The organism is Kiloniella sp., from assembly GCF_965205715.1.
In the GTDB taxonomy this organism is placed as follows: domain Bacteria; phylum Pseudomonadota; class Alphaproteobacteria; order Kiloniellales; family Kiloniellaceae; genus Kiloniella.
On record NZ_CBDBHW010000008.1, the window covers coordinates 1 to 57671 of the forward strand.

56 protein-coding genes (1 of these 56 running past the window's edge) are annotated in these 57671 nt (G+C 45.9%); 37 read left to right on the top strand and 19 right to left on the bottom strand.

The annotated features are described in order from the left end of the window. The 5 genes from ACOGW3_RS08425 to ACOGW3_RS08445 form a co-directional block, all read left to right on the top strand. Window positions 1-1629, top strand: a 1629-nt coding sequence (locus tag ACOGW3_RS08425) for a hypothetical protein (RefSeq protein ID WP_419902561.1), incomplete at its 5' end; no start/stop codon positions are given. A gap of 8 nt (window positions 1630-1637) precedes the next feature. Next, window positions 1638-2510, top strand: coding sequence for a hypothetical protein (locus tag ACOGW3_RS08430; protein ID WP_419902562.1), 873 nt, complete (start codon window positions 1638-1640; stop codon window positions 2508-2510). A 71-nt stretch (window positions 2511-2581) separates the two neighbouring features. Beyond that, complete coding sequence (mtaB, locus tag ACOGW3_RS08435) at window positions 2582-3889, top strand: tRNA (N(6)-L-threonylcarbamoyladenosine(37)-C(2))-methylthiotransferase MtaB (RefSeq protein WP_419902563.1); 1308 nt, start codon at window positions 2582-2584, stop codon at window positions 3887-3889. 39 nt (window positions 3890-3928) lie between these two features. Continuing rightward, window positions 3929-4876, top strand: a complete 948-nt coding sequence (gene ftsY / locus ACOGW3_RS08440; protein ID WP_419902564.1) for a signal recognition particle-docking protein FtsY — start codon at window positions 3929-3931, stop codon at window positions 4874-4876. Window positions 4877-4908: 32 nt separating this feature from the next. Next, a complete protein-coding gene (locus ACOGW3_RS08445; protein ID WP_419902565.1) occupies window positions 4909-5613 on the top strand; it encodes a hypothetical protein in 705 nt (234 codons plus the stop codon). Between the two features lie 55 nt (window positions 5614-5668). On the opposite strand, the gene speB is transcribed toward ACOGW3_RS08445, so the two are convergent. After that, a complete protein-coding gene (speB, locus tag ACOGW3_RS08450; RefSeq protein WP_419902566.1) occupies window positions 5669-6628 on the bottom strand; it encodes an agmatinase in 960 nt (319 codons plus the stop codon). A 113-nt stretch (window positions 6629-6741) separates the two neighbouring features. Between speB and ACOGW3_RS08455 the strand changes: the two genes are divergently transcribed. Next, a complete protein-coding gene (locus ACOGW3_RS08455) occupies window positions 6742-7632 on the top strand; it encodes a LysR family transcriptional regulator (RefSeq protein ID WP_419902567.1) in 891 nt (296 codons plus the stop codon). A gap of 73 nt (window positions 7633-7705) precedes the next feature. Here ACOGW3_RS08455 and tnpA read toward each other — a convergent pair whose 3' ends face one another. The 3 genes from tnpA to ACOGW3_RS08470 form a co-directional block, all read right to left on the bottom strand. Beyond that, window positions 7706-8140 carry an IS200/IS605 family transposase gene (tnpA, locus tag ACOGW3_RS08460; protein ID WP_419901075.1) on the bottom strand — a complete coding sequence of 145 codons (435 nt, stop codon included), beginning with the start codon at window positions 8138-8140 and terminating at the stop codon, window positions 7706-7708. Between the two features lie 178 nt (window positions 8141-8318). Beyond that, window positions 8319-10427 carry a methyl-accepting chemotaxis protein gene (locus ACOGW3_RS08465; RefSeq protein ID WP_419902568.1) on the bottom strand — a complete coding sequence of 703 codons (2109 nt, stop codon included), beginning with the start codon at window positions 10425-10427 and terminating at the stop codon, window positions 8319-8321. A 274-nt stretch (window positions 10428-10701) separates the two neighbouring features. Further along, window positions 10702-10881 (bottom strand): hypothetical protein, encoded by a 180-nt coding sequence (locus tag ACOGW3_RS08470; protein WP_419902569.1) that lies wholly within the window; start codon window positions 10879-10881, stop codon window positions 10702-10704. Here ACOGW3_RS08470 and ACOGW3_RS08475 point away from each other — a divergent pair. The 4 genes from ACOGW3_RS08475 to ACOGW3_RS08490 all read left to right on the top strand — a co-directional run bounded on the left by ACOGW3_RS08475 (window position 10868) and on the right by ACOGW3_RS08490 (window position 13950). Next, a complete protein-coding gene (locus ACOGW3_RS08475; protein WP_419901077.1) occupies window positions 10868-12100 on the top strand; it encodes an ISL3 family transposase in 1233 nt (410 codons plus the stop codon). The two genes, ACOGW3_RS08470 and ACOGW3_RS08475, sit on opposite strands and share 14 nt — an antisense overlap. 182 nt (window positions 12101-12282) lie before the next feature. Then, window positions 12283-12711, top strand: coding sequence for a sensor histidine kinase (locus ACOGW3_RS08480; protein ID WP_419902570.1), 429 nt, complete (start codon window positions 12283-12285; stop codon window positions 12709-12711). Window positions 12712-12853: 142 nt separating this feature from the next. Further along, the gene (locus ACOGW3_RS08485; RefSeq protein ID WP_419902571.1) at window positions 12854-13591 is read left to right on the top strand and encodes an AzlC family ABC transporter permease; all 738 of its coding nucleotides are present in this window, start codon (window positions 12854-12856) and stop codon (window positions 13589-13591) included. Continuing rightward, the gene (locus ACOGW3_RS08490) at window positions 13591-13950 is read left to right on the top strand and encodes an AzlD domain-containing protein (protein ID WP_419902572.1); all 360 of its coding nucleotides are present in this window, start codon (window positions 13591-13593) and stop codon (window positions 13948-13950) included. The genes ACOGW3_RS08485 and ACOGW3_RS08490 overlap by 1 nt, the downstream gene beginning before the upstream one ends. Window positions 13951-13987: 37 nt before the next feature. Here ACOGW3_RS08490 and ACOGW3_RS08495 read toward each other — a convergent pair whose 3' ends face one another. Continuing rightward, complete coding sequence (locus ACOGW3_RS08495) at window positions 13988-15190, bottom strand: phosphoglycerate kinase (protein ID WP_419902573.1); 1203 nt, start codon at window positions 15188-15190, stop codon at window positions 13988-13990. A 165-nt stretch (window positions 15191-15355) separates the two neighbouring features. On the opposite strand from ACOGW3_RS08495, the gene ACOGW3_RS08500 reads away from it, so the two are divergent. Further along, window positions 15356-15706, top strand: coding sequence for a hypothetical protein (locus ACOGW3_RS08500; RefSeq protein ID WP_419902574.1), 351 nt, complete (start codon window positions 15356-15358; stop codon window positions 15704-15706). Window positions 15707-15774: 68 nt separating this feature from the next. Here ACOGW3_RS08500 and ACOGW3_RS08505 read toward each other — a convergent pair whose 3' ends face one another. The 3 genes from ACOGW3_RS08505 to mntR all read right to left on the bottom strand — a co-directional run bounded on the left by ACOGW3_RS08505 (window position 15775) and on the right by mntR (window position 18967). Then, window positions 15775-17457: a hypothetical protein gene (locus ACOGW3_RS08505; protein WP_419902575.1), complete on the bottom strand. Its 1683-nt coding sequence runs from the start codon at window positions 17455-17457 to the stop codon at window positions 15775-15777. 244 nt (window positions 17458-17701) lie between these two features. Further along, window positions 17702-18307, bottom strand: coding sequence for a superoxide dismutase (locus ACOGW3_RS08510; RefSeq protein ID WP_419902576.1), 606 nt, complete (start codon window positions 18305-18307; stop codon window positions 17702-17704). A 192-nt stretch (window positions 18308-18499) separates the two neighbouring features. Further along, window positions 18500-18967, bottom strand: coding sequence for a manganese-binding transcriptional regulator MntR (gene mntR / locus ACOGW3_RS08515; RefSeq protein WP_419902577.1), 468 nt, complete (start codon window positions 18965-18967; stop codon window positions 18500-18502). A 358-nt stretch (window positions 18968-19325) separates the two neighbouring features. Between mntR and ACOGW3_RS08520 the strand changes: the two genes are divergently transcribed. Genes ACOGW3_RS08520 through ACOGW3_RS08535 form a run of 4 tightly spaced genes read left to right on the top strand, consistent with a single transcriptional unit; the run spans window position 19326 to window position 23403 of the window. Continuing rightward, on the top strand, window positions 19326-20306 hold the full coding sequence (locus ACOGW3_RS08520; protein WP_419902578.1) for a metal ABC transporter solute-binding protein, Zn/Mn family: 981 nt from the start codon (window positions 19326-19328) through the stop codon (window positions 20304-20306). 19 nt (window positions 20307-20325) lie between these two features. After that, complete coding sequence (locus ACOGW3_RS08525) at window positions 20326-21138, top strand: metal ABC transporter ATP-binding protein (RefSeq protein WP_419902579.1); 813 nt, start codon at window positions 20326-20328, stop codon at window positions 21136-21138. 49 nt (window positions 21139-21187) lie between these two features. Then, window positions 21188-22438 carry a metal ABC transporter permease gene (locus ACOGW3_RS08530; RefSeq protein ID WP_419902580.1) on the top strand — a complete coding sequence of 417 codons (1251 nt, stop codon included), beginning with the start codon at window positions 21188-21190 and terminating at the stop codon, window positions 22436-22438. After that, window positions 22438-23403 carry a metal ABC transporter permease gene (locus ACOGW3_RS08535; protein ID WP_419902581.1) on the top strand — a complete coding sequence of 322 codons (966 nt, stop codon included), beginning with the start codon at window positions 22438-22440 and terminating at the stop codon, window positions 23401-23403. Before ACOGW3_RS08530 ends, ACOGW3_RS08535 begins: the two co-directional genes overlap by 1 nt. Before the next feature lie 21 nt (window positions 23404-23424). Here the strand turns inward: ACOGW3_RS08535 and ACOGW3_RS08540 are convergent, their stop codons facing one another. The 4 genes from ACOGW3_RS08540 to ACOGW3_RS08555 all read right to left on the bottom strand — a co-directional run bounded on the left by ACOGW3_RS08540 (window position 23425) and on the right by ACOGW3_RS08555 (window position 28295). Beyond that, complete coding sequence (locus tag ACOGW3_RS08540; protein ID WP_419902582.1) at window positions 23425-23889, bottom strand: hypothetical protein; 465 nt, start codon at window positions 23887-23889, stop codon at window positions 23425-23427. A 90-nt stretch (window positions 23890-23979) separates the two neighbouring features. After that, window positions 23980-24963 (bottom strand): GlxA family transcriptional regulator, encoded by a 984-nt coding sequence (locus ACOGW3_RS08545; RefSeq protein WP_419902583.1) that lies wholly within the window; start codon window positions 24961-24963, stop codon window positions 23980-23982. A gap of 168 nt (window positions 24964-25131) precedes the next feature. Then, window positions 25132-26259 (bottom strand): aminotransferase class V-fold PLP-dependent enzyme, encoded by a 1128-nt coding sequence (locus tag ACOGW3_RS08550; protein WP_419902584.1) that lies wholly within the window; start codon window positions 26257-26259, stop codon window positions 25132-25134. Window positions 26260-26474: 215 nt separating this feature from the next. Next, a complete protein-coding gene (locus ACOGW3_RS08555) occupies window positions 26475-28295 on the bottom strand; it encodes an ATP-binding protein (RefSeq protein ID WP_419902585.1) in 1821 nt (606 codons plus the stop codon). A 285-nt stretch (window positions 28296-28580) separates the two neighbouring features. On the opposite strand from ACOGW3_RS08555, the gene ACOGW3_RS08560 reads away from it, so the two are divergent. Next, complete coding sequence (locus ACOGW3_RS08560) at window positions 28581-29201, top strand: LysE family translocator (protein WP_419902586.1); 621 nt, start codon at window positions 28581-28583, stop codon at window positions 29199-29201. Between the two features lie 61 nt (window positions 29202-29262). Here the strand turns inward: ACOGW3_RS08560 and ACOGW3_RS08565 are convergent, their stop codons facing one another. From ACOGW3_RS08565 to ACOGW3_RS08575, 3 genes are all read right to left on the bottom strand, one after another. Next, on the bottom strand, window positions 29263-30564 hold the full coding sequence (locus tag ACOGW3_RS08565; RefSeq protein ID WP_419902587.1) for an NAD(P)/FAD-dependent oxidoreductase: 1302 nt from the start codon (window positions 30562-30564) through the stop codon (window positions 29263-29265). A gap of 138 nt (window positions 30565-30702) precedes the next feature. Beyond that, a complete protein-coding gene (locus ACOGW3_RS08570) occupies window positions 30703-30990 on the bottom strand; it encodes an Lrp/AsnC family transcriptional regulator (protein ID WP_419902776.1) in 288 nt (95 codons plus the stop codon). A gap of 101 nt (window positions 30991-31091) precedes the next feature. Beyond that, complete coding sequence (locus ACOGW3_RS08575; RefSeq protein WP_419902782.1) at window positions 31092-31217, bottom strand: hypothetical protein; 126 nt, start codon at window positions 31215-31217, stop codon at window positions 31092-31094. Here ACOGW3_RS08575 and ACOGW3_RS08580 point away from each other — a divergent pair. From ACOGW3_RS08580 to ACOGW3_RS08590, 3 genes are all read left to right on the top strand, one after another. Next, window positions 31204-32436, top strand: a complete 1233-nt coding sequence (locus ACOGW3_RS08580; RefSeq protein WP_419901077.1) for an ISL3 family transposase — start codon at window positions 31204-31206, stop codon at window positions 32434-32436. The two genes, ACOGW3_RS08575 and ACOGW3_RS08580, sit on opposite strands and share 14 nt — an antisense overlap. Window positions 32437-32662: 226 nt before the next feature. Further along, window positions 32663-32935, top strand: a complete 273-nt coding sequence (locus ACOGW3_RS08585) for a DUF6356 family protein (RefSeq protein ID WP_419902588.1) — start codon at window positions 32663-32665, stop codon at window positions 32933-32935. A 129-nt stretch (window positions 32936-33064) separates the two neighbouring features. After that, window positions 33065-34111, top strand: a complete 1047-nt coding sequence (locus ACOGW3_RS08590; protein ID WP_419902589.1) for a YeiH family protein — start codon at window positions 33065-33067, stop codon at window positions 34109-34111. A gap of 37 nt (window positions 34112-34148) precedes the next feature. Here ACOGW3_RS08590 and ACOGW3_RS08595 read toward each other — a convergent pair whose 3' ends face one another. The 3 genes from ACOGW3_RS08595 to ACOGW3_RS08605 form a co-directional block, all read right to left on the bottom strand. Beyond that, entirely contained in the window at window positions 34149-34922 is a 774-nt protein-coding gene (locus tag ACOGW3_RS08595; protein ID WP_419902590.1) for an FkbM family methyltransferase, read from the bottom strand. A gap of 152 nt (window positions 34923-35074) precedes the next feature. Next, window positions 35075-36463, bottom strand: coding sequence for a dipeptidase (locus ACOGW3_RS08600; protein ID WP_419902591.1), 1389 nt, complete (start codon window positions 36461-36463; stop codon window positions 35075-35077). Then, window positions 36429-36596 (bottom strand): hypothetical protein, encoded by a 168-nt coding sequence (locus ACOGW3_RS08605; RefSeq protein ID WP_419902592.1) that lies wholly within the window; start codon window positions 36594-36596, stop codon window positions 36429-36431. Before ACOGW3_RS08605 ends, ACOGW3_RS08600 begins: the two co-directional genes overlap by 35 nt. On the opposite strand from ACOGW3_RS08605, the gene ACOGW3_RS08610 reads away from it, so the two are divergent. From ACOGW3_RS08610 to asnB, 4 genes are all read left to right on the top strand, one after another. Further along, on the top strand, window positions 36583-37815 hold the full coding sequence (locus tag ACOGW3_RS08610; RefSeq protein ID WP_419901077.1) for an ISL3 family transposase: 1233 nt from the start codon (window positions 36583-36585) through the stop codon (window positions 37813-37815). The genes ACOGW3_RS08605 and ACOGW3_RS08610 overlap by 14 nt on opposite strands. 314 nt (window positions 37816-38129) lie before the next feature. Next, the gene (locus ACOGW3_RS08615) at window positions 38130-38921 is read left to right on the top strand and encodes an NAD(P)-binding domain-containing protein (RefSeq protein WP_419902593.1); all 792 of its coding nucleotides are present in this window, start codon (window positions 38130-38132) and stop codon (window positions 38919-38921) included. Between the two features lie 101 nt (window positions 38922-39022). Next, a complete protein-coding gene (locus ACOGW3_RS08620) occupies window positions 39023-39823 on the top strand; it encodes an alpha/beta hydrolase family esterase (protein ID WP_419902594.1) in 801 nt (266 codons plus the stop codon). Window positions 39824-39949: 126 nt separating this feature from the next. Then, the gene (asnB, locus tag ACOGW3_RS08625) at window positions 39950-41884 is read left to right on the top strand and encodes an asparagine synthase (glutamine-hydrolyzing) (protein WP_419902595.1); all 1935 of its coding nucleotides are present in this window, start codon (window positions 39950-39952) and stop codon (window positions 41882-41884) included. 18 nt (window positions 41885-41902) lie between these two features. On the opposite strand, the gene ACOGW3_RS08630 is transcribed toward asnB, so the two are convergent. Beyond that, window positions 41903-42928: an NAD-dependent epimerase gene (locus tag ACOGW3_RS08630; protein WP_419902596.1), complete on the bottom strand. Its 1026-nt coding sequence runs from the start codon at window positions 42926-42928 to the stop codon at window positions 41903-41905. A gap of 245 nt (window positions 42929-43173) precedes the next feature. On the opposite strand from ACOGW3_RS08630, the gene ACOGW3_RS08635 reads away from it, so the two are divergent. The 14 genes from ACOGW3_RS08635 to ACOGW3_RS08700 form a co-directional block, all read left to right on the top strand. Next, window positions 43174-43809: a hypothetical protein gene (locus ACOGW3_RS08635; RefSeq protein WP_419902597.1), complete on the top strand. Its 636-nt coding sequence runs from the start codon at window positions 43174-43176 to the stop codon at window positions 43807-43809. Beyond that, window positions 43806-44297: a transcription termination/antitermination protein NusG gene (gene nusG, locus ACOGW3_RS08640; RefSeq protein ID WP_419902598.1), complete on the top strand. Its 492-nt coding sequence runs from the start codon at window positions 43806-43808 to the stop codon at window positions 44295-44297. Before ACOGW3_RS08635 ends, nusG begins: the two co-directional genes overlap by 4 nt. Window positions 44298-44406: 109 nt before the next feature. Next, entirely contained in the window at window positions 44407-45417 is a 1011-nt protein-coding gene (gene galE, locus ACOGW3_RS08645) for a UDP-glucose 4-epimerase GalE (RefSeq protein ID WP_419902599.1), read from the top strand. An 18-nt stretch (window positions 45418-45435) separates the two neighbouring features. Then, window positions 45436-46863, top strand: a complete 1428-nt coding sequence (locus tag ACOGW3_RS08650; RefSeq protein ID WP_419902600.1) for a mannose-1-phosphate guanylyltransferase/mannose-6-phosphate isomerase — start codon at window positions 45436-45438, stop codon at window positions 46861-46863. After that, window positions 46863-47828 (top strand): GDP-L-fucose synthase, encoded by a 966-nt coding sequence (fcl, locus tag ACOGW3_RS08655; RefSeq protein ID WP_419902601.1) that lies wholly within the window; start codon window positions 46863-46865, stop codon window positions 47826-47828. Before ACOGW3_RS08650 ends, fcl begins: the two co-directional genes overlap by 1 nt. 14 nt (window positions 47829-47842) lie before the next feature. After that, window positions 47843-48997, top strand: coding sequence for a GDP-mannose 4,6-dehydratase (gene gmd, locus ACOGW3_RS08660; protein ID WP_419902602.1), 1155 nt, complete (start codon window positions 47843-47845; stop codon window positions 48995-48997). A gap of 145 nt (window positions 48998-49142) precedes the next feature. Further along, window positions 49143-50924 carry an ABC transporter ATP-binding protein gene (locus ACOGW3_RS08665; protein WP_419902603.1) on the top strand — a complete coding sequence of 594 codons (1782 nt, stop codon included), beginning with the start codon at window positions 49143-49145 and terminating at the stop codon, window positions 50922-50924. 7 nt (window positions 50925-50931) lie between these two features. Continuing rightward, window positions 50932-51930: a UDP-N-acetylglucosamine 4,6-dehydratase (inverting) gene (gene pseB, locus ACOGW3_RS08670; protein WP_419902604.1), complete on the top strand. Its 999-nt coding sequence runs from the start codon at window positions 50932-50934 to the stop codon at window positions 51928-51930. Window positions 51931-51935: 5 nt separating this feature from the next. Then, entirely contained in the window at window positions 51936-53096 is a 1161-nt protein-coding gene (pseC, locus tag ACOGW3_RS08675) for a UDP-4-amino-4,6-dideoxy-N-acetyl-beta-L-altrosamine transaminase (protein ID WP_419902605.1), read from the top strand. A 2-nt stretch (window positions 53097-53098) separates the two neighbouring features. Then, on the top strand, window positions 53099-53992 hold the full coding sequence (locus ACOGW3_RS08680) for an aldo/keto reductase (protein WP_419902606.1): 894 nt from the start codon (window positions 53099-53101) through the stop codon (window positions 53990-53992). 26 nt (window positions 53993-54018) lie between these two features. Beyond that, window positions 54019-55323 (top strand): aminotransferase class III-fold pyridoxal phosphate-dependent enzyme, encoded by a 1305-nt coding sequence (locus tag ACOGW3_RS08685; RefSeq protein WP_419902607.1) that lies wholly within the window; start codon window positions 54019-54021, stop codon window positions 55321-55323. Window positions 55324-55350: 27 nt separating this feature from the next. Then, window positions 55351-56427, top strand: coding sequence for a hypothetical protein (locus ACOGW3_RS08690; protein ID WP_419902608.1), 1077 nt, complete (start codon window positions 55351-55353; stop codon window positions 56425-56427). Then, window positions 56409-57425: an N-acetylneuraminate synthase family protein gene (locus tag ACOGW3_RS08695; RefSeq protein WP_419902609.1), complete on the top strand. Its 1017-nt coding sequence runs from the start codon at window positions 56409-56411 to the stop codon at window positions 57423-57425. The genes ACOGW3_RS08690 and ACOGW3_RS08695 overlap by 19 nt, the downstream gene beginning before the upstream one ends. 75 nt (window positions 57426-57500) lie before the next feature. Then, window positions 57501-57671, top strand: the beginning of a protein-coding gene (locus ACOGW3_RS08700; protein WP_419902610.1) for an acetyltransferase. Its footprint extends 516 nt past the window's final position; the window shows 171 of its 687 coding nt (coding positions 1-171); its start codon is at window positions 57501-57503; its stop codon lies off the right edge, out of view.

Consider the following 57671-nt stretch of genomic DNA (forward strand, 5'->3'; position numbering starts at 1 on the left):
AGTGTTTCGTCAGAAAAGCCTCATGGCGCCTACTATGTTGGTGGCGATATTACCTATACAGGGTCACTCAGCCAGTTTGCATCTGATACGGAAAATGTCCTTACCAATAGAGAGTTACGCGATACAACACTCCTGATTTACAATCATGGCACCATCAGCTCAGGTATTCACCAGAAATGTCAAACCGACTGGATGCCTAGCTATGTGCGACTTTTGACATACAAAGATCCCAATATCATAGCTTACTATTTTTGCTCGCAGGAATCTGGCGGTAATTCAGGGGATAGTATCGTCAATCAGGTCCACTACAAAAGGGGGATCGAGATTGCTAAACTGGCTGATAAATTTCAAGATCTCGGCATTCCAAAGGATAACATCTTTTTGATGGGCCATTCTGGCGGCGCGTCATCTAGCCTGATGGCAGCCAGTAGAACGCCTGAAAAATTTAACCGTTTTATTGTAACGGCTCCCGGTTATGGATATGCGTACCTCCGCAATACTCGACAAGGCCTAAATTACGGCACCTTATACGAGAATTGGAAGACCGTGATCCAAAGAGGAAAAGAAGCCAAGGGCATCGTATATGCCTTTCCAGGTGACATATATTCACCTGCAAAGGATCTGGACTTCATGACATCCATGAAGAATATCGACTACCGCGTACTTTCTAATAAAACGGATCCCGGATGTGGGATTGAGCAAATCCATGCATACCCTTGGACGAAGTGTTTCATAAAAAGCCAAACCCAGGACATCCTTACCTACATTCAAAAGAACCGGCTAAAGCTCTCTGGAGCTAAAACTTATGCAAAAGCCAAAATAAAAAATATTGATCATCCTAAACATGGAATTTTCTATACGCCAAGAGATAACCCCTACCGAAAACATTTTGGAAATTACCCAACAGATCAAACTTTTAATAAGAAATTTTCAATCGCTTTTAATAACCGCGCCCCCAACAAAACAGTCGTTTTCGTTTACAATCATGACCTAACCAACAATGGACATTCAAACAGATGCGACCCAACAAACTTACCCTTCTATCTTCGCAATCTAATTGAACTGAACACTCGCTATCTGGCCTACAGCTTTTGCGCTCCAGAAACTGTAAAATCGCTTAACGATGATACGACGGACGCTATTCGCCAAAAAACCAGACTGTCAGAGTTAAAATCACTGCTCAACAAACTTAAAGATAAGAAAGTAAAGCCTGAGAATATCTTTCTCGTTGGGGATAATTATGGCGCTACGACAAATATCCTGGCAGCCTTAGAATTCGGAAATAAATTCAACAGCCATATTTCTCTATTTCCTGACCGAGATACTCTTCTAAAACGACCTCACGCATTCTTTGACAAGGTTGATGCACTTATCAAAGACCAAGCCGAAGCGAGAAGAATCGCTAGTAATGCGCCAGGCCTCGTTTATTCAAAACAGGAGTTGCTGAAGGGCAGTCCACTGAAGAACGTTGCGAGGAAAAATCGCTGGTCATTTGTTATTAGTGGCTCATGCGATAACAGCCAAAAAGTTGATTACAATGGTAATTGTTTCTACGACATGAACAAAAATAATATCATACAATTTGTTCGAGAAAGCCTGAAACAACCTCATCAACAACCTTCGTCGTAAACCTCATCATGAAAGCGATAAAACACCGCCTACTTCTTTTGCTTGGCCTCTTTCTTCTTACCGCTTGCCAAAGCACAAAACCTATTAAGATCGAGGACCCTCACGGAGCTTTTGCAGTTGGGGATGATTTTGAAGCCGTCAGGAAAGATGATTTTGAGAAAGCATTAAATCGCAACATTCGCAATCCAGAAAAGACCATTCTCTTTATCTACAATCACGGCACCACAAATAGTGGGATTGGTCAAAAATGTTTTCCCAGCTCCATCCCCTCATACGCCAGAGCAATTGTTCGGCAACATTCCCAAGCAGTTATTTATTACCTGTGCTCACAAGAAATCGGTGTGGGCAGTGGGGGCGCCCCCAATCAGGCACGCTACTTTCGCCGTAGCAGTGAGATTGGGCGCATTCTTAGTATTTTCAGAGAACACGGCATTTCCGCTAACCGAACGTTTCTACTTGGTCACTCAGGCGGGGCATCGACAACCTTAATCGCTGCCGCTGACATTCCCGAAACATTTAACGGGTATGTTGTTTCAGCCCCGGGCTATGGCTTCGCCTATACTGGCAAAAGCCGAACTTCAAAATTATACGCGCCTCATTATGACGCCTGGAAAGCCGGTATAGAAAAAGCTTCTCGAAAAGAAGGCCTTGTTTACGCTTTTGAAGGGGACACTTATGCACCACCAGAAGACCTTGAATTCATGAGAAAAATGAAAAATATCGATTTGTATATTCAAAAGCCTGAAGAGTGTGGCACCTCTGAAGCACATGAATACCCTTGGAGCCGTTGTTTTAGAAAAAAAGAAACCCCAAAGATCTGGAACTATATTCAACAACGCATAAAATCCGGCCCGCAATTGATATCACAAAATTCAGAGTAATTTTCAGCCATCATATCAGCCCTGCGTAAGCGTGGCTGGACAAGGGCTTTTTGATAGTCCATAACACCGAAATGACAAAGCTCCTGACAGACCCGAAGATCGTCACTTTTGGTTGCCGCCTCAACACCTATGAGTCTGAGGTGATGCGTCAGCATGCGCGCGAGGCAGGATTGTCAGACACCATCATCTTCAATACCTGCGCCGTCACGACAGAAGCGGAGCGGCAAGCACGTCAAAGCATTCGAAAGGCTCGCCGCAACAATCCTGATGCCAAAATCATTGTAACCGGTTGCGCCGCCCAGATCAGCCCAGAACTCTACGCTGGCATGGAAGAAGTTGATCACGTCATGGGCAACGAAGAAAAGTTAAAGCGCGAGAGCTTTAACCTCGGCGAAAATGCATCCGTTGCTGTCAACGACATCATGGAAGCGAAAGAAACCGCGGCACATCTGGTTCACGGCTTCGAAGAACACACCCGAGCCTTCGTACAGATCCAGCAAGGTTGTAATCATCGCTGCACTTTCTGCATTATTCCTTTTGGTCGGGGCAACAACAGATCCGTTCCCATTGGGGCCATCACCGAGCAGGTAAGATTACTGGTCAACAATGGCGTTAAAGAAGTTGTTCTAACAGGTGTTGATATTACCGACTACGGTTTAGACCTACCAGGCACTCCAACACTTGGTCAGATGACAAAACGTCTTTTGGCTCAAGTTCCAGAACTAAAACGCCTCAGGCTTTCGTCTCTAGATCCCGTTGAGATCGATGAGGATACCTATCGCCTGTTTGGAGAAGAGCCACGGATAATGCCGCACCTTCATATTTCCCTACAAGCAGGGGATGATATGGTGCTCAAACGGATGAAACGAAGACACCTCCGACGTCATGTCGTAGAAATGGTTGAGCGCGCCCGCGCCCTACGCCCGGATGTGGTTTTTGGTGCTGACATCATTGCCGGTTTCCCAACAGAAACTGATGAAATGTTCGAAAATACATACAATCTGGTCAACGAGCTAAACCTTACTTATCTCCATGTCTTTCCTTATTCAGAAAGACCCGGAACACCCGCTGCCAAGATGCCTCAAGTTCCCGGTAACATCCGTAAGCAAAGAGCTGGGCGCCTACGTAGTGCTGGGGAAATTTCAGAACAGAGGTTCATGGAGAGCCGAATTGGTACAACAGCTCAAGTCCTGATCGAGAAAAATGGCTTTGGGCGGAGTGAGCATTATGCTCAGGTGCAGATTGAAGCCCTTGAAGGTGATCTTACTGGTGAAGTCGTCCCTGTCTATATTGCCGATGTTCGCGATGGCAAACTCCTTGCCTATCCACTTGGTACAAAAGCTGCCGATGACGCCAGGGCAAAATACGCAGCTCAATAACAACAAACCTAACAGCTCCTGATAAAGAACGGTTCCAGAATGAGTGACGAAAACAAAAAAGGTGGTTGGTTTTCACGTCTAAAGGCGGGACTTAGCCGTTCGTCTTCGAAACTCGGCGATGGCATTGGGGGCATTTTTACCAAGAAGAAGCTCGACGATGAAAGTATCGAAGAATTAGAAGATCTTCTGATCACCTCAGATCTCGGTGTTGCGACAGCGGCCAAGCTTACAGCTAATCTCGCAAAAACACGTTTCAATAAAGATATCGAGCCCCGGGAGATATCAGAGGCTCTCGCAGCTGATATCCAAGAAATTCTTGAACCGATTGCAAAACCATTAGAAATTGATCGGGCGAAACCACCTCACGTCATATTGGTGGTTGGGGTTAACGGCAGCGGTAAAACCACGACTATTGGTAAACTTGCAACTCAATACAAAGCGCAAGGACTAAAGGTTATGTTGGCCGCCGGAGACACCTTCCGCGCTGCAGCTGTTGAACAGCTCAAAATCTGGGGTGAGCGTACCGGGTGCCCAGTCGTAGCCAAAGAAACCGGTGCAGATGCCGCCGGCCTTGCTTATGAAGCGATTGAACGTGCCCGGTCCGAAAATGCTGATGTTGTCTTGATCGACACAGCTGGACGCCTACACAATAAATCAGACCTTATGTCTGAGCTACAGAAAGTCATTCGCGTCATTAGAAAGCTAGATGAAACGGCGCCACATGACACGGTTTTGGTGCTAGATGCAACCACAGGCCAAAATGCTGTATCTCAAGTAGGCACGTTCAAGGAGCTAGTTGATATTTCAGGCCTAGTTGTCACCAAGCTAGATGGCTCTGCCCGCGGTGGAATTCTTGTTGCTCTCGCAGAAAAGTTCGGACTTCCCGTTCATGCTATCGGGGTTGGTGAAACCGCGGATGATTTACGCCCCTTTACCGCCAAAGACTTCTCTCGATCCTTAATGGGCCTTGAAAGTTCATCTAACTAGTCGAGTATTTTTTGATGGCAAGGGTTTCTGTAATGAAAATTGTTTCCGGAGTATCTTTTATCTGCGCTCTTGCCTTGACTGCATTTGCCCCCAGTTACGCAGAAGAATCAAAGAAGCTTAATTCCAACGAAGTGATACAGGAATATGGGAAGATTGCCACTGGCATCGCCTTGGAAGAACGCTGCCTCTTATTATCGCCCTTAGCGACTAGAGAATATTACTGGCAACAATATATGCTGGATGCAGCTCTCAACAAGGTATTCTCAGGCGCTCCTGTTCTAAACATGGTTCGGGGAAGCGCACTGCAAACATCCAGAGATGAGCGCTTCAAATGTGACGCTGAATCTCAAGAATTTATAGAACGCTCCTTACAAAGAGCACGCGATTTAAATCAGAAGTTAACCGGGCAAGTTTTTGAGCCAAATGTCAGTGATCAAGTATTTGATCAGGAACGCTTAATCATCGTGGCATCTGCTGCAGGTATAAATGCAGTTTGTAAGCACCTCCTGCCGGAATATGATGAACAGCTCAACGTAGGACTGGAGGCACTGACAAAAAGCTTCGAAGAAATTTATACTGATAAGGTTGGCACTGATGCCATTTCAAAAGCCTATCAAGAGACAAGTAACGAGCCGAATACCTCTTGTGGAGATGGCACACGTCAACAGGCACTTCAAGGGTGGCAACTAACCAGATTATTGATGAAACAATATCGCTTAGCTTTTGCTGGTGAATAGGAAGCAGATTCAAAACAAATCCGCCTCCTTTGCAAACGATAAAAATCAATGCCTATTATCTCTGGCGACATCTCGCTTGAGATAACACACAAATTAGCTCAAACATTAAATTTACTCCAACTATCGCAGTGCCACCTGACTGATCGAATGGAGGAGAAACCTCAACCAAATCTGCCCCAATTAAATTTAAATCTCCCAAGCTTCGGATCATGACTTGAGCATCAAAAGGAGTGTATCCCCCAATTTCCGGGGTTCCCGTACCTGGAGCATAGCTTGGGTCGAGACAGTCAATGTCGAAAGTTACATAAGTTCGTTGATCTCCAACAACGCGATGAATTTCCTCAATGACCTTTTTTATACCGAGATCATAATATTCTTCGATCGTAATTACGCGAATACCCACTTCTTTGGCATATTCCTCGTCAGAACGGTCATATCGCGACCCTCTGATACCGACCTGAACAACCCTTTTGGGGTCGAGAAGATTTTCTTCGATTGCTCGGCGAAAAGGTGTCCCATGTGTCAGCTTGCTACCACCGAAATAACTATCATTAACATCCATGTGCGCATCAAAATGGACCATCCCGACAGGACCGCTATCCCCGACCAACCCTCTTAAAATTGGTAGCGAGATCATATGGTCACCCCCTGCGACCATTGGCATAACACCCGCGTTACGAATTCCCGCCATAAATTCCGTAACCCGTTGCATGGTCATGTCCAGATCAACCGGGTTCACCTTCACATCGCCAAAATCAGCAATCTTACAGTCATCAAAAGGAGCAACCCACGTTGCGCCGTTATAGCGACGTATAAGACTGGACATATCACGCAATTGGCGAGGGCCATGCCGGGTCCCTGGGCGATTCGTTACCCCAGCGTCCCACGGTATACCAATTATGCCAATGTCATACCCTTCAAATTCAGTTACATGGGGCAACCGCATAAAGGTCGCAATGCCGCTAAAACGTGGCAGATCCATCCCGTCGGGCGGAAGCACAGTATCGTCGCTCATTTCAAATCTCCAAAAAATCACATTCTTTAGTTTTGATCATTTTTAAATTTCTATAAATTCAAATGTAATGAATGTTACTTTGATAAAATTCAAACTTTATAAGAGACCTCTCCATGCAGCTGGACACAATAGATCTCAGACAATTACGAGTGTTTTTAACCGTTGCAGATTGCAGAGGGTTTTCGCCTGCTCAAGCAGAACTCAATATCAGCGTCTCAACTATCAGCACCCAGATGTCAGATTTGGAAACCCGCCTTGGTCTTCGGCTATGCCAACGAGGCCGAAGCGGGTTCTCCTTAACTGAAGATGGAGAGCGCATCTATAAGGCCGCCCAAACCCTGTTCAGGCAGATCGATGGCTTCAACAGTGAGGTTTACGATTTAAGGCAAGAGCTCAGCGGTAAATTATCTCTCGGATTTGCAGATAACCTTGTCACTCACCCCTCTTCTCCGATCACCCAAGCGCTCGACAGGCTCTTTAGCCTGGAAGGTGAGATCGAGGTTTTGATCAACGTTCTGTCCCCAAACCTGCTTGAAAGAGAATTACTGGATCAGCGCCTAGATATCGTCATCGGCGCCTTCCCCAGGCATCTTCAAGGCATCAATTATCAGCCCTTATTTGAAGAAAGACAGAGCCTTTATTGCGGGTCCCGCCACCCCCTATACAACAAAACAGATAAAGAACTCGAGGCCGTTGACTTAAAAGAATTCAAGGTTGCCCAAAGGGGCTATACCGCTGGACGGCCTCATCCTTCAAACTTGAAAACCACGTCTTCTGGTGCAATTTCCTACCACATGGAGGGATTGGTTTATTTGGTTTTGTCAGGGCATTTCCTTGCCCATCTTCCTGACCACTATGCGGAAAAGTGGGTGAAATCTGGTGAGATTAAAGCACTTTGCCCCCATAGCCAGAGCTATATATCTACTTTTGAAATCGCTTCACGTGCTGGAACGCACCCTTCACCAGTGCAACGTGCCTTTCTCAAGGCTCTTAAATCAAGTTAAATGACCCCCGGCAAAGCCGGGGGCTTAAGCGGGTGAGCCCCTTAAAGGGGCAAATTGGGAACCGCTAAAGCGGTTATGGATTGAATATATCCATTTGGTCAAAGTACTTATCACGCTCTTCTTGCGTTCTGATATACTCCCTCACCATCTGTTCATCGAGCCCTACAGTTGAGACGAAATATCCACGGGCCCAAAAATTTTCACCCTTGAAATTCCGTGCTTTATTTTTGAATTTTCGAGCTATGGCAATCGCGCTTTTTCCTTTTAGGTATCCAACGACTTTTGAAACAGCATGTTTGGGCGGTATGCTGATACACATGTGAATGTGATCCGGCATCAAATGGCCCTCCTCAATCTTACTTTCGCGATGCCCGGCCAGTTCATGGAAAATTTCACCAAGATACTGACGTAGGTTGCCATAGATAACTTTTTTCCTGCGTTTAGGGATGAAAACCACGTGGTATTTACAATCCCATCTCGTATGTGCAAGGCTTTTGTAATCTCTCATCGGCTAATTCCTTTGTTATTTTGGTCAATAAACAAAGAAATGTAAGACCGTGGGAACGGTCAAACCATTGAGAGTCCCCCGGCATAGCCGGGGGTTTACCGGATTAAATTAAACAAAAGCCCCAAAATCTCCTGAGCAGAAATCTTGGGGCTTTCTATAAGTTCAACAGGTAAGGAGTTTAAGCTTCTCTGATCTGATGAATAAAATCATCTACCTGAGCATTGAGCATTTCGGATTGCTTGGAAAGTTCAGACGCAGCCCCGAGGACATCTTGAGCCGCTCGGCCAGTTTCCTCTACACCGCTGGTAACATCTGATATCGTCGACGAAACTTCTCCCGTCGCAACAGCCGCTTCTTGAACATTTCGGGATATCTCCAGAGTAGCCGCTCCTTGTTCTTCTACAGCGGCAGCCACAGAGGACGTAATCTCATTGATTTGCTCAATCGTGCCGGTAATCTTACCAATCGATTCAGCCGCCGTGTCTGTGGCCCCTTGAATACCTGTAATCTGCTGAGCAATATCTTCCGTCGCTTTTGCTGTTTGGGTTGCAAGGTTTTTCACTTCACTGGCAACAACCGCAAATCCCTTTCCGGCATCTCCAGCCCGTGCGGCTTCAATGGTTGCATTTAACGCCAAAAGATTGGTTTGCTCTGCAATATCAGAGATTAGTTTGATAACTTCCCCGATCTTAGTTGAAGCATCAAGAAGCCCGGAGACCTGTTGATTAGCATCGTCGGCTCTATCGACAGCATCGCTGGCGATAACCGTGGATTGGCTCACCTGACGACTGATCTCATTGATGGAACTGGAAAGTTCTTCAGCTGCCGCAGCAACGGTCTGCACGTTACCAGAGGCATTTTCCGACGCAGAGGTAACAGCAACAGCCTGTTGTGAAGTATTCCCGGCTGTTGATTGCATACCCTCAGAAGTACTCCGCATTTCCGTTGCCGCAGAAGAGACCGTTTGTACAATACCTTTGACTTCATTCTCAAAACGATCGGCCAAATCAATCATGGCCTGACGCTTTTCATCTTCGTTACGCTTGGCGACGGCAGCATGTTCGTCTTCCAGCTTTTTCACCTCTGCTGCATTATCCCGGAAGACAAGAACAGCACGGGCCATTTCAGCAATCTCATCATGCCCGTTCGCGCCTCGAATTTCAGCTTCTAGGTTGCCATCCACTAACTCTTGCATGGATGACGTGATGGATTTCACAGGCAAGATCACACGTACAGTAACAATCCAAAAAGAAAGCAATCCCGCAGCCACCCCAATGGAAAGAATAACCGCCGCAGCGATCATTCTATTCCAGCTATCAGCCGCAGCAGCGTTCGCCAGAGCAACAGAACTTGCAGTTGTCAGATCAACCAATGTCCAGATCGGAGCGATTGAAGCTTCCGACGTCTTCGACCAAGTTGCCTCATCCATCGGGTAGTCGTCACCACGAATACCTTTTTTATATACGCTTTCTCTTAAGCCCTGATAATCATCGGGATTAAAGAACGTGCCACCTAGACCTTTGATGACATCTGATATTTCGTTCGATGCATTTACGGTTTCGCCATAAGCCAAAAAGTCCTGCCATGCGATCTCTAGACGGCCACGATCAGTATAAAAATTCTTGAGACGGGTTCCACGCAACTTCACTTTTTTAGAAATTGCATAGGCTAAACCAGCCTTTTCACGACTGGCGTACTCACTCATGATCCAGGCGCTGTCTTTTAATTGCTGGACAGTATTGAAATCAGCGCCGGATTTTTCTGGGTTAAAAGCAGCTCGTTCGCGGAGTTCCTTCGACGCCATAATCATTCCAGTGATAGCGGGCTCCGCTGCAGTACCAACCTTACGATCACGCTGAAACTTTGGAACTGATACATACGTATCGATCCCAGGCCGGATTGTCAGAAGCGCTGTGTGTACATCCTGAACTTTCTGGATTACAGCTTCCTTATTTGCAATAGCAGCATTATTTTCTAGCCACGCTATTGCTTGCAAATAATTTTCATCAGCTTTGGCACGGGCTGAATTAATGGCTTGCTGCTCAGGGGGCGTAATCTCTTTACTCGAAGCAATTGCAACAGAAGATAGCGCCCGTTCTTCTGCCCAATATTTTGCTGCCGTAATTAATTGCCCTTCGACACGATTATATTCAAGTGTTGCCTGGGCATCCTGATAGTCTTTCCAATCCTGAAGAAAGGAACTGGCTGCTTGATAGATCACAAGACCAGTCAAAATCAACGCAACAGCATACAAACTATTGCGAATTGTAAGGGCTCTAGACAACATTTACTCACTCCATACCGCGGGACTTTAAGCTAACTAATTCTCCTGACGTTAAGGAAGGTAGGGCCCTATACTTTAACAAGTAACTAACAATTACTCTAAAAATGAAAATTATCTAAAATAAAGCAACTTATATGAAAGTCACTTTATAGATTTACTACAAAAAAGACGTAATATTGTTTGCACCAATAGTATTCATCAAAAAAATCTATATGAATTCAAGCATTGCCCAAATCAGGGGATCATCATATCACGCATGACCTCACCAGTACGTTAGTTAGGCAATAAACCCGTCTTCCCCTGTGGGATTTGTAAAGGGTGGAAACGCAGTTAGATCTTTAATTTTTTGGCTCTTCTCCGCTTTGTTGAGTAGAAAAAGATGCCGACCGCCAAGTAACCTGTTGATATGTATGGTTTCTGATAACTTTACATAGAGCAGGTATATGACAATCAACATCTCGCAGCATATTTTAGGCCTCAAAGGGCAACGTGTAAATGAAATTAAACTGGATGACGGCGGTGTTAAGATTGTCATTCACTGCAGCCGAGACGCGCGTAGGAGGGCTATAGACCCTGCTACAGGCCAGAAGGGAAGCATCAACCAGCATGTCCGCCGACAAGTAAACGACATCCCCCTTTTTGGGTATCCTTGTGTGGTCGAGATTGAGCTGGCGCAGGTTTATATTAACAAGGGCGAACGCCGCATTGAGGGGTGTGATTTTGTTGATAAAGGGTGCCGTTTCACTCACCGATTTTGCCGACTGATCAGTGGATTATGTCGGCATATGTCTATTCAAGCGGTTTCCAGACATTTGGATATACGATGGGAAACGGTCAAGAATATCGACAGGGCATACCTTATTGAAACTCTCCCTACGCTTGATCCTGCAGAGCTAACTGGCTTGGAATATATTGGTGTAGATGAAGTTGCCCGGGCGAAAGGTCATGACTACATGACGGTGGTCTACGATATGGTTGGCGGTCATCTGATCTGGGTTGAAGCAGGCCGAACTGCCGAGGTTTTTTCAAGGTTTTTGAAACAACTGCAACCAGATACAGCCTGCAAAATAAAGGCCGTAGCGATGGATATGGGGCCTGCCTACCAAAAGGCTGTCAGAGAGTCATTGCCGTTGGCCGACATAGTATTTGACCGTTTCCACGTCATGAAAAACTACAGCAAAGCTATCCATAATCAGCGTCGACTTGAGTTCAGAAAGGCCGATCCAAGTGGTAAAGAGTTGATGAAAGGGACACATTATCTGTTGCTCAAAAATGCGGATAAGTTGAGTGAAAAACAAAGTGACAAGCTGCAAAGGTTGCTGGAGAGCAATAGCAACCTGAATGCACTTTACGTCTTGAAAGAACAGCTTCAGCTGCTGTGGAGTGCCGCTTCATTTGAGGCGATGGCGGAGCAACTGGAACGTTGGTGCCTGATAGCAGATCAGTCACAGATGCTCTATCTAAAAAAGTTCGCGAAATCCCTACGGAAACATTGTGTGGGCATCTGCAACTACGCCAAACACAAGCTCACAAGCGCCAGGATAGAGGCTGGTAATGTCAGTATAGGAATGATCCGTAAGCGAGCCAGAGGCATCAAGGATACCGAATACTTCAAACTCAAAATTAGACAATCATCCATTCCAGATAATCAATCTATGCTCTATTTGAAATCCTAAATCTACTCAACAAAGCGGAGAAGTGCCATCACGAATACTCTCACGATATACATGCCTCTGCTCGCCACTTACTTAGCGTCATCAATGACATTCTTGATGTTGCAAAAATTGAGGCTGGAAAGCTAGAGCTGCTTGAAGACACAACAGACCCGCTCAAACTGGCCGTTTCCGTTCAACGTTTGATGATTGAGCGTGCAGAAAATGCAGGACTTAAACTAAAACTATCCCTGCCGTCAAAGCTGCCGATGATCCATGCCGATCAACGTAAAATGAAGCAGGTTTTAATCAACATCCTGGCCAATGCGGTCAAGTTTACGCCATCTGGCGGTATCGTCGAATTGGCTGGTGGCGTCAATGATGACGGTGATTTTGAATTTATTATCATGGATACTGGCATCGGCATGTCCGAAGAGGACATCCCAAAAGCCTTTGAACCCTTTGCCCAAATTGACAGCACTCTCAGTAGACAGTTCGATGGTACTGGCCTGGGTCTCCCTCTAGCATTAGGACTTGTCCGCCTTCACGGTGGAGATCTTTCTATGACGAGTGCGCCTGGCAAGGGAACAACGGTAAAGTGTGTCCTTCCTGGCTCCCGGATATTATCCTCATAAATATAGCCTGATTTTTACGACACTCCATGATCTTTGTTGCGCCGCAATATTTTTTGGCTGTCCAAAGGGAATAAGTCTGCCGTCGACAAAATGGCTGTGCTAGGTTTTAGTCTCCATTTCCTTCCGGAGTCCTTTTCCAAACATGCAAAGCCATTCCCAGGATAATTTCGGCTCCATAAAAGGTGCCTATATAAAAGGCTGTAAGGACGCACTTGCAATCCCAGCGCTGATCCTTGGCTGTACTTATATGGGTTTTGGGGCATTGGTTAGTGAAACAGGCTTGGAGATATGGCATGCCCTAATTTCCACGGGTATAAACTGGGCCGTTCCAGGACAAATAGCCACAATGGAACTCTATGCTATTGATGCATCTTTGTTTGTCATTGCCGCAGCAGTTGCGTTGATCAACTGCCGACTGATGCCCATGACAATAGTATTAATGCCCCATATTCGTAATAAAACATCTCCCCGGATAGCCTATTACTTTCTCAGTAACTTCATCGCGGTAACCGGCTGGGCAGCGGCGATGAAACAGTGCCCCAAATTACCTGTAGAACAACGGCTTCCGTATTTCGCGGGCTTCACGATCCCTCTTTGGAGCGTATGTATGCTCTCAACGTGGATAGGGTTTTACCTGCCAGATGTCTTACCAGCTGAGGTGACAATGGGGTTGGTTTTTCTTAATCCGGTATATTTCATGTTGGTTTTTTTAGCGGACTTCAGCCAACCCGGACGCCCAATCGCCCTTATTTTAGGAGCAATCCTTGGCCCCCTCACTTTCCTTGTAACACCTGATTGGAGCTTGCTGATAACCGGCCTGTTTGCCGGTACAATCGCCTTTATCGTCAGTGAGTACTTTCCAAAAGGAAAGCGGATCTGATGGCTGGCTTCCAAGATTTTTTCACACCCGAATTTATGGCCCCAATGTCCGCGCTCTCCATAGCAGCAGCCGTCACTTATTTCTGGCGTGGTCTTGGTGTAGCGGTATCAGGAAAGATAGATAAGGACTCAGCCCTTTTTAGATGGGTTACCTGTGTCGCCTATGCACTTTTGGCCGGGCTGATTGCACGAATGATACTCTTACCCATAGGCCCCTTGGCAGAGCTTGGATTGAGCCAACGCTCCGGGGCCACAATCATATCGCTCGCCGTCTTTTTTCTAACCCGGAAAAATTTACTCGCTGGCGTCGCCTCTGGTGCGGCGGCACTGATTTTGATGGCAAAACTGGGCCCTCTTTGAGAAGCCCAGTTTTATAAGTATCTATACAGGTCCAGTATTATGCTGCGTCTTGAAGGGCCTTCACACCTGGTAGTGTTTTTCCTTCAAGCCACTCTAGGAATGCACCGCCAGCTGTCGAAATATATGTGAAATCTTCAGCAACGCCGGCATGGATAAGTGCTGCAACGGTGTCCCCCCCTCCTGCGACTGTCAAAAGAGAACCATCTTTTGTCAGGTCAGCAGCGGAGCGGGCAACCGCATTGGTTGCGAAATCGAAAGGTTCAGTCTCAAAACAACCTAAAGGACCATTCCAGACCAAAGTCTTACAATCTTTCAACTCATCTGAAATCTCTTGAGCAGCATTTTGACCAGCATCCAAGATCATCTGATCAGCAGGTACGGCATCGGCAGAGACATTGGAAGAGGCCGCACCCGGCGCCAACTCACTAGCAACAACGACATCGCTTGGCAGCATTATCTTACAGCCTTTGGCATCGGCCTCTTTCAGTATGGAAAGGGCAGTATCTGCCAAATCAGCTTCACAAAGAGAACGCCCAACTTCGATACCATGGGCATTCAAGAAGGTGTTGGCCATGCCGCCACCAATGACGAGAACATCGACTTTTCCAACCAGGTTACCGAGAAGCTCTAGTTTGGTGGAAACCTTAGCCCCTCCGACAAGAGCAGCCACAGGACGTTCAGGTTGTCCCAAAGCCTGTTCAAGATGCTCAAGTTCAGTTTGCATCAATCGACCAGCGGCAGCGGGCAACAGACGAGCCAAAGCTTCCGTAGAAGCATGGGCGCGGTGCGCAGCAGAAAAAGCATCGTTGATATAGACATCACCAAGCTTGGCAAGCTCTTGCGCAAAAATCGGATCATTTGCTTCTTCGCCAGCGTGGTAGCGAAGGTTTTCCAGAAGTAAGATTTCTCCGTCTTCCAACTGGTCAATTAATGCGGCGACTTCAGAGCCTATGCAATCAGAAGCAAAAGTAACTTTCTCACCTCCCATCGCATCAGAAAGACCTTTAGCAACTGGTGCCAAGCTCATGGCTGGAACAACTGCTCCTTTGGGACGACCAAAATGTGCCATCAACACAATTTTAGCACCTTGGGATTTCAGGTCTTTAATGGTTGGCAACACGCGTACGATGCGACTGTTATCTGTGATCTTTCCATCTCGTATGGGAACATTAAAGTCCACACGGACGAGGGCGCGCTTACCGCTCAACTGAAGATCGTCAATTGTATTAAACTGGCTCATGATTCCGTCCTGTTGTTCTTGTATGACATCTGGCGCCCAGGTAATTTTTTAGTTAAGGGAAGTGGTACAGAGTCCCTTCTTTGAATTCAAGAAAGAATTCAGCTTCACCCCTCTCTGTACTATAAGGTTTCTGGGTACAAAGTTATTTCTGGAGTTATTCATAACGTGAACCAAGATCTACAACTTCGCATAAGAAATGCTCTCGAAAATGTCGCCAAGCAAAAGACGACAATTAGCTACCGTATGCTTGCTATTGAAGCCGAAATCCCAGGCCCGCAAGTCATTCACAAATTGACCCATTGCTTGGAAAACATACTCCGGGAAGATCATTTAAAAGGGGATATATCTTTAGTGCCTCTCGCCGTCAGCCGAGGTGAGCCTGCGGTCCCCCGCCCTGGATTTTTTATTCTATTGCGTGATCTGGGTCTCTATGACGGCTCAGATCAAGGTCCAGAAGCAATCACGAAACACAACTTATTGGTCGAAGAAATATACAGAACCATCTCTGGGAAATAAAAACCTATAAACAAAATAAAACAGGGCCAGACTCTCGTCTGACCCTGTCCTTAGAAAACAAACCTATTTTAGTTTCCGCAAGTCAGCTCTTTAAAACCGTCACAGCGATAGCTGGAGCAAACTTCCTTAGATCCCATATTGATCGTGGGAAACACGGACCCAATATTGTCATCACGCACCCAGGCCAACGCCTTACCAAACCCTTTTTTCGTGCACCACTCACGCGCAGCTGGCTCTCCACAGTTGGTGCCAGGTGTCAGGCAATAGTTTAAGCGATAGGCATCATAAACCGGGTACTCAAAAGTCGTCCCTCCAGCTGGGCGGCTTGCAATCTGCTCTGCAGTCTCCGTCGGCAAACTCCCCTGTGACGTCACACTTGTTGTTCCCAAGGACTGAGACGCAACATTTGTTTCAGGTTGCGCTTCGAACAGTTGGTAAGAAGGTGTGAAAAGCGGATTTTCAGATTCAGAAGTAATGACTTGCCGCTGTAACTCTCCTTCAGGTGTTGCTGAAGGTTGCGGGATCAAAGCATCATCTCCAGCAGGGGTAATTCCTGCCGCTGCCAAATCAGCATCTGCGCCACTGTATATCGGTGCTTGTTGGTTTGGCACTTGGACTTGACTTGCCGGTAACTGTTCAACAGTTGGTGCCTTTAATGCCTGGGGAACAGATGCTTCCGCCTGAATTTGTGGACTAACAGCTGCCTGTTGACTTTGCACTGATGGAACAGCCTTAACCAGCGGTTCGGACTTCACACCAGAAGCGATTGGAGTAGTAGGCTGTACCGCGACCACTGGGGTTGATGGCTGAGCAGCGACAACTGGTTTAACAACAGCAGTTGTTGGAATTGCCGAAGCAACAGCAAGGCTCGACATGGATGATGCTGGTCCAGAAACATATTCAACTTTTACGGAACGAGCGCGACCCTTGTAGCCGTAATCAGCTAGATTGAACTTGTGAATACTCTTTGCTTTGAATGGGAAAGTGACATGATTTCCCTGGCAATCTGGAAAATCATACAGAGTTGCCCGAACGTTATGTTTAACTGTTTGATAGGCTTTATCATAGGTTTCAGGGTGCATAAACACCAATTGGTCACTGTTATCAAAGCGGTAAGTACCACGCGCACCAGCATAGGTTTCAGGACCAACCAAATTCTGACAATACCCCGTCTTTCCCCCATCCCAGGCAGGAACAAAGGCACGCCGATAGTTCAATTGATCAAGAACATTTCCACAGCCGCGGCTATAGGTATTCAAACGCTGCAACATCAAAACCCCCGGAGGAGGCCCAACATCCCGGCGATAAACAATCATCGATGAATAGGTATCATCTTTTGGTGCCGGCATGGCCAATGCAGTATCGCCAGTACGCTTTAAGGGCAGCAGATCCGCAGTTGCGCCTTGCCACAAGAGATGCGGCTCTTCACGCGTCCCCAGTAGTGGTGCACAAGATTTATCTGTTGTTTGGAAAAGGGGTTCCTCAAAAAGAATCGCCCCAACCTGAGAACCTAACTTGAATGAGGAAATGCGTCCGGCAAGATCACCAAGTGAAGGTACAAACGAATAAAGTTGCCCCTCGGCCAAGCTGAAAACCTTTGCGGCGCCAGAATACTCTTTTCCATCGAAAGCAATAAGCTGATTTGGTGCTAGTTCAGTGCCAACCTCTTGCGCCTGAACACTTAACGATATTGAGCTAACGCCGGCCAACAAGGCCACCATCGATCCAGCAACCCGCCTTAATGCTCTCATCCTACATACTTCCCTGTTTCAAACTGGCCGGGTCCATACGGGAACACATGTTCCAGCCCGGCAAACGAGCTCCATAACGAACCCGGTAAAAATTCTAACGCAAAATAACAGGATCGCCCGGGAAAGAAAACCACCTTGATTTTCGGTCATCTTTCAGGTGGCACTATTCCAAAATTCATCCGCCAAACAAACACAAAAAAACGGTCCGAAATTCGGACCGTTTTTATTTTTCTTACCCGAGATATTAAGAGGCGTTTGAGAAACGCTCTGCTACATATTCCCAGTTAACTAGGCTATCAACAAACGCTTTGACGTAATCTGGACGCGCGTTGCGATAATCGATGTAATAAGAGTGCTCCCATACATCACAACCAAGTAATGCGTGACCACCCGTTACAAGTGGGTTTTCGCCGTTTGCTGTTTTAGTCACAGCAAGTTTGCCACTGTCATCGAGAACCAGCCAGCACCAACCAGAACCGAATTGAGTAACACCAGCGTTTACAAAATCGGCTTTGAACTGATCAACGCTACCGAAATCTTCGATGATTTTTTTCTCAAGTTCACCCGGAATGGAACCGCCACCATTTGGTTTCATCATGTTCCAGAACTCAATGTGGTTCCAGTGTTGAGCAGCATTGTTAAAAATACCGGCTTTAGAAGCATCGCCAAAAGAACCTTTAACGATTTCTTCCAAAGACTTGCCTTCGAGATCTGTACCGGCAAGAAGCTTGTTTCCGTTCACAACATATGCATTGTGATGTTTGTCGTGGTGAAACTCTAGAGTTTCAGAAGACATAAAAGGTCCCAAAGCATCGTAAGCATATGGAAGAGCTGGTAATTCAAGAGCCATGAGTCATTCCCCAATTCATAATATTAATCTTGGATTTTAATATCGGTTATTCTTATTTCTGCCGCACCTTAGCTCTTTTCACCCCGGCTTCAAAAGCGAAAATCCCAATAAAGGTAATATTCATTTCCGACCACCTAAAAAGAGCTAAAATGAAAGACGCAGTATGTTAGTCTTTCCGGACAAAATTAAGGGCTATTTTTCTATTTTTAGCGTTAACGAAGACAGACAATCTAATGTCTCTTCACTGACATGGTGTTCAATCCCCTCAGCGTCAATCTCTGCTGTTGCATCACTGACACCCGCAGCCTTTAAGAATCGCACAACAATTTCATGCCGCCGGCGGGCAGCCAAGGCCATTTGCCGCCCTTCCTCAGTCAAAAATATTGACCGGTATGGCTTTGAAATAACCAGGCCTTCGCGTTGTAGTCTGGCAATTATTTTATTTACAGTGGCATGACTAACACCCATGCGCTCGGCAAGTTCAACAACCCGAGCTTCTCCGTTCGCATTAATAAGGTCATCGATTAGTTCGACATAGTCTTCAGCGACCTCGGTTTTATGAGCTTCGCGGACCCGTTCAAACTTCGCTGCCTGTTGACCAGCATCTTCAAGTTCGGAATTACCAAGATCTGAATTCTCCGGGGCAGAATTTGATGTCATTGACTATTTAAAACCTTTCGCCACTCTCGAATATTATAATTTCTTTCACAGGGTCTTACGTATAGAGCCTTACTTACAGGAAAGATCTCTTGATGTAAAAGGAACGCCCCTACACCCAACTTTATTTCAAAGTTAATTTTACCCGTTTCTATCGCTCCAGTAACCGTTTTGCAAACAGTCCTTCAACAAGGATTTTGATTACCATAAAGCATTAAATACCGACCATTTAAGTGAACAATCACCCTCTCTCGCATAGCCGTTGACAAGAAACGTAGCCTAGGCTACAAATCAATCGTACTACAACATTACTATCATAAGACAACAACCCCCAGAGTAAATACTGGCGAAGGAATTTTAAATGCCCCGCATTAAGCTCACATTTTTAATGGCATTGTTATGTACTGTCCTTTCAGGCCTTACCATTAGCAACACTGCACGGGCTGAAAAACCTGTTGTTGTTACAACGATTGCGCAAATCGCCGACGTTCTTGGCCACATTGTCGGTGACAAGATGGTTGTTGATAGTCTCATGGGTGAAGGCGTTGATCCTCACACCTATCGCATGAATCGTTACGACGTAGCCGCATTAACAAAAGCTGACATCATCCTCTACAACGGGATCTACCTTGAGGCCCAGATGGAAGACGCGTTAGAACGCATGGCACAAAACAAGCCAGTCGTCGCTCTGGCCGAATCCATTGATAAATCCCTTCTCCTCAAAAGCCAGGATTACAAAAATAAAAACGACCCGCATGTGTGGATGGATGTTCGCAAATGGATGGCTGTGACGAGTAAAGCTCTCGAAGTGATCAAAACTTTTGATCCTGAGAATGCTGCCTTTTATGAAAAGAATGCATCTGAATATCTTGTACAATTGGAACAGCTCAACGGTTACGTAGAAACTGTACTCGCCACTGTACCTGAAAACGAACGCGTTGTTATTTCAGCCCACGATGCTTTTAACTATTTCGGTCAGGCGTATGGCTTTGAAGTAATTGGCATTCAAGGCCTTAGCACCGCCAGTGAAGCAGGACTTAAAAAGATAGAAAACCTTGTCGACCTCATCGTTTCACGCAATCTTAAAGCCGTCTTTGTTGAAAGTTCGGTCGCAGACCGTAACGTACGTGCCCTGATAGAAGGGGCACAGGCTCGGGGACATTCCATTGAAATTGGCGGGACCCTTTTTTCAGACGCCATGGGCCCAGCGGGGACTTATGAAGGCACTTACATCGGCATGCTTGACCACAATTCGACTGTGATAAGCCGTGCTTTGGGTGGTGTTGCCCCTGTCGCAGGGATGAGTAAACAACTAACCCTAGCTCAAAAAACAGCTGAATAGGGCCAAGAGGATATCTCTGATGATCGCAAAACTCCTAAAGCTTCAGCCAAACAAAAACCTATCTTCTGAAGAAGCAAAGCGGGCTCCCCTTGCCATCGAAGGACTGTCGGTGTCGTACCACCACAAACCCGTTGTTTGGGATCTCTCTTTTGTCGCCCCAGAAGAAGGTCTTGTTGCTGTTGTTGGCCCCAATGGAGCAGGGAAGTCGACCTTCATCAAAGCGGCCCTTGGGCTCATTCCCAAATTGTCAGGCGAGATTACCGTTTACGGTAAACCTGTCAGCCAACAACGCAAGCTTATCGGTTACGTCCCCCAACGCGGAAGTGTTGACTGGGACTTCCCGGCTTCCGCACTTGATGTTGTTACAATGGGCCTTTATGGCAAAGTTGGCTGGCTTCGACCGATTAGAAAATCCCACAAGGAAGAAGCTTTATCCTATCTTGATAAAGTGGGCATGGCAGATTTTGCTGATCGCCAAATTGGGCAATTGTCTGGGGGGCAGCAACAGAGAGTCTTTCTCGCTCGCGCCCTCGCCCAAGATGCTTCTCTTTATTTTATGGATGAGCCATTCGTAGGTGTTGATGCCGCAACGGAACGCGCGATTATTAACGTTCTGAAAAAACTAAAGGATCAGGGCAAAACTGTTATTTGCGTCCATCACGATTTGCAATCTGCTCCTGATTATTTCGACCACGCGTTGATCCTCAACGTTCGCCCTGTAGCAAGCGGCCCGATGGCAGAGGCTTTCACATCGGAAAACTTGCAACGTGCGTATGGTGGCCGACTTGCCCCTTCAGAACTCTCGGGTCTTGTCGCGATGGCCAGCGAATAACCCCATCTCATAGCGGCAATCTCATATAGCATATCTAGAAGGCGAGCCCGTGCTTCACGACCTCTTTGAAATTTTAAGCTTCCAAAGCGGCTACAATACCAATGTTGTTTTGTTGGGCTCTGGTTTGCTTGGCACCGCGGGTGGTGTTGTTGGTGTTTTTTCCCTTTTGAGAAAACGCGCCCTTATCAGTGACGCCATCAGTCACGCAACTTTGCCCGGTATTACACTGGGATTTTTGGTCGCTCTCGCCCTCACAGGAACGGGGAAAAGCCTGCCCTTTTTGATGATTGGCTCGACGCTCAGTGGTATTCTAGGCGTCCTCTTGGTCCAATGGATCAAAGATAACACAAGGCTTCCTGAGGATTCTGCCATTGGAACCGTTCTGAGTTCTTTTTTTGGACTCGGCGTCGTCCTGATGAGTTACATCCAAACGCTTAAAAGCGGCAGCCAAGCCGGTCTTGAAAGCTACCTCTTAGGCTCTACCGCCAGCATGTTACAAAGCGAAGCTGAAATGATCGCGTTTTCGGCTCTTGCCATTACCGTGTTGGCTGTCCTGTTCATGAAGGAATTTGGCCTCGTTTGTTTCGACCCAGACTATGCTGCGTCACGCGGTTGGGCCGTGAGTAAAATCGACCTTCTGATGATGGCGTTGCTTTTAGCTGTTGTTGTTATTGGGCTAAAAACCGTCGGCCTCATTCTGATCATCGCTTTAGTGATTATTCCTCCAGTCGCGGCAAGGTTCTGGACCGACCGTCTGGGCCTAATGGTTGCTATTTCTGCCTTCACCGGCGGCTTAAGCTGTTATCTCGGTGCGGCTCTATCAGCCTTAACCCCAGACCTTCCTTCCGGGGCAACAATTGTGCTGACAGCAACGTCGATCTTCACCCTATCTCTTCTCTTTGCCCCCAAACGCGGCATTGTCGCGGTTGCCTTACGCCAGTTTTCTTTCCGCTTAAAAATCACCCGGCGGCGCGCGTTACTTTCTTTGGATAAGGGGCAAGAAAACCTCTCTCTTCTTCCCCGCCTTCTTCTCAAAAGAGAAGGTGTTATCAAGAGCACTGGAGAGATAACGCCCTTAGGACAGAAAACGGTGTCTTACATGGCCCACGATCAAGCCCTATGGAACCAATACCTAAACGATTATCCCGAAGAAGCCTTTGCTCAGAATAAATGGTCGCTTGCCATGATTTCTGACGTGCTTTCTTTTGATTTAGTAAAAGAGCTCGAAAATTCGATCTCAGGTCAAAATACGGTTTCCAGTCAAAACGTAGTCTCTGGCTCCCTAAAGGATATCAGCTAATGGATTTGCCTCTCGCTGATTTCCTTCAGATCGACTTTCCTGCCCTCCTTGTCGCCTGTCTAGCCGGCTTGTGCTGTGGATTACCTGGGAATTTTCTCGTTCTTAGAAAACAAAGCCTGATCGGGGATGCCATGAGCCATGTGGTTCTTCCTGGGATCGTGGTCGGCTACCTTCTTTCGGGAACTCTGGACACAATCCCCATGCTTCTTGGGGCCTTGGGCGCCGCCCTTCTTTCGGCTTTATTGATTGAGCTCATTCGACGGCTTGGGAATGTCGAACCCGGTGCTGCTATGGGTGTTGTGTTCACCTCTATGTTCGCACTTGGTGTGCTTATTCTAGAGCAAACCGGGGCTTCTGGTGTTCACCTGGACGTAGAGCATGCTCTTTATGGAAATTTGGAATCCACGTTGTGGTTTGGCTTGAACGGCTGGTCTGACATTCTATCGGCAGATGGCTTTGAGCAAATGCCCGGCAGCATCCGTCGCTTAGGCATCGTTACGTTTGCCGTCTTCCTCATCATCGTTATCTTTTTCAAAGAGTTGAAGATTTCAACCTTTGATCCTGCAATGGCAACATCATTAGGCTTTAATGCGAAGTATATCAGCATTGGGCTGATAATTGTTACAGCGACTTCAGCTGTAGCAGCTTTTGATGCTGTCGGATCAATACTGGTAATTGCGATGTTTATCTGTCCAGCAGCTACGGCCAGGATGTGGACGGACCGCCTCAGCTCTCAGCTCATACTCTCAGCCGTATTTGCGGTCTTGTCCGGATCCCTTGGGTATCTCCTTGCTGCTTTTGGCCCATTTTTACTCGGGGCCAACTACGCCCTTAATGCTGCAGGAATGATCGCTGTGATCGCGTGTGTTCTCCAAGGTATTTCCATGGTATTCGCACCCAACCACGGAACCCTTGGGCGCTTTCTCAAGCAAAGAAAAGCAATGCAATCGCCAACAGCTAGTTGAGACTATTTATTCAATACGTTCTCACTTATTTAGTACATTCTCCAGGACATCCAGGGCTTTATTGGTCAATATATCAATGAGAACAACATCATCATCGACAATAACAAACTTACTGTTTTTACGCCGTGGTAGATTGCTTCTCAAGCTGTAGGGAAGATCCCGCTTCGCTAAACCAGGCGGCAATGAGCCATTTTCATCCAGTTGCTTTTGCAGCCCTGGAGGAAGACTTCCTTTTTTTGCGAGACCGGGAGGAAGACCTTTTTTCTTCCCCTTATTCTTTTTTGACTTCCCTGTAGAAAGATCACCTTTGCCAAAATAGCGATTGATTACGGTTTTTTCGATATCGCTGATGACACCCTCTAAAACGTCCGCTTGAGAATTTTGCGAAGCCTGAGCTTTCGTTACCAAGAGACCAGATGCAGCAATACCCAGGGTAAAGGCTAAAGCTACAGCCCCTAGATATCTATACATAAATGACGTCATCATCTCGCACCTTTTTATTGTTCAATTGGGACATTATAGGGAAAAAGAGGCAAAAATAGGATCCAGTATTTATACCTACATTCTTTGTTGGGCCTAAATTTGTTCTCCTGCGGCTGGCAATTTTCTCTCTGACAAAGGAGTACAACCAAAAAAGTTACGATAACATCTCGAAAAATGAGCCGAAGAGTTATATCCACAAGCCAAAGCGACTTCGATAATTCGCATCTTGGTTTGCATAATCAACTGGCGGCTTCGATAAAGCCTGAGTTCGCTATAATACCTTGCGGGTGATTTGTTAAACTGCTTACTGAACATGCGCTCTAACTGACGCCGTGATGACCCGGCAATCTTTGAGAGTTCTTCCAGCCCCAAAGGCTCTTCCAGATGATCTTCCATTATCTGTATGACCCTAAGCAAGCGTTGATCCTGGATAGAATATCGTGCCGAAAGGCCAAAATATTGGAACTCACGACGATCACGGATGCGTTCGTGGACAAATTGATCTGCAACCATTCTGGCCAGTTCAAAACCATGCAGGTCAGAGATAAAATTCAACATCATATCGAGCCCAGCAGTCCCACCGACACAGGTAAAGCCCTTAGAGCTTACTTCGAATAATTCGTTCGATGTTTCTATTTCTGGAAATGTTTCGTTGAAGGCAGAGAGGTATTCCCAATGAACAGCGCACTTTGAATTATCTATCAATCCCGCTTTTGCCAGATAATAAGAAGCCGTATAAAGAGCACCGATGACTTTGCCCTGACGACCAAGGGTCCGAAGCCAAGAAATCAGATTTTCTGGATCAAAAGCAGAAGTATTGTGACCACCACAGAGAATGATATTTTCAGGAACACCGGCCTGATTAAGATTTCCCAGAACCTCTAAACGTAATCCATTGGAGGCTTCGACATTTAACCCATCTAATGAATAGACGGGACAATCATATAATTCTTTTCTGGCAACTTTGTTGGCCACCCGTAAGGGTTCCATCGCAAAAGTAAAAGAATTCATCGAAAATCCAGGCAAAAGTAAAAACCCAACGCGCCGTGTTGATCCTTCTTTAGGTTCTGGAAACATCGTTTTCTCTATCGTTACATTATAGAACACTTACCATAACAAGCATGTCGCTTTTCAGCAAAAACGACAAACTTACTTCTAAATCGGCTTTGCATAACGATCAAGAGATCAAACAAAAAAAGGCTGCATCACAGCAGCCTTTTTTCTTAAACAGCTCTCTAATAGCTATTATTTTTTATTCTGGCTCCAGTACTCGACTGCAGCACCGACACCTTTACCCGGTTCGATATCCATGCCCATGTCGCGCATGACCATCTCGGCTCCACCAAGAGCGCTGAAGAGCATGCACTCATTCAAATCACCAAGATGTCCAATACGGAAGAGTTTCCCCGCAACCAGCGCCAGACCACCACCAAGAGACAGATTGTAATCGGTGTAAGCGCGTTTAACGATTTCCTGGCCATCGATATGATCAGGAACCATAACGCCTGTCACAGTGTCAGACTGCCATTCAGCTGTTTTAGCACAGGTTGTAAGACCCCATGCACTTACTGCGCGACGAACACCTTCAGCCAAACGCTTATGACGGCTCCAGACATTCTCCATACCTTCAGCAAGCAAGGTATCAACAGAAGCGCGAAGGCCACGAAGGAGTCCCATAGCAGGTGTATAAGGACCAAAACCCGTGCGGGTTTGATTAATCATCAATTTGAAATCGAAATAGAACCGGGGACAGGTTGCGGTTTCGCCAGCAGCAAGTGCTTTCTGGCTCACACCGACAATTCCAAGACCTGTCGGCAGCATAAAGCCCTTTTGAGAACCGGCAACAGCAAGATCTACACCCCAGGCATCCATTTCAAATTCAATGGCTCCGATAGAACTGATTCCATCAACATAGAGAAGCGCTGGGTGATTAGAGGCATCCATAGCCTGACGCACGCCCTTGATGTCAGATGTTACGCCTGTTGCGGTTTCGTTGTGACAAACCACAACCCCTTTGATCTCATGATTGCTATCAGCAGCCAGACGCTCAGCGATCGCTCCAACTGGTGCGCCTTCGCCCCAAGGAACATCAATATCTTCAACTTCAATACCCAATGCGCGGCATGAATCAATCCATAGGCTTGAGAACTGACCAAAACGAGCGGTCAGAATTTTATCCCCCGGGGACAAAGTATTGGTAATTGCGGCTTCCCATCCGCCTGTACCAGAAGAAGGGAAAACCACGACTTCCCCCTTTTCGGTACGGAAGACTTTTTTGAGATCTTCAAATAGGGGCACCATGAAATCAGGCGCAGAAGCTGCCCGGTGATCTTCAGTATTGATGTCCATTGCCAAACGAATGTGCTCGGGCATATTCGTTGGTCCAGGTATGAAAAGCGAATTGCGGCCAGCCATGGATAAAATCCCTCATTAATGACTAATAATATTTAGGGAGAGATTAGGCCTTAGCGCATTTATCAAAAAGCTCGAAATAGGATCAGGAATTGTGCCGTATACGCAAAAGTGGCCTAAATCGTCTTTGCTCACCCAAGACTTTAATAGGCATTTAACCGACATTTAATGGGCGTTTAACTGGCTACAACTTCGCTTGTTGCATAATAATCTCGACTTTTTTCCGTCGCTGCTCGGAGCACATTTCGTAAGTCAGCCGGGGATATTGGCTTTGAGAGATAATCATCCATCCCCGCAGCCAAATAATTTTCTCGATCACCTTCCATTGCATTGGCAGTAAGTGCCACGATGAAAACACTGGCTGAATCCAGCTCCATACCTCTGATTTTTTCTGTGGCTTCTATCCCGTCCATCTCCGGCATTTGAATATCCATGAAAATCAGATCATAACTTCGGTTTTGTACGGCCTTTACGGCTTCCAGACCATTGGTCACCAAATCAACATCATGCCCTGCTTTACTGAGCATTGTACTCAAGACAAAGCGATTGATTTCATTGTCCTCAACAACCAAAACACGCAATGAAGGCTGGCTCGGCTCTGGCTGCAATATGACATTTAAATTTTCTTCCTTTTGTTCCACAACAGCTTCGCGTTGCCCCCGAGCACACGGTAAAATAAGAGAAAAACGGCTCCCCTGCCCTTCATTGCTCTCGACAATAATGTCTCCCCCCATAAGTTTGGCGAGCTCTTTACAAATTGCCAAACCAAGTCCTGTACCACCGAAACGTCGCGCGTGTTGAGCATGACCCTGGGTGAACTTATCAAACAGCCGCGAAACTTCCTCTTGGGCGATACCGGGCCCAGAATCGTGCACTGACAGCATCAAGTCTATGCGACCATCGTCCCTTGGCTCATAAGACACCGCAATCTTGACGCCGCCCTCTTCTGTATAATTTATCGCGTTACTAACCAAATTATACAGAATCTGCCTCAACCGAAGAGGATCAGCGTGAAGCAGTCTTGGCATGTCATCTGCTATCACAAACTCTAAATTCAAAGACTTGCTTGCTGCCCGTGGCTTCCACAAAGTGTAAGCAGCCTTCACCAAGGCAAGGAAGTCAAAATCACGCTCTTCCACCTTAAGCAGCTTTGCCTCTATTTTGGAAATATCCAGAATATCATTCAGCAGCCCCATCAAAATACTGCCTGATTCGCGGATGATCTCTAACTGATCTCTCAGCCGAGAATCAGGCTCTTCCGCCAATAACACATGTGTCATTCCTAAGATCCCGTTCATCGGGGTCCGAATTTCATGGCTCATAGTCGCCAAAAATTCACTCATGGCGAGATTGGCGCGCTCAGCAACATCCTTTGACCCCTGAATGGTCTGCATTTGCCGGAACATGAGGAAGAACATGAGGGCAAGAACACCAAAAAGCAGTATGATGGATACCAACACCCACCCATATAACTGAGCGACTTTCGCACGGCCTTTATAGTTATTTTGGTTGAGGACTTTACGGCTATCAGAGATAAAATTTCTGATGACACTATCAAACGACCCCAATTCTCTAATCATTGTTGCGATATATCGGTCAGTGGGGATATCTGTATTTTTTGAAAATTGGCCTAATCGCAATGTAAGATTATCAAGCCGCCTTATTCCATTATTAAAGAACGCTTCATTTTCCAGAATTCTGCGGGTCGTGCCTTTTTTGATGGCTTCGACTTTAGTCACAAACACATCATAACGATTGCTAATCGTGTCTCGAATACCTTCGGTTTTCGGATCTGCCTCATGAAGGCTATTCAATAGTCGGTAATATTCCGATTGAACACTATACACATCCCATCCGGTATTTTGATAACCGGACCGTTCAAATTCTCTTAGTGAGAATACAGACGTAATCAATAACCCACCCGCAATAGATGCTAAAAGCAAAGACATTGCCAAAGCAAAAGCTACTCTCCGCTCGATAACACCATACCTGCGCATTCATTAAACCCCGTTCACAAAAACATCCATCATTGAGCACTCACGAGATGGTGACGTAATCAAAATAACACGGTTACAGGGAAATTTTCGTAGAAAAAGTAACTAAAGTTGAAATTTTATCAATAAAAGGAATATCATTACAGGTAAGAGATAATAAAAATTGAGAGGGCAACAAGGGTATAAATTAGTTAAGCAACCACTTGCAAAGACGCTTTACCCAGCTCAATATGAAGACCTTCCTCACATCCCATCTCTTCCGATAATTATTCACCTGGTAATACTCAAATGTCATTAGAAACTTGGTTACTTTTTGTTGCCATCAGTTTAGCGCCGGCAATAAGCCCTGGCCCTGGCGTATTCTTAGCTCTTTCCAACACCATACGCTATGGCGGCAAAGCGACAATTTGGTCTGCAACAGGTAATGCGGTTGGATTAATGATACTAGGCTTGGCGACAGCAATTGGGTTGGGCGCTTTGATGGTTACGTCTGCTATCGCCTTTACCATATTGAAATTCATTGGCGCAGGTTATCTGATATGGCTTGGAATCAAAACCTGGCGGGATAAAAGCAGTATGGGCTCAAATGACAGGGGTGTCGTTTCACCAAATAAATTTAAACTCTTTTCCACGGCTTTATTCGTATCAGTGACAAACCCAAAGGCTATCGTTGTCATAATCGCGCTTTTCCCTCCGTTTATGTCTTCAGAAGGAAGTCCCGTCCTACAAGCTATAATTCTTTCGGTAACTTACGCGGCTCTTTGTTTTCTCAATCATTTAATAATCGCTGTAATGGGCGGACGTTTAAGAGGCTTTATGAGCGACATTAAACGCATTCGTATTGTACGGCGGGTACTCGGCGCTACTTTTATGGGTTTTGGCGCTCTATTGGCTACGGCACAGCGTTAATACCAAGCCGCACATACGGTCCAGAAAAGGATCATGATTTATGCGCTTGGTATAAAGTTTTCTACCACCCCATTCTATCGGCGAAATCATGCCAGCGGATCATCATTGGCATAAACCAGGGTGTGCCGTTATAAAAAGGCTTGCTATCGAATGACAAGTCATCCAGTTCGGTGTGACCATCTGGATCCCCGAGAACTTTAAGCGCTGTTTTTCGCCCAAAATAGACCGCGCGCCCAACACCCGATCCACAATACCCCATCGCATAGTGGACACCTTCCACCTTACCAACATGTGGTGCATGATCAAACGTATAGGCGACAACGCCTGACCAGCCATACTCCACCTTCGTGGTTTCAAGCTGCGGATATATCCGGCGCATCGCAGAACCTAGATGATTCACGTATTCCTTTGGATTTTCTTTAAGGCTTCCGGCTCTCCCCCCAAAGACCATTCTTTTTCCATCAGGAGATGGGCGATAATAAAAGACCAGCCGATGCGTGTCGCCATGCCCGCGAAGATTTGGAGAGAGCTCCCGGACTTTATCTTCGGACAATTCTTCAGTTGAAATCACAGCAGAACGGATTGGTATCAGTCGCCGGCTAAACCACTTAAGGTGCTTTGGCGTATATCCGTTGGTCGCAACAATCACATTTTTGGCCTGAACAACCGAAGTTTCAGTTCGAACTTCCAGCTGCCCTTCAGCACCAGAAATATCGAGAACACTCTGACCTCCATAAATACTGGCACCAGCGTCTGTCGCTTTTTTCAATAAGGCCTGAACCAATAGAGCCGGTTGAAGAGTTCCGTCCTCTTCGTATATCGCACCACCATGGTAGAGGTCAGATCCAATTTCCCGATGCTGATCAGCTTTGGTCACCATGTGGGTTTTCAGGCCAAGTTCTTTTTGCATCGTTTCAACTTGGCGCGCGAGGCTATCGTAATGTTTGGGATGTGCCGCCCCTCGAAAACGACCGCGCATGTTGAGCTCACAATCGATCCCTTCTTCCTTGATAAAGGAAACCAATGAGCGCATGCAATCCAGGCTCTCACGCATTATCGCTTTGGCTTTATCTTTCCCATAGGCTTGTTCAAGCCCCTTAAGACCGAGCTTATGAAAGCTGGGGCCAAGCAGCCCCCCATTTCGAGAAGAGCACCCCCAACCCGGCCTTTCAGCCTCCAAAACAACAACATTACGTCCCGCCCGGGCGAGAGTAACCGCGGCGGACAGCCCGGTATAACCTGCGCCGACAACGATAACGTCTGCCTTATTCGGTGGCATCGTTTCTTGTGAAAAACGATCGGGTTCAAAGCGTGAATCCGCCCACCAGTAAGGACGGTGTGTGAATGCTTGCGGTCCAGTCATGGCCATACTCTATTTTCTGGGGAAGTTTGCGAAGAGACTCGTATATTTTATGCAATATTTAGTATGCTGCCATGACCGGCGAATAATAGGAAGCGAGAATTCTCTTCAAACGTAAGTTATTTTTGCAAACCGATTTAGTTACCTTTTATCAAGGGGAATTTCCGTTGTTTCTTTGATCTTCTCCATCGAGAAATAAGACGTAACGTCGTGCAGGGGAGCGGTTCGAATAATTTTCTTATAAACCCGATCATAGTCTTCAATACTGGCGACAAGAATTTTCAAAAGATAATCTACATTTCCATTGAGACGATGGAATTCCACAACCTCATCTATTTTACTCACCCCTTCAGAAAATTTTTCCAGCCAACCATCACCGTGTTGCGCAGTCCTAATTTCTACAAAGACCGTCAGCCCTTTATCGACCATCGCGGGGTCAACCAGAGCAACCTGCTTTTTAATGACACCGTTTTCCTGAAGTAATTTGATGCGGCGCCAGCAGGCATTTGTCGACAGGTTAACAATTTCAGCTATCTCTGAAGCTGCCGGCTCTTCTCCGCTTTGTTGAGTAGAAAAAGATGCCGACCGCCAAGTAACCTGTTGATATGTATGGTTTCTGATAACTTTACATAGAGCAGGTATATGACAATCAACATCTCGCAGCATATTTTAGGCCTCAAAGGGCAACGTGTAAATGAAATTAAACTGGATGACGGCGGTGTTAAGATTGTCATTCACTGCAGCCGAGACGCGCGTAGGAGGGCTATAGACCCTGCTACAGGCCAGAAGGGAAGCATCAACCAGCATGTCCGCCGACAAGTAAACGACATCCCCCTTTTTGGGTATCCTTGTGTGGTCGAGATTGAGCTGGCGCAGGTTTATATTAACAAGGGCGAACGCCGCATTGAGGGGTGTGATTTTGTTGATAAAGGGTGCCGTTTCACTCACCGATTTTGCCGACTGATCAGTGGATTATGTCGGCATATGTCTATTCAAGCGGTTTCCAGACATTTGGATATACGATGGGAAACGGTCAAGAATATCGACAGGGCATACCTTATTGAAACTCTCCCTACGCTTGATCCTGCAGAGCTAACTGGCTTGGAATATATTGGTGTAGATGAAGTTGCCCGGGCGAAAGGTCATGACTACATGACGGTGGTCTACGATATGGTTGGCGGTCATCTGATCTGGGTTGAAGCAGGCCGAACTGCCGAGGTTTTTTCAAGGTTTTTGAAACAACTGCAACCAGATACAGCCTGCAAAATAAAGGCCGTAGCGATGGATATGGGGCCTGCCTACCAAAAGGCTGTCAGAGAGTCCTTGCCGTTGGCCGACATAGTATTTGACCGTTTCCACGTCATGAAAAACTACAGCAAAGCTATCCATAATCAGCGTCGACTTGAGTTCAGAAAGGCCGATCCAAGTGGTAAAGAGTTGATGAAAGGGACACATTATCTGTTGCTCAAAAATGCGGATAAGTTGAGTGAAAAACAAAGTGACAAGCTGCAAAGGTTGCTGGAGAGCAATAGCAACCTGAATGCACTTTACGTCTTGAAAGAACAGCTTCAGCTGCTGTGGAGTGCCGCTTCATTTGAGGCGATGGCGGAGCAACTGGAACGTTGGTGCCTGATAGCAGATCAGTCACAGATGCTCTATCTAAAAAAGTTCGCGAAATCCCTACGGAAACATTGTGTGGGCATCTGCAACTACGCCAAACACAAGCTCACAAGCGCCAGGATAGAGGCTGGTAATGTCAGTATAGGAATGATCCGTAAGCGAGCCAGAGGCATCAAGGATACCGAATACTTCAAACTCAAAATTAGACAATCATCCATTCCAGATAATCAATCTATGCTCTATTTGAAATCCTAAATCTACTCAACAAAGCGGAGAAGTGCCAAGCTGCCCTACTCGAATCACGCTGCAGCTCCTTTAAAATCCGCAAATCAATCTCATCCAACTTCATTTTCAAACTTTCTTGTGAAAATTTCACAACATTTAAGGAAATTAGCCTGAAGAATGAGAAAAATTATCCATCTCGTCAATATACATTAAGAAAACAAACAACAAACAAACTAAAAAAGACTTGGTGAATTTTATGAAAAAACTATTGGATAGCCTCTTTACCGACCACCCACAGTCCGTGAATGAAACTTATTTTGAACACATGGGGCAGGCGCTCTATTTTTCATTTAATATGGGTATCGGGTTTTTCGTGTGTCTCTGTCATGCCTTTATTCCTGGCGCTTTTGAAAAAACCGGCAGTCAGATGGTGACAAAGCTTTATGACCGTATGGTTCAAAACCGTATGCGCAACCAAGCGAAACAAAACATTTCTCTGGATAATACAGAGGTCAAAAACGCATCTTAATATAGAGTGCGATAAACAAGACTATTACAAAGGGCCTCTTCTTTAGTTTATAGAAAGCCCTTTATTAGATTTTCTTATTATCAGACATTCCTGCAATTTGTTCGTAGATAATTACTATGATCAATGCTAATGCAATCCCTACCTTATGAATGTCGAACTGAACACGTCATGCCTATACTAATCTTCGGTGCAGAGAAATATTCCCAATTCAGAACGCTGATGCCCGGGATAATTCTCTCAGTGGTCCTCGCCTTTGCAGCGACTTTTATTTCTGATCATCACGGTGGCCCCACACTTCTCTACGCACTTTTATTTGGAATGAGCCTCAACTCTCTGATCGAGGGATCATCTGCCAAGCCTGGAATCGAGTTTACTGGCAGAACCGTTCTCAGGATCGGCGTTGCTTTGCTAGGTGCCAGGATTGGCCTCGACCAAATCTCTCAGCTCGGCCTAAACTCAACCCTCATCCTTGTACTCGCTGTCATTGTAACCATTATTTCTGGTGTCTTGTTAGCCCGCCTGTTTGGTTTTGATAAACGTTTTGGACTTTTAACGGGCGGATCTACAGCGATTTGTGGTGCATCAGCAGCTCTTGCGATATCTGCTGCCATGCCCCCATCTGAAAACAGGGAGCGGACAACCCTTTTTGCTGTCGTTGCGGTCACAACGCTTAGCACCATGGCCATGATTCTCTACCCGCCATTTGCACTGTGGCTAAACATGAGCCCTGAAGAGTCCGGCTTCTTTATCGGCGGAACGATCCACGATGTCGCTCAGGTCGTAGGGGCAGGCTATTCCATCTCTCCTGAAGCAGGAGATTCTGCAACTGTCGCCAAACTATTCCGGGTCGCTTTGCTGGTTCCAATAACGCTGTTTGTAACCACTATCTTCAAGCAGACCAGCCAGAACAAAGTGAAAGCTTACCTGCCCCCACTCTTTTTGATCGGCTTTATCGCGTTTACCGGCCTGAGTTCTACAGGCCTTCTATCAGAGCAGATTATTTACCAACTCTCCGAGCTTTCAAGGTGGTGTCTGGTAACCGCGATCGCAGCCGTCGGCCTCAAGACGTCCCTTCGCGATGTACTACAGGTTGGGCACCAAGCGCTTATTTTGGTGGTGGTAGAAACCCTCATAATCGCTGGGATTATCGTCGCGAGTATATTCTTAATGCGGTGATATGCGCTAATACTAAATACTTCTATTATGAATGCAGCTATTGAGAAGAGTTTTTGGGTTGATTTGAAAAGTACCAGTCATCATCAATCCTATGAACTCTCTCATAGCCCAGGGTAAATAACATCTCTGTCAATTCCTGAGAACCATTGATAATTTCTATCTGCAACAGACAGGTATTATCTCTCAAGGTACGCGTCATCCCCTTTAAGGCAATTTTTTCATACCCTTCAACATCAATTTTTATAAGCAGTTCTTTGCCAGTATAGCTCAGAACGTCATCTATCGGTTTTTGTTCAACTGTAATTGAACGGTATTCCTTTGAATTTTTCTCAGAATGTATAAGTGAATAATCCTCACTGCTTTCAGCGACAAAAGAATGGCCTGTACTATTTCCAGACGCCATCCTGAAAGTAATAGATCCTGCAACATCACCGACGGCGTGGGGATGAACAGTCACATCATCGAGAAGAGAGTTCATGCGAATATGCCCCTGCAGATGGCTTAAATTCCTGGGATCACATTCAAAACTATGAACGATCGGAATAACTTTATTTGCGCCAAGGATACAGGAATACAATCCAAAATTGGCCCCGATATCAAGGAATGCATCGAAATCATGTGTCCGCGCTTGATTCAACATATAAGTCAAATGCAGATTTTCATATCCACCTTCTATCCACATACGCCTGTCAATATAATTTGAAGGCTGCATTACAAATTCAGCACCAAAAAAACGAACAACCTTCCACTTCGTACGGCTGAAATGTTTATAGTAAAATCGATGGAGGCTCGTATTTAATCTTTGAAGCATCGTTATGTATTCGTCGAAAGTGGTTGGACATTAATACGTTTAATACCTATTGAAATATAACAAGTAAATCAACATTCAATGGCTCACCTCAACAGATGTAGGCCAACGGAAGGAAAAGCTCATTTTCCCTTCCGTTCTCATTGTCATCCATCCTACTCTGACAATGCAGCAATAATCCGCACCCAGGAACGAATTCCTCTGCGGTAACTTTTCAGGTCGTATTTTTCGTTCGGGCTATGAATACGATCATCTTCGAGGGCAAAGCCCACCAAAAGCGTTTCCATATCAAGTACCCGGCGGAACTCTGTTGTGATCGGAATGGAACCACCAGAGCCCATCAATGCAGCTTCTTTATTCCACTCATCAGATAAGGCTTTGATAACTTTTTGAGTTTCCGGCATGTCCGTATCAACGATCAACGGCCCGAATTCCCCACCAACACTTTCATATTCAACGCTACAGTCAGCAGGCAACCGCGCTTCAACAAAGGCACGGAAGGCTTCCCGGATTTTTCCAGGCTCTTGCGTTCCCACGAGACGGAAAGTGAGCTTAGCGTTGGCTTCCGCAGGAATTACCGTTTTTGATCCCAAGCCATTATAGCCGCCCCAAATACCGTTAACTTCACAGGTCGGACGCGACGTAATTTGTTCGAGCACAGAATAGCCTTCTTCACCAGCAGGAACGGAGAGACCTATTTCCTTGAGATATTCCTCCCCGTCAAACCCGAGACCATCCCACTGTTTTTTAATGTCAGCAGGAAGTTCTTCGACGCCATCATAAAATCCAGGAATTTGTACCCGCCCCCTGTCATCACGCAGATCGGCAATTATTTCCGAAAGAACATGCAATGGGTTACGCGCTGCAGAGCCATAGGCACCGGAGTGCAGGTCTCTGTCAGCAGCCTTGATCACAAGGTTTTCTTTCATCATGCCGCGAATACGGACGGTAATCGCCGGTGTTTCCCGATCCCACATGGTCGTATCACAAACCAGCGCCAGATCGGCCTTTAACTCATCCTTGTTCTCAGCCAAGAAGGCATCGAGGCTCGGGCTCCCGGTTTCTTCTTCACCCTCAAAAATAATAGAGGTATTCAAAGGGAGCTTACCCGTAACCGCCCGCCAAGCTCTGCAAGCTTCGAGAAATGTGAGAAGTTGCCCCTTATCGTCAGACGTACCGCGCCCCGTCAGCTGTTTTGATCCGTCGGGCATTTCTGCAATAAAGGGCTCAAACGGAGGATTTTCCCACAACTCAAGTGGATCAACAGGCTGGACATCATAATGGCCATAGAACAGGACGTGCGGGCCTTCGGGCTGATCAGGAGTATGAGCGACGACCATTGGATGACCGGGTGTAGAACGAACCGAGGCCGTAAATTTCAGCTCATTCAATTCACGCTCGAGCCATTCAGCAGCTTTTTGACATTCTGCCTTATATGCTGGGTCCGTCGAAATACTTTCAATGCGAACAAGGTCAAATAACCGTTCAATACTCTCTTCTAGATGATCGTCAACGTGGGACAGTACCTGTTCCAGAGCGCTCATTATATTGCTCCCCGTGTGTTTGTTGGCTCTTCTCCGCTTTGTTGAGTAGAAAAAGATGCCGACCGCCAAGTAACCTGTTGATATGTATGGTTTCTGATAACTTTACATAGAGCAGGTATATGACAATCAACATCTCGCAGCATATTTTAGGCCTCAAAGGGCAACGTGTAAATGAAATTAAACTGGATGACGGCGGTGTTAAGATTGTCATTCACTGCAGCCGAGACGCGCGTAGGAGGGCTATAGACCCTGCTACAGGCCAGAAGGGAAGCATCAACCAGCATGTCCGCCGACAAGTAAACGACATCCCCCTTTTTGGGTATCCTTGTGTGGTCGAGATTGAGCTGGCGCAGGTTTATATTAACAAGGGCGAACGCCGCATTGAGGGGTGTGATTTTGTTGATAAAGGGTGCCGTTTCACTCACCGATTTTGCCGACTGATCAGTGGATTATGTCGGCATATGTCTATTCAAGCGGTTTCCAGACATTTGGATATACGATGGGAAACGGTCAAGAATATCGACAGGGCATACCTTATTGAAACTCTCCCTACGCTTGATCCTGCAGAGCTAACTGGCTTGGAATATATTGGTGTAGATGAAGTTGCCCGGGCGAAAGGTCATGACTACATGACGGTGGTCTACGATATGGTTGGCGGTCATCTGATCTGGGTTGAAGCAGGCCGAACTGCCGAGGTTTTTTCAAGGTTTTTGAAACAACTGCAACCAGATACAGCCTGCAAAATAAAGGCCGTAGCGATGGATATGGGGCCTGCCTACCAAAAGGCTGTCAGAGAGTCCTTGCCGTTGGCCGACATAGTATTTGACCGTTTCCACGTCATGAAAAACTACAGCAAAGCTATCCATAATCAGCGTCGACTTGAGTTCAGAAAGGCCGATCCAAGTGGTAAAGAGTTGATGAAAGGGACGCATTATCTGTTGCTCAAAAATGCGGATAAGTTGAGTGAAAAACAAAGTGACAAGCTGCAAAGGTTGCTGGAGAGCAATAGCAACCTGAATGCACTTTACGTCTTGAAAGAACAGCTTCAGCTGCTGTGGAGTGCCGCTTCATTTGAGGCGATGGCGGAGCAACTGGAACGTTGGTGCCTGATAGCAGATCAGTCACAGATGCTCTATCTAAAAAAGTTCGCGAAATCCCTACGGAAACATTGTGTGGGCATCTGCAACTACGCCAAACACAAGCTCACAAGCGCCAGGATAGAGGCTGGTAATGTCAGTATAGGAATGATCCGTAAGCGAGCCAGAGGCATCAAGGATACCGAATACTTCAAACTCAAAATTAGACAATCATCCATTCCAGATAATCAATCTATGCTCTATTTGAAATCCTAAATCTACTCAACAAAGCGGAGAAGAGCCTGTTTGTTATTCTTTAATTATGCCTTTGCAATGCAAAGCGCTGATCTAACTCTCAAACAGGTTCTTGACTGTATTTACCATGAGAATAATGCAGACCAACAGGATGTAATTACCCAAGCACGCTATCAGAACCTAACTCGACTAGGCAAGTTTTGTTTACCTAATTTCCATAAAACTCGAAAAGATAAAAAAGACTCTTTGTTTATCGCTTTTTATCTGGGACTTTTTACTCCGTTAGTGCTTCACTGGAACAAAATCTACAATTGCCCTCACACACAGAGATTTCCATGACTGATAAACCACTTTCTTCCTTGGCCCTAGGTATTCTTGGAGTTGGATATTTTGCCTCTTACTTTGTTGCAGGCCTGCGTAAAGGCGGCTTTGAAGGCAAAATCCTGCTCTCCCCCAGAAATACTGAAACAGCAAACAAGCTGGCCCAAACTCACAATTGCGCCATAGCCGATAGCAATCAGGAAGTCATAGACCAATCAGACATCGCCTTGCTCTCAGTCAGACCCGAACATCTGCAAGCTCTTCTCTCTGGCCTCATATTCAGAGCCGATCAGATCGTAATTTCTGCGATTGCGGGCATCAGCCTGGAAAGTCATCACAAAGCAGGGAAACTACCCGAAAACCTTATCCGCATGATACCCGTATGTTGCATTGAAGCAGGAGAAGGCGTTGTCCCAATATATCCAGCCAATGAGATTGTCGAAAACCTGGCGAGATATGCAGGCGCTCCCGTCGTTTTTAACAGTGAAGATGAGTTCGATCTTTCGCTCGCAGCATCTTGCATGAACGGGTGGCTCTATGAGTTTTTTGGCAGCATGTCTCAATGGCTCGAAAACAAAGGCCTGCCACCCCAAACAGCACGCGACCTGGTACTTCATAATGTCCGCGGAGCCACTGGCTATGCGCTCTTAAAAGAAACCGAAGACCTCACCTCTATTACCAACGCCATCGCCACAGAGGGAACTTATACCCTGAAAGGCCTGGATGTCCTAAAAGCTCAGCAAGGGATAACCGCATGGGACAAAGCCCTCGATGAGGTCCATACGAACTTAGTAAAAAACAACTAGGTTCCTAATTTCAGGAGATCACAATTCTCTGAATTGGCCGTGATCAGGCTTGCCCTTAGGGTAATCACATCAAATGATTACCTTGTTGGATTAATTCTTACATGAAACATCTTGCTACTGCTTTATCTCTTCTAGGCATGGTCACTCTCCCTCTACTCCTACAAGGAACAGCAGGCGCCGCTTCTCAATGCCGAGAAAACGGTCGTTGTGAATTAGAAGGCCGGACCTATCAGGTTAAGACGCCCGTAAATTGGGATGGAGAATCCCTTCTCCCAGTACTCATCCATTTTCACGGCTGGGGACGAACCGGTCGTAATGTGTTGAATAATCCTCGTGTAACCAGCGCCACAGAAAACAACGGATTTTTACTGGTTGCTCCGGATGGACTTGGCAAAAGTTGGGATTTTTGGGGCAACTCTTCACGCGACACCCCATTCGTGCTATCTGTCATGAAAGACCTTCCCCAAAAATGGCCCATCGATAGCAGTCAAATTTACGTTTCGGGATTTTCATATGGTGGGGCCATGGCCTGGCGCTTAGCCTGTGAAAGTGGAGAACAACTCGCAGGTATATTACCCATTGCAGGCACTCTTTGGCAGCAAGATAGTATCAACTGCAAAGGGGGCCCCGTTAACGTCACTCAAGTTCATGGATTAAAGGACAACGTGATGCGCCTCCCCCGAGGAGACGGCAATAACCCCCTAAAAGGAATCGAACTCTGGCGGCGCACCAACAACTGTAAGGCAGAACCAGATCTTGTTGAAAAACTCAATATCTTCACCTGCCACCGCTGGACCAGTTGTAACAGTGGTAAAAATACATCTATCTGCCTACACAATTATGGCCATATGATCCCAAAAGGTTGGCTGGATCTAGTTTTGGCTGAAGCGGTTAAAAATTAAGTAAACTAATCCGCATCAAATTCACACATTCATTACTCTCCTCTAAATTATAAACAACCGTGCATTTTTCTACCCGACTGTTTATAGATGAAGTTCAGCAAGATATTTCATGGAACAGGACCCTTTATGTGTGGCATCGCAGGTTTTATTGACTGCAAGTCAACTGATATCGAAAAGCGACAAAACATAGCTCACTCTATGGGAGAGGCTATGTATCGGCGCGGCCCTGATGGGGGCGATATCTGGGTGTCCGCTGATCATGGCATTGCCTTTTCGCATCGAAGACTATCCATAATCGATCTGTCGAGTGCAGGGCAACAGCCCATGACGTCATCCTGTGGTCGTTTTGTACTGGTTTACAATGGCGAAATTTATAACGCAGCGGACCTTCGACCCAAGATTGTCGCTCATAAAGGCACAAATTTTAAGGGCCATTCGGACACAGAAGTTCTCCTCGAAGCAATCGCCACATGGGGGCTGGAAGAGACACTAGAACAACTCATTGGTATGTTCGTTTTTGCGCTATGGGACAAACGGGAAAAACGTTTAATTTTATGTCGTGACCGCTTGGGTATAAAGCCTCTTTATTGGAGTTATAACAAAGGATCTTTGATTTTTGGCTCAATCCTCAAAGCCCTGAAAATTCATCCCAACTGCCCAAGCCAAATTGACCACGATGCCGTCGCTTCTTATCTGCGTTTCAACTATATTCCAGCACCACAATCAATATACAAAGGTGTAAATAAGCTTCTTCCCGGCCAAATTCTTACCTTTGACCTAGAAGGCGACAGAACACCAAAACTTTCAACGTACTGGAATCTCGAAGAAGCCGTATCAAAGGGCCAACAAACTCCATTTTCTGGCAACGACCAAGACGCAATAGCCGCCCTTGAAAATTTACTCGAGGACGCTGTTGGCAAGCGCATGATATCCGACGTTCCCTTTGGAGCATTTCTTTCTGGCGGCATTGATTCCAGCACCGTAGCCGCCCTGATGCAAAAACAGTCATCCTCGCCCGTAAAGACATTTTCCATTGGTTTTGAGGATCAAGGTTATAACGAAGCACAACACGCAGCTGAAGTCGCCAAACACCTCGGAACCGATCACACCGAGCTCTACGTCACACCGAGTGAAGCAAGAGAAGTCATCCCTCACCTGCCGGACATTTATGATGAACCTTTTGCGGACTCCTCACAGATACCGACCTATCTCGTTTCAAAATTAACACGAGAACACGTTACCGTTGCTCTCTCAGGCGACGGAGGAGACGAGCTTTTTGGTGGTTACAGACGCCATATCACAGCCCATCAGTATGGGGATAAAATTAACAACATCCCCAGAATTTTTCGCAACCTGAGCTCCTGCGCGATTAGAAGCTTGTCACCTCAATCTTGGAATAAGGTTTTTCAACTCGTCCCAGCCTCACGCAGGCCCAGCCACCCTGGTGATACGCTCTATAAACTCGCGAGCGTATTGGGGGAAGATTCAGATGGCTACTACCGGACACTTGTAAGTAACTGGCAAGACCCCAACAACTTGATGCTCAGGGGCCGCGAACAGAAGGGGGAGATCTGGAACCAGAAGCTGACGAATTCAATCCCCAACCCAGTTGATCGGATGCAATACCTCGACACAGTTACCTATTTGCCAGATGACATTCTTACCAAAGTAGATCGCGCTTCAATGGCAGCTTCGCTGGAAGCCAGGGTTCCAATTCTAGACCACCGTATTGTCGAATTTTCCTGGTCTTTACCTCAGCACATGAAAATACGTGATGGTCAGGGTAAGTGGCTCCTAAGGAATGTTCTGCACAAACATGTCCCTAAACAGCTGATCGACAGACCCAAAATGGGTTTTGGTGTCCCAATCGACAACTGGTTACGCGGGCCCCTCAAAGAATGGACACATAGCCTTCTCTCTGAACACGCACTTAAAGAGCAAGGCCTTCTTGAGCATAATACTATTCAGCGAAAGCTTAACGAGCACATGTCAGGTACCCGAAATTGGCAGCACCAGATATGGAATGTATTGATGCTGCAATCCTGGTTGGAAAAGAACTAAGTTTTCTGTTTTTTGGCTTTAAGAATTAATCCTGTAATAACTCTTATACCAGTCGACAAAATGGCCAATACCTTCTTCGATCGTGACAGAAGGTGCATAACCCGTGATTTCGGTTAGTTCACTGACATCAGCCCAGGTCGCAGGCACGTCCCCGTCCTGCATAGGAAGCATATTGTATTCAGCCTTCATACCTAGTTTGTTTTCGAGAACTTCGATATAGCGCATAAGCTTTTCACAGCGCGAATTTCCAATATTCACAACACGGAACGGAGCCACGCCGCTGGTATTCGGATTTGGATTATCCGCATCCCAACTCGTATCAATACTTGGAGGCACATCAGCCAACCTGCTGATACCCTGAACAATGTCTTTCACGTAAGTGAAATCTCGCTTCATATCACCATTGTTAAAGACGTTGATCGGTTTGCCCGCCAGAATATCCTTTGTGAACATAAACAAGGCCATATCAGGCCGCCCCCAAGGGCCGTAAACTGTGAAAAACCGCATCCCAGTACTCGGAAAACCAAATAGGTGAGAATAGGTATGCGCCATTAACTCGTTGGATTTTTTTGTTGCCGCATAAAGCGTAAGCGGATGCTCGGCACTTTCAGAAACCTTGAAAGGCATCGATGTATTCGCCCCATAAGCTGAGCTGGTAGATGCATAGACCAGATGCTCAACAGGATAATGACGGCAGGCCTCAAGAATATTCAAAAACCCATCTACGTTAGAGCGAAGATAAGCCCGCGGATTTTCCAAACTGTATCGAACACCAGCCTGAGCCGCCAAATTCACACAGATATCAGGCCGATGTTCTTTAAAAACCGCCTCGACAGCATCCCAATCAGCAAGATCTACCCGCTTTTCAACAAAACCCTCGAACGTCTTCAGATTGGCTAAACGTGCTTCTTTAAGTGAAACCTCGTAATAATCACTGACGATATCGATACCGATAACCTGATGCCCTTGGGTTAAGAGAAGGTCAGCAAGGTGATACCCAATAAAACCAGCGGTGCCAGTGATTACATAAGTTTTTTTAGCCATAAAATTGAAGTGTCCTAGATGGGGGCAAAGTCAGATATTTTCTATAGTAATTCTTAACATTAAAGTTCTACCCCAAACAACCTGCCGGAGATTTAATATCAGCTTACTTACTTGATATGCGTAAAAAGTATAAAAGGGAGGTCAACCATCATTCATAGAGTGACGTTCACAGCATGAATGATGGTTGACCTCCCCACCAATACACAGTAGATTATGCCAAAATATCCATAGGGACATCACGTACTATGCCATCAAAATCGGGCATCGAAACAGATCTAGAATTTCTTCAATCCCTTGAAGAGGGTGAAGTCATGTCCCAAATGACGCTATCCAAGCGAATTGGTGTTTCAATCGGCTTTACAAACTCGCTTCTAAAGCGCGCTATTCACAAAGGTTATGTGAAAGCTAAATCGGCACCCTATAAGAGATATGCCTACTACCTTACCCCTAGAGGGTTTAGCGAAAAAAGCCGCCTTGTTGTCGAATATTTAGATACATCACTCGATTTTTTCAAGAATGCTCGAAATCAATACGTTGAGTTATTTGAACAAGCTCACGTTAGAGGTCAAAGCCGATTACTCCTTCTTGGTGATGGTGAACTAGCAGAAATAGCTATAATGGCCGCTTGGGATACCAAAGTAGAATTAATCGCCATCATCAGCACCCGATCTCAACGCGAAAAAATTGGAAACATTCCTGTTTACAAAACTTTGGATGAAATATCTGATTACGACGCCATAGTCCTAACTGATTCAGACTCTCCACAAGTGACTTATGAAAAAGTAACGCTTATTGAAGGCCACACAAAATTACTCGTTCCAGACTTTCTTCGCATTCACTCATCGGATGTTGCTGAAGACACAAACGAGGACGGCTCATGAAAAAGTGGTACGTCGTCAATACACAGACTAATCAGGAAAACAGAGCTGAAATCAATTTAATTCGTCAAGGCTATCAAGTATTCCTGCCCTTTTTTATGAAATCCAGAAAGCATGCCCGGAAAATTGACGTTGTAAAAAGGGCACTTTTCCCAGGATATCTTTTCGTAAAGCTGGATACAGAAGTTGATAGTTGGAACTCTATAAATAACACCTATGGTGTCCGTCGCCTTATATCCAACGGCCACCGGCTTCCAAGCTTGCCCGATCAATTCGTAGCAAGTCTAAAAGACACCAATACTCTACAAGACCATATCGATCCTGACTTACAGTTAGGGGCGAAAGTAAAGTTTTTATCAGGACCCTTTACAGATGTAATCGGCACACTATCACAAATGGTTGACAAAGAGCGGATTACAGTCTTACTGAACCTGCTTGGTAGAGAAGTAAAAACAACGACATCGTATCTAGATGTGACACCAGTCACATAGATTAAGAAGTCTTTAAAATACAGGTGCCACAAACGGGTGAAACTTATTTCACCCGAAGTGCGGTAGCGTGGGAATTTTCTAAATATAATGAAACGAAAATCAACCTAATATGCGCGTATTACTTACAGGCGGAACAGGATACATAGGAAGTCATGCCGCAGTGGCTCTGGCAAAGGCTGATCATGATATTGTGCTCTTCGACAACCTTAGCAATAGCAGTCAAGGCGTCATCCCCAAATTAGAACTGATCACTGGAAAGTCCGTCCCTTTTGTAAAGGGTGACATAAGTGATACTCCACTATTAATTAAGACTCTTACAGACTATAAAATAGATGCAGTCCTTCACTTTGCCGGTCTAAAAGCAGTTGGAGAGTCCGTTGCAAAGCCAATTCAATATTACAGTAATAATGTTGGCGGAACCATTTCCCTTTTAAAGGCTCTGCAAGAAACCAACGTAAGAACTCTCGTATTCAGCAGCAGTGCAACTGTATACGGTAACCCAGAATATCTTCCACTTGATGAAGACCACCCCGTGAGCTCTACAAATCCTTACGGGCAGACCAAAATACAAATTGAAGAAATATTAGCGGATCTGGCGAAGTCAGATTCTAACTGGCAGATTGCATGCCTACGCTACTTCAACCCAGTCGGAGCTCACGAATCAGGTTTGATTGGCGAAGATCCACAGGGCATACCAAATAACCTGATGCCCTACATTAATAAGGTTGCTTCTGGGGACCTACCAAAATTAAGTGTTTTTGGTGGCGATTACCCAACCCCTGACGGCACAGGTGTACGCGATTACATCCATGTATTAGATCTTGTCGAAGGACATTTAGCAGCACTAGATTTCCTACAGACTCATAATGGCTGGCATGCCGTTAATCTTGGCACAGGACAGGGTTATAGCGTTCTTGATATGATCAAAGCCTTTGAAGTTGCAACGGGATGCTCTGTATTGCACGAAATAGTTCAGCGACGCCCCGGCGATATAGCCACATGTTACGCTGAGGCGAACAAGGCAGCTAACCAACTCAACTGGAAGGCGACCAGAACACTTGAGGAAATGTGCGAAAGCGCATGGAATTTCCAAAAAAATAATCATGCAGACTCAGTATAAACGAGGAATATCATAACCATGATTACGCCTGTAATTCTTTGTGGTGGATCAGGAACGCGGCTTTGGCCTCTTTCTCGAAAGAGTTTCCCAAAGCAGTTTGTACCTCTGATTGATAACAAAAGTCTTTTCGAATTAACGGTTGAACGCGTCAGCGAACTCGGTGACAAAGTAATTACAGTTACATCCGAAGAACAACGTTTCATGGTCACTGAACAGCTTCAGGCCACCGGCATCACAGGTAACATCATACTAGAGCCAGAAGCGCGTAATACTGCTGCCGCAATGGCCATTGCGGCTCTTCATTTGTGCGAATCAGGAGCTCCTGAAGAATTACTCCTTTTTTGTCCCGCAGATCATCACATCCCAGATGGAGACATGTTTAGCTCGACCATTAAACATGGTATTCCCGCGGCAATTGCAGGGGCAATTGTTACCTTTGGTGTTGTCCCAAACTATCCAAGCACCGCTTACGGTTATATTGAACAGGGTAAAGAACGAGACGACGGTTGCCACCAGGTAACACAATTCATAGAAAAACCCAACGAAACCAAAGCTCAAGAGCTATTACTACAGGGTAATGTGCTGTGGAATGCCGGTATTTTCCTTGCCCGCGCTGACAAACTACTGAATGCACTGAGCCAACATTCAAAAGATATTTTGCAGGCTTGCGAAACGGCTATGCAAGACAAGACACAAGAGACTATTCAGGATGGCAATGTCTTTATACGACCGAGCCATGAAGCTTTTTCTAATTGCCGAGCACAAAGTATCGACTATGCCGTCATGGAGCCACACGGCAACCTTGCTATTGTACCTTTCCGTGGTCAGTGGAGCGATGTCGGTAGCTGGAATGCTCTGGCTAGTCTTACCCCATCGGACACCGACGAGAATAGAGTTGAAGGGCAAGGCACGGTACATGAAGCTCTAAACACTTTTATTCACGCCCCGCATCGCCCTGTTGTTGCACTTGGGACACAAAATTTAATTATTGTGGATACGCCAGATGCTGTCTTAGTTGCCCATAGAGACAAGGTAGAGCAAGTCAAAGAAGTCGTGACTAAATTAGAAGAGAAAAAGTTATCGCAAGCAGTAATTCATCGAAAAGTATTCCGACCTTGGGGATGGTACGATTCCCTAGATATGGGAGAACGCTTTCAAGTAAAGCGGATTGGCGTAAAACCAGGTGCAAGTTTGAGTTTACAAAAACATCACCACCGTGCTGAACACTGGATCGTTGTGAAAGGTACAGCAGAAGTTACACGTGGTAAGGAAGTATTTCTTTTAAGCGAAAATCAGTCCACTTATATTCCAGTTGGGGAACTCCACCGTCTAAAAAATCCGGGAAAGATACCACTTGAAATGATTGAAGTTCAGTCTGGTAGTTATCTTGGAGAGGATGATATAGAAAGACTGGACGATACTTATGGACGAGTAGTAAAGAAATAATGGAAACAGAAGAAAAAATCTATGTTGCGGGCCATCGCGGAATGGTCGGTTCAGCTATCGTGCGCCAACTCCTCAAACAGGGGCATTCCTCCCAAAACATTGTCACAGCTACACATAGCGACTTAGATCTTACCGACCAGGCTGCAGTGCGTTCCTTTTTTAAAGAGAACAAGCCAAGACAAGTATATCTTGCCGCAGCAAAGGTCGGTGGAATTTACGCGAATAACACCTACCCCGCAGACTTCATCTATAACAACCTGATGATTCAAGCGAACATTATAGATGCTGCTTTCAAAAATAATGTCAAAAAGCTGTTGTTCTTAGGGTCCAGTTGCATCTATCCAAAACACGCAGAAAATCCGATTTCCGAAAGCGCTCTTCTTACAGGCACGCTTGAGCCAACAAACGAGCCTTATGCGATAGCAAAGATAGCCGGGATTAAACTTTGCGAGAGCTATAATCGGCAATACGGACAAAGCCACGACATAGACTATCGAAGCGTCATGCCAACAAACCTTTATGGCCCAGGAGATAATTATCATCCCGATAACAGTCATGTTATTCCTGGTTTAATTCGTCGATTTCACGAAGCTAAAACCAATAACACTCCCGAAGTCAAAGTTTGGGGAAGTGGCAAACCGAGGCGTGAATTTCTTTTTGTCGATGACATGGCCTCCGCTTCTGTACACGTCATGAATCTTGCTAAAAGTACCTATGATCAACATACTCAGTCAACCTTAAGTCATATAAATGTCGGCAGTGGTAATGACATCACGATCAAAGAGTTAGCCCATAAGATTGCTGAGGTAACCGGCTATTCTGGGCGCATTGAGTTTGATCACAGCAAACCGGATGGCACCCTAAGAAAGTTGATGGATAATTCCCGTATTTTAAACTTGGGATGGCAAGCATCAGTTACCCTGGAAGATGGGCTTAAAAGCTCTTTAGAAGACTATTTAAAATAGAGAAACGCTCAAAAATGAATACAAGCTCAACTCCAAAAATTGCTCTCATTACAGGTGTAACAGGTCAGGATGGCGCTTACCTCGCCGAGTTTTTACTCGACAAGGGTTACATTGTTCACGGTATCAAGCGCCGTTCGAGCCTATTTAACACCGATCGCATCGATCACCTTTATCATGATCGGCATGAGGAAAATGTCCGCTTCTTCTTGCACCACGGCGATTTAACAGATAGCTCCAGCTTGATAAGAATTATCCAGGAAGTACAGCCTGACGAAATATATAACCTTGCGGCACAGAGCCACGTTGCGGTTAGTTTTGAAGAACCAGAATATACCGCCAACTCAGATGCACTCGGACCACTAAGAATTTTGGAGGCCATTCGAATACTTGGCCTTGAAAAAAAGACCCGTTTTTACCAAGCTTCGACAAGTGAACTATACGGTTTAGTACAAGAAACACCGCAAAAAGAAACCACTCCTTTTTACCCGCGTAGCCCCTACGCAGTAGCCAAGCTCTACTCTTATTGGATTACAGTCAATTACCGTGAAGCCTATGGAATTTATGCTTGTAACGGTATTCTGTTTAACCACGAAAGCCCGATCAGAGGCGAGACATTTGTCACCCGCAAAATTACCCGCGCCTTAGCCCGTATAAAACTGGGTTTACAGGATTGCCTCTACCTTGGAAATCTTGATGCCAAACGCGATTGGGGACATGCCAGAGATTATGTAGAAATGCAGTGGCTTATGCTTCAACAAGACAAGCCTGAAGATTTTGTGATTGCAACAGGTGAACAATACAGCGTACGTGACTTTGTCAATGCCGCCGCCGAAGAGCTCGGCATTACAATCAGATGGGAAGGAAATGGGGTCGAAGAACGAGGCGTATTGGTTTCATCTACTCCCCTTTCGAAAGAAGAAGCTTCGTTGGAAAATACTTTATCCAACGAAGAAAGAACAATTGTGTCTGTTGATCCACGGTATTTCCGCCCTACTGAAGTTGAAACTCTGCTCGGGGATCCTAGCAAAGCAAAGGAAAAACTTGGCTGGACCCCGAGAACAACCTTCAAGCAACTCGTAAGTGAAATGGTTCAAGCAGATCTAAAAATCACCATGCGGGATGAGCTTATTAAAAGACACGGCCATAAAGTAATGGACTACCATGAATAAAGATCTGTCTCTGTTTACAGGTTCAGACAGCTTACCAATGAATAGTTTTTGCTATCATCAAGCCATTTCAGGCGATAACAGAATTGATGGAACCATCTAAAGCATGGATAACGTGTCCCATCTTGAGCGCAATAGCCAGTCAGTTTTGACACTACTCAAACGGCTTTATTCACATATCGATAAAGCTCGACGTTGGCAGTTTGGCTTATTATTGATTTTGATTTTACTTACGACAGCAGCTGAAGTTGTAAGTATTGGGTCTGTGATTCCTTTTTTAGGTGTGCTGTCGGCCCCGGAGAAAGTATTTAACCACCATGCCATCCAGCCTGCTATAGAGCTTCTGGAAATAACAGAGCCCGATCAATTACTCCTCCCCCTAGCCGCTGCTTTTGCAATTGCTGCAATTATCGCAGGCTCTATGCGGTTGCTGCTATTGATAGCTCAAACCCGCCTTTCGTTTGCAACAGGACATCAGCTTGGGGTGAACATTTATCAGCGGACCCTGTTCCAGCCTTATTCCATTCATGCTTCCCGAAATAGTAGTGAAGTTATAAATGGTATTTACGGCAAGGCAGCTGCAGTCACATCAGGAGTCATTTTACCGATACTCACTCTTTTGAGCGGATCGGTTATGTTGACAACGATCATGATTGCCCTCTTGCTTGTTGAACCGGTTGCCGCACTAACGGCATTTGGTGGGTTTGGTATTATTTATGCAACGATCATAGGCCTAACTCGAAAACAACTATCAAGCGATGGAAAGCGGGTTGCACAACAATCCAGTGATGTAATCAAATCCCTACAGGAAGGATTAGGTGGCATCCGTGATGTTCTGATCCACGGTAGCCAGAATACCTACTGTAATGCCTATCGTCAGGCAGACCACGGCCTCAGACGGGCACAAGGAAATACAGTTATTATTGCCCAGAGTCCCCGCTTCCTCATGGAAGCCCTCGGGATTCTATTGATGACTATTCTGGCTTACACCCTAACACGGCAATCGGAAGGTTTGATCGGCGCGATCCCAATTCTTGGCTCTCTTGCCCTGGGTGCCCAACGTCTTCTCCCTGTATTGCAGCAGGGCTATCAGTCCTGGTCATCGATCAGGGCATCACAAACTTCACTAATTGACACCCTGGAACTTTTAGACCAACCGCTTCCAGAGTACGCGACATCTCCGACACGCCCTCCTCTCCCCTTTACAAGCAGCATTCAGCTTAAAAAGGTTTCTTTTCAATACACATCCCAAGATGATTGGGTTGTACAAAGTGTTGATCTTGAAATACCAAAAGGCAGCCGTGTGGGTTTTATAGGCGCGACGGGAAGCGGCAAGAGTACAATTATCGATATTCTCATGGGCTTACTTGAACCAACAGAGGGTAGCCTTGAAATTGATGGAACTCAGCTAAACAGAGAAAACCAACAAGCTTGGCAACAACTCCTTGCACATGTGCCCCAAACTATTTTTCTCGCAGATTGTACTATTGCAGAAAATATTGCTTTTGGTCTTCCTAAAACTCAAATCGACCAAGCAAGAGTTCAGGAAGCTGCCCGACAAGCGCAAATATCAGTTGCAATTGACAGTTGGAAAGATGGTTATCAGACGATTGTAGGGGAACGCGGAATTCGACTAAGCGGTGGCCAGAGGCAACGTATTGGGATAGCCCGTGCCTTGTATCGAAAAGCAAGCGTGATCGTCTTTGACGAAGCCACAAGTGCACTTGACAATGAAACCGAAGAAGCCGTAATGGAAGCAATTGACGGTTTAAGTCACGATCTGACGATCATTCTTATAGCACACAGGTATTCAACTCTTCGCTCATGTAATGAGATAATTGAAGTGAAAGAGGGTAAAATAAATAGTGTCGGCAGTTATCGAGACTTTTATAAACAAACCATGAAAAATACTCAAATCGGGTTAAAGTAATACAATAATGCTGGAAAATTCATCCATACTAATTACTGGTGGCACAGGTTCGTTCGGACATTCTTTTGTTCCAATGACTTTGGAAAAATATAACCCCCGACGTTTGGTCATCTACTCTCGAGATGAAATGAAACAATGGGAAATGGCAAAACTCTACGGGGACGATGAGCGGGTTCGCTTTTTCATTGGAGATGTTCGCGATAAGGATCGTTTGACGCGTGCGCTAAATTCCATTGATTACGTTGTGCATGCTGCCGCGACAAAGATTGTACCCACAGCCGAATATAATCCCTTTGAATGCGTTAAGACCAATGTCAATGGTGCAATGAACTTGGTCGACGCTTGTATCGATCAAGGTGTTAAGCGTGTTGTAGCCCTTTCCACGGATAAGGCAAGTAGCCCCGCAAATCTGTATGGTGCAACCAAACTGGCTTCCGACAAGCTCTTTATAGCGGGGAACTCTTACGCTGGTGAGGCTGATACTAGATTTTCAGTTGTGCGTTATGGGAATGTCATGGGATCCCGCGGTTCAGTGATTCCTTTTTTCTTGTCGTTGATCAAGAAGGGAGAGCTGCCCATTACTGATGAGCGTATGACGCGCTTCATGATCACTTTGGAGCAAGGTGTCGATCTGGTTTGGAAGGCTTTCGAAGATTCTGTTGGCGGAGAGATTTATGTGAAGAAAATCCCATCTATGAACATAACTGATATTGCTAGAGCAGTCGGACCGGAGGCCAAACAAAAAATTATCGGCATTCGTCCAGGAGAGAAATTGCATGAGCAGATGATTGCTCCTGAGGATGCGCCCTACACCTATGAGTATGAGGATTATTATAAAATCCTGCCTGCTATTCATAACTGGAGCCTTGACCCTTCACGCATCAACAACGGCAAGCTGGTTGATCCGGATTTTACCTATTGTTCCGATAATAATGCAGATTGGATGACCGTCGAGACACTCCGCGAATGGATTGCAGCTAACCTTGAAAAGATTGGTAAGGTTTGAGATCCATGATCCCCTATGGCCGGCAAGATATTACGGACGAAGATATTCAAGCTGTAACAGAAGTTCTACAGTCTGATTTTTTGACACAGGGGCCCTCTGTGCCTCGTTTTGAGGAGTTGGTTTCTGATTATTGCGGGGTTAATAATGCAGTAGCTGTAAGCAGTGCGACCAGTGCATTACACCTTGCTTGTCTTGCTTTAGGGTTGGGTAAAGGGGATCTTCTCTGGACAGTGCCTACGACCTTTGTGGCCAGTGCGAACTGTGCTCTCTATTGTGGGGCTGAGGTCGATTTTGTCGATATTGACCCGCAATCCTATACAATGTCGGTCTCTTCATTGGCTGAAAAATTAAAAATCGCGCAGACGAAGGGACATCTACCGAAGATTGTAATCCCCGTTCATCTATGTGGGCAGTCCGCCGATATGGTTGGGATACAATCGCTTGCTCAAGAGTACGACTTTAAAATTATAGAAGACGCTTCACACGCCATTGGTGGTCGCTACAAAGGAGAGCCAATAGGAAACTGCCGCTACAGCGACATTGCAGTGTTTAGCTTTCACCCTGTGAAAATCATTACAACGGGTGAAGGAGGAATGGCGCTGACGAATGATTGCAGGTTGGCTCAGAAGATGGAGTTGCTTCGAAGCCACGGAATTACACGTGCGCCTGATCTGATGACGCATGGGTCGGATGGTCCATGGTATTACCAGCAAATTGATCTGGGTTTCAATTATCGGATGACGGATCTTCAAGCTGCTCTAGGTTGTAGTCAGATTTCGCGCCTCGATGATTATGTGGCCAGACGCCATGAACTGGCAGATCGCTATAATGAAGCTTTAAGTGAGCTCTCGGTAGCAACACCTTGGCAGAGTGCAGAAGGATACTCTGCTTACCACCTCTATGTCATCCGCCTCGATTTTGGAAAAGGTGCTCCTAGTCATCTTCAGGTTTTCAATTCTTTAAGAGAGCAGGGCATTGGAGTAAATCTCCACTACATACCTGTGCACACTCAGCCCTATTACCGCAATCTTGGATTTAGCAACGGAGATTTTCCGGAAGCCGAGCGTTACTACGAGGAAGCTATTAGTCTCCCGCTCTACCCGACCTTAACGCGTGAAAAGCAGCAGGCAGTTATTTCTTCTTTAAAGTCTGCTTTAAGAGGGTGATTTTGGAAAATAAGTTGCCTTCTCCCGCTAAGCGGCTTGCTCTTGGAACGGTACAATTTGGTCTCCCCTATGGAGTAGCAAACAAAAGAGGTCAAGTTTCCCAAGGAGAAGCTCATCAAATCCTCAAGCTAGCAAGATCACATAGTCTTGAAATGATTGATACAGCGATTGGTTATGGAGACAGCGAGAGCTGTCTAGGTGCGATTGGTGTTCCTGATTATAAAATCGTAAGTAAACTACCACCGATGCCAGAAGATATCACAAATATTGAAGAGTGGGTCTTGGATCAGGTAAAGGCTTCATTGAATAGGCTGAACGTGTCTCAATTGCACGGCTTACTTTTACATAGACCGTTGGAGCTCTTGGGGGCAAATGGTCAGTCGCTGTATAATGCTATGCTTGAAGCGCAGAATCTATCATTGACACGAAAAATTGGTATTTCTGTATATTCCCCTGACGAGTTGGAAAGCCTTTTTGCTCAATTTACTTTTGACTTGGTTCAAGGCCCCCTTAACCTTATCGATCGTCGACTGTTCGAGAGTGGTTGGTTAAGTCGATTAAAAGAGCGAAATGTCGAAATTCATACGCGTTCAACGTTCTTACAGGGGCTTTTATTGATACCCGAACAAGAGCGACCTTCCAAGTTTTCTAAGTGGGATAACCTTTGGAGAGAATGGCATCAATGGCTGGATATAAATACTGAAACAGCATTGAAAGCTAGCGTAGCATATCCTCTTTCTCTTCCTGAGATCGATCATGTTTTGGTTGGAGCTGACAGCGTCATACAAATGCAGCAAATTCTAAGAGCCTTACCTCAGGGAGAAAAAATAGAACTCCCCAGTATCTCCAGCACCGATGAACTCTTGATAAACCCGGCAAATTGGCCGGGCCTCTAATCTCAACAATTAAAATGAAGCACATCATGAAAAGTGGTCAAAAACTCTGGCAACGTGCCAAAGAAATCATCCCTGGTGGTAACATGCTCCTATCCAAAAGAGCCGAAATGTTCCTCCCTGATCAATGGCCTGCGTATTTCAGCAAAGCGAGCGGCTGCCGAGTATGGGACCTGGATGATAATGAATACATCGACATGTCCATCATGGGTATCGGCACCAATACACTCGGTTATGGTCACCCTGAAGTAGACGAAGCCGTTCGAAATACTGTTACTGCGGGCAATATGTCGACATTCAACTGCCCAGAAGAGGTATACCTCGCGGAAAAGCTTGTGGAGTTGCATCCCTGGGCAGATATGGCACGATTTTCCCGCTCGGGTGGAGAAGCAAATGCCATTGCTATTCGGATTGCAAGAGCTGCTGCAGGTAAAGATAAAGTCGCCATCTGTGGCTACCATGGTTGGCACGATTGGTATCTAGCCGCCAACCTGGGAGATGACAAAAACCTGTCAGGCCATCTGTTGCCCGGACTTGATCCGAAAGGTGTGCCACAGGACCTTGGGGGTACAGTTCTACCATTCAAATACAACCAGTTTGAAGAGCTTGAAAATCTGGTTGCCGAGCACGGTATCGGCGTCATCAAGATGGAGGTTACTCGAAACAAAGGACCGGAAGACAATTTCCTGCAAAAAGTTCGTGACCTTGCAACGAAGAACGGTATCGTCCTGATTTTTGACGAGTGTACCTCTGGCTTCCGTCAAACCTACGGCGGTATTCACAAAATGTATGGCGTAGAACCTGACATGGCGGTTTTTGGAAAGGCAATTGGTAATGGTTATGCTTTAACGGCTGTTATTGGGCGTCGTGAAATCATGGAGAATGCTCAATCAACCTTTATCAGCAGTACCTTTTGGACGGAGCGCATTGGGCCAAGTGCAGCTATCAAGACGCTTGAGGTTATGGAGCAGACTAGATCATGGGAGCAAATTACAGAAACTGGTCAAAATATTACAGCCCGTTGGAATGAGCTTGGTCAAAAATATGACCTGCCTCTCGTGACCAATGGTATTCCTGCGATAACCAGCTTCGGCTTTGATTCTTCAAACATGCTTGCCTACAAGACCCTGATCACTCAGGAAATGCTCGTAAAAGGGTATTTGGCCACGAACTTGATCTTTGCCTGCACTGAACACACTCCTGAGGTCATTGATGGCTATTTTGACGCGCTGGATCCGATTTTCGCTTTGATCAAAGAGTGTGAGGATGGTCGAGATGTGAATGCTCTCTTGAACGGGCCTGTTTGCCATGGTGGTTTCAAACGGCTGAATTGACACCTGATTGAAGCGGTACCCTTTTCCATGCGCTTGCTTTTTGTAACAATCGCCGATGCAGAAGTTGGCTTTGGCCATTTGAACCGTTGCCTATCGATTGCATCCACAATCACGACTGATCAAATTAGTGCCGAGTTCCTCGTTTATGGGAATAATGATGTTGCGGCTTTCATGGCAACAAAAGGGTATCGCTATACTGTGCTACCTACCAATAAACTAACCTCAAATACTATTAACCTATCAAATTTCGCAAAGAAAAGATTTGACGTCACACTGCTCGACCTGGTGCACAGCTCCTTCTTTAATACCACTACACGTTACGAACGATTTTTCGCCGAGATCGCACAGACTGCAGTGGTTATTGCAGTTATTGATTCGTTGGGTGAACAGTCTCTCGCGGTGCGGTTTCCAGATGCGCCCATTGACCTTTTGATTCTTCCATACGTTATGGATAGTAATACTCTTGACGGTATTCAAAAGGTGGGGGAACGTCAATTGCATGGTGCAAAATATGCCTTTTTGGCCCCACCGTATAATGAGATAACTTCTCGCTCTGTCAGATTGCAAGCAGATTGCGTACTCATTACTTGTGGAGGGAGCGATCCGATTGCGATGACGCCAGCCATATTGGAGGGTTTGGAGAGTCTCGAACTATCGTTACTGATACGTGTAGTGATGGGTCCATTTTTTGATGAAAGTCTCAAATCAAAAATCAACGGACTTTGCTCAGCCTCAAAGCATCAAATTTCCCTTATTGATAAACCAAATAATTTGGCCGAACACATGGCGTGGTGTGACCTTGCAATATCGGCATCAGGCTTGACCAAATATGAACTTGCAGCGACAGGCACTCCTGCCATTCTCTTTTCCATTGACGAGTTTCACGACCATACTAACAGCACATTCTCAGGTTTAGGAACCGCTTTGGATATAGGTGTAGCGCCTCAAACATTGGAATTTGCAGAAAAAACACTCGAACTTCTCGATAATTTTCTATTGAGAGAAAACATGATGCAAACTGGCCTTAAACTCTTCGATGGAAGAGGCGCGCATCGGCTGATTGCAGAATTCACGAAGGAGCTAACGTGCAAAAGAAAAATGTAATGATCAATGACACCGTAGTTGGGGACAATGCGGCACCATATGTCATTGCCGAAGCTGGTTCCAATTTCAATCAGGACCTCAATACTGCTCGAAGCATGATCGATGTCGCTGCCGATGCCGGAGCAAATGCGGTTAAATTTCAGTTGTTTCGTGCAAACTTTCTTTATCCCGATGGAGGTGAGTTGCATGATATTTTTAAGTCCATCGAGTTGAATCCCGAGTGGGTTCCGCTACTCGCTGAGCATGCAAAAAAGCGCGGCATCCATTTTATGGCTTCTGCATTTGACACCACTTCTCTTGATGTGTTGGAATCTGTCGATGTACCCACACATAAGATTGCTTCCTCAGAGACAACAAACTTACAATTCCTTCACTACGCTGCTTTGACGGGTAAGCCAATTATCATATCGACGGGGATGTGTGACATGGTTGATATTGAAGAAGCTGTTAACGTTTGTCGAGCAACTGGGAATAATAATATTATTCTTATGCAGTGCGGAGCTATGTATCCCCTCCCCTCTGAGCTGGCAAACCTTCGAGTTATCACAACCCTAGAAAATCGATTTGGATGCCCCACAGGCTTTTCTGATCATACTCTAGGGCAGACAGCTTCAATCGCTGCTGTTGGGCTTGGGGCAAATATTTTTGAGAAACACTTTACCCTCGACAGGAATTCGGAAGGTCCTGACCATTTCTACGCACTTGAGCCGGCTGAACTGAAGGCTTATGTCGATGGTATACATGAGGCCTACCAGTCCCTAGGTTGTGCTGAAAAAGAGATGCTTCCCAAAGAACGAGAAATTGGTCGCCGCGAGGGACTATATCTTATCAGAGATATGGCTGAAGGTGATGTGATAACGGCTTCTGATCTAGACGTGAAACGCCCAGCGTTGGGGCTGAGGGAGCGCTATGCTCCATCCGTTGTTGGTGCTCGGCTAACAGTCGCTTTAAAGGCTGGAGTACCTCTTACGTGGAAGCATCTTAGTTTTAAAGAATAGAGATACCTCCATATTTTTAGTGGGAATCGTTTTGAGCAGCTTTATAGAGCTGTTTTCTAGGAGTGGAAATTTAAAATGTCACAACCTCTTGTGCTCTTTGGTTCTGCTGAGATCGCAGAATTAGCTAAATTCTACTTTGATAATGACAGCAACTATCAGGTTGTTGGCTTTACGGTTGACGATGAGTTTGTGGAAGCTGATCAATTCCAGGGCTTACCTTTGGTTCCGTTTAGTGAGGTCGCTCAG

Coding starts and splice junctions, on each gene's coding strand:
- ftsY (WP_419902564.1), top strand. CDS start 3,929: ATGAGTGACGAAAACAAAAAAGGTGGTTGGTTTTCACGTCTAAAGGCG.
- ACOGW3_RS08615 (WP_419902593.1), top strand. CDS start 38,130: ATGACTGATAAACCACTTTCTTCCTTGGCCCTAGGTATTCTTGGAGTT.
- ACOGW3_RS08510 (WP_419902576.1), bottom strand. CDS start 18,307: ATGGCTCTTGAATTACCAGCTCTTCCATATGCTTACGATGCTTTGGGA.
- gmd (WP_419902602.1), top strand. CDS start 47,843: ATGAATACAAGCTCAACTCCAAAAATTGCTCTCATTACAGGTGTAACA.
- ACOGW3_RS08570 (WP_419902776.1), bottom strand. CDS start 30,990: ATGGTCGATAAAGGGCTGACGGTCTTTGTAGAAATTAGGACTGCGCAA.
- ACOGW3_RS08620 (WP_419902594.1), top strand. CDS start 39,023: ATGAAACATCTTGCTACTGCTTTATCTCTTCTAGGCATGGTCACTCTC.
- ACOGW3_RS08600 (WP_419902591.1), bottom strand. CDS start 36,463: ATGAGCGCTCTGGAACAGGTACTGTCCCACGTTGACGATCATCTAGAA.
- ACOGW3_RS08535 (WP_419902581.1), top strand. CDS start 22,438: ATGGATTTGCCTCTCGCTGATTTCCTTCAGATCGACTTTCCTGCCCTC.
- ACOGW3_RS08525 (WP_419902579.1), top strand. CDS start 20,326: ATGATCGCAAAACTCCTAAAGCTTCAGCCAAACAAAAACCTATCTTCT.
- ACOGW3_RS08505 (WP_419902575.1), bottom strand. CDS start 17,457: ATGAGAGCATTAAGGCGGGTTGCTGGATCGATGGTGGCCTTGTTGGCC.
- ACOGW3_RS08565 (WP_419902587.1), bottom strand. CDS start 30,564: ATGACTGGACCGCAAGCATTCACACACCGTCCTTACTGGTGGGCGGAT.
- ACOGW3_RS08585 (WP_419902588.1), top strand. CDS start 32,663: ATGAAAAAACTATTGGATAGCCTCTTTACCGACCACCCACAGTCCGTG.
- ACOGW3_RS08520 (WP_419902578.1), top strand. CDS start 19,326: ATGCCCCGCATTAAGCTCACATTTTTAATGGCATTGTTATGTACTGTC.
- tnpA (WP_419901075.1), bottom strand. CDS start 8,140: ATGAGAGATTACAAAAGCCTTGCACATACGAGATGGGATTGTAAATAC.
- pseC (WP_419902605.1), top strand. CDS start 51,936: ATGATCCCCTATGGCCGGCAAGATATTACGGACGAAGATATTCAAGCT.
- ACOGW3_RS08590 (WP_419902589.1), top strand. CDS start 33,065: ATGCAATCCCTACCTTATGAATGTCGAACTGAACACGTCATGCCTATA.
- ACOGW3_RS08480 (WP_419902570.1), top strand. CDS start 12,283: ATGATTGAGCGTGCAGAAAATGCAGGACTTAAACTAAAACTATCCCTG.
- ACOGW3_RS08555 (WP_419902585.1), bottom strand. CDS start 28,295: ATGCGCAGGTATGGTGTTATCGAGCGGAGAGTAGCTTTTGCTTTGGCA.
- speB (WP_419902566.1), bottom strand. CDS start 6,628: ATGAGCGACGATACTGTGCTTCCGCCCGACGGGATGGATCTGCCACGT.
- ACOGW3_RS08445 (WP_419902565.1), top strand. CDS start 4,909: ATGAAAATTGTTTCCGGAGTATCTTTTATCTGCGCTCTTGCCTTGACT.
- mtaB (WP_419902563.1), top strand. CDS start 2,582: ATGACAAAGCTCCTGACAGACCCGAAGATCGTCACTTTTGGTTGCCGC.
- mntR (WP_419902577.1), bottom strand. CDS start 18,967: ATGACATCAAATTCTGCCCCGGAGAATTCAGATCTTGGTAATTCCGAA.
- ACOGW3_RS08635 (WP_419902597.1), top strand. CDS start 43,174: ATGCCATCAAAATCGGGCATCGAAACAGATCTAGAATTTCTTCAATCC.
- ACOGW3_RS08605 (WP_419902592.1), bottom strand. CDS start 36,596: ATGTTGATTGTCATATACCTGCTCTATGTAAAGTTATCAGAAACCATA.
- ACOGW3_RS08575 (WP_419902782.1), bottom strand. CDS start 31,217: ATGTTGATTGTCATATACCTGCTCTATGTAAAGTTATCAGAAACCATA.
- ACOGW3_RS08630 (WP_419902596.1), bottom strand. CDS start 42,928: ATGGCTAAAAAAACTTATGTAATCACTGGCACCGCTGGTTTTATTGGG.
- ACOGW3_RS08475 (WP_419901077.1), top strand. CDS start 10,868: ATGACAATCAACATCTCGCAGCATATTTTAGGCCTCAAAGGGCAACGT.
- ACOGW3_RS08650 (WP_419902600.1), top strand. CDS start 45,436: ATGATTACGCCTGTAATTCTTTGTGGTGGATCAGGAACGCGGCTTTGG.
- ACOGW3_RS08470 (WP_419902569.1), bottom strand. CDS start 10,881: ATGTTGATTGTCATATACCTGCTCTATGTAAAGTTATCAGAAACCATA.
- ACOGW3_RS08490 (WP_419902572.1), top strand. CDS start 13,591: ATGGCTGGCTTCCAAGATTTTTTCACACCCGAATTTATGGCCCCAATG.
- ACOGW3_RS08550 (WP_419902584.1), bottom strand. CDS start 26,259: ATGCCCGAGCACATTCGTTTGGCAATGGACATCAATACTGAAGATCAC.
- ACOGW3_RS08485 (WP_419902571.1), top strand. CDS start 12,854: ATGCAAAGCCATTCCCAGGATAATTTCGGCTCCATAAAAGGTGCCTAT.
- ACOGW3_RS08465 (WP_419902568.1), bottom strand. CDS start 10,427: ATGTTGTCTAGAGCCCTTACAATTCGCAATAGTTTGTATGCTGTTGCG.
- ACOGW3_RS08610 (WP_419901077.1), top strand. CDS start 36,583: ATGACAATCAACATCTCGCAGCATATTTTAGGCCTCAAAGGGCAACGT.
- galE (WP_419902599.1), top strand. CDS start 44,407: ATGCGCGTATTACTTACAGGCGGAACAGGATACATAGGAAGTCATGCC.
- ACOGW3_RS08560 (WP_419902586.1), top strand. CDS start 28,581: ATGTCATTAGAAACTTGGTTACTTTTTGTTGCCATCAGTTTAGCGCCG.
- ACOGW3_RS08580 (WP_419901077.1), top strand. CDS start 31,204: ATGACAATCAACATCTCGCAGCATATTTTAGGCCTCAAAGGGCAACGT.
- ACOGW3_RS08685 (WP_419902607.1), top strand. CDS start 54,019: ATGAAAAGTGGTCAAAAACTCTGGCAACGTGCCAAAGAAATCATCCCT.
- ACOGW3_RS08430 (WP_419902562.1), top strand. CDS start 1,638: ATGAAAGCGATAAAACACCGCCTACTTCTTTTGCTTGGCCTCTTTCTT.
- pseB (WP_419902604.1), top strand. CDS start 50,932: ATGCTGGAAAATTCATCCATACTAATTACTGGTGGCACAGGTTCGTTC.
- asnB (WP_419902595.1), top strand. CDS start 39,950: ATGTGTGGCATCGCAGGTTTTATTGACTGCAAGTCAACTGATATCGAA.
- ACOGW3_RS08545 (WP_419902583.1), bottom strand. CDS start 24,963: ATGTTTCCAGAACCTAAAGAAGGATCAACACGGCGCGTTGGGTTTTTA.
- nusG (WP_419902598.1), top strand. CDS start 43,806: ATGAAAAAGTGGTACGTCGTCAATACACAGACTAATCAGGAAAACAGA.
- fcl (WP_419902601.1), top strand. CDS start 46,863: ATGGAAACAGAAGAAAAAATCTATGTTGCGGGCCATCGCGGAATGGTC.
- ACOGW3_RS08455 (WP_419902567.1), top strand. CDS start 6,742: ATGCAGCTGGACACAATAGATCTCAGACAATTACGAGTGTTTTTAACC.
- ACOGW3_RS08495 (WP_419902573.1), bottom strand. CDS start 15,190: ATGAGCCAGTTTAATACAATTGACGATCTTCAGTTGAGCGGTAAGCGC.
- ACOGW3_RS08595 (WP_419902590.1), bottom strand. CDS start 34,922: ATGCTTCAAAGATTAAATACGAGCCTCCATCGATTTTACTATAAACAT.
- ACOGW3_RS08540 (WP_419902582.1), bottom strand. CDS start 23,889: ATGATGACGTCATTTATGTATAGATATCTAGGGGCTGTAGCTTTAGCC.
- ACOGW3_RS08690 (WP_419902608.1), top strand. CDS start 55,351: ATGCGCTTGCTTTTTGTAACAATCGCCGATGCAGAAGTTGGCTTTGGC.